The sequence below is a fragment of the Chlamydiota bacterium genome (genome assembly GCA_012729785.1).
Taxonomy (GTDB): domain Bacteria; phylum Auribacterota; class Tritonobacteria; order UBA1439; family UBA1439; genus UBA1439.
The window spans coordinates 55651-111510 of sequence record JAAYCL010000042.1 but is presented as its reverse complement, the minus strand read 5'-3'; the positions used below and the strand labels follow the sequence as shown (position 1 = coordinate 111510).

General features: G+C 70.0%; 53 protein-coding genes, 2 tRNA genes and 1 pseudogene (2 of these 56 cut by a window edge). 7 read left to right on the top strand and 49 right to left on the bottom strand.

Annotated features, from left to right (window positions below):
* Window positions 1–3, bottom strand: partial view of a hypothetical protein gene (locus GXY35_10990; protein ID NLW95101.1) — the 5' end (the start) only. It extends 435 nt beyond the left edge of the window; the window shows 3 of its 438 coding nt (coding positions 1–3); the start codon lies at window positions 1–3; the stop codon falls past the left edge of the window.
* Window positions 4–538: 535 nt separating this feature from the next.
* Between GXY35_10990 and GXY35_10985 the strand changes: the two genes are divergently transcribed.
* Window positions 539–1651 carry a hypothetical protein gene (locus tag GXY35_10985; GenBank protein NLW95100.1) on the top strand — a complete coding sequence of 371 codons (1113 nt, stop codon included), beginning with the start codon at window positions 539–541 and terminating at the stop codon, window positions 1649–1651.
* 276 nt (window positions 1652–1927) lie between these two features.
* On the opposite strand, the gene rnk is transcribed toward GXY35_10985, so the two are convergent.
* Window positions 1928–2344 (bottom strand): nucleoside diphosphate kinase regulator, encoded by a 417-nt coding sequence (gene rnk / locus GXY35_10980; GenBank protein ID NLW95099.1) that lies wholly within the window; start codon window positions 2342–2344, stop codon window positions 1928–1930.
* A 663-nt stretch (window positions 2345–3007) separates the two neighbouring features.
* On the opposite strand from rnk, the gene GXY35_10975 reads away from it, so the two are divergent.
* Together GXY35_10975 and GXY35_10970 are read left to right on the top strand one after the other, a co-directional pair.
* Entirely contained in the window at window positions 3008–3541 is a 534-nt protein-coding gene (locus GXY35_10975; GenBank protein NLW95098.1) for a DUF134 domain-containing protein, read from the top strand.
* A complete protein-coding gene (locus GXY35_10970; GenBank protein NLW95097.1) occupies window positions 3427–3924 on the top strand; it encodes a diguanylate cyclase in 498 nt (165 codons plus the stop codon). The genes GXY35_10975 and GXY35_10970 overlap by 115 nt, the downstream gene beginning before the upstream one ends.
* A gap of 203 nt (window positions 3925–4127) precedes the next feature.
* Here GXY35_10970 and GXY35_10965 read toward each other — a convergent pair whose 3' ends face one another.
* The 13 genes from GXY35_10965 to rplM form a co-directional block, all read right to left on the bottom strand.
* A complete protein-coding gene (locus GXY35_10965) occupies window positions 4128–5573 on the bottom strand; it encodes a homospermidine synthase (protein ID NLW95096.1) in 1446 nt (481 codons plus the stop codon).
* 131 nt (window positions 5574–5704) lie between these two features.
* Window positions 5705–6052, bottom strand: coding sequence for a DUF488 family protein (locus tag GXY35_10960; protein ID NLW95095.1), 348 nt, complete (start codon window positions 6050–6052; stop codon window positions 5705–5707).
* Between the two features lie 122 nt (window positions 6053–6174).
* On the bottom strand, window positions 6175–7683 hold the full coding sequence (locus GXY35_10955; GenBank protein ID NLW95094.1) for a potassium/proton antiporter: 1509 nt from the start codon (window positions 7681–7683) through the stop codon (window positions 6175–6177).
* Window positions 7684–8371: 688 nt separating this feature from the next.
* Complete coding sequence (locus GXY35_10950; protein NLW95093.1) at window positions 8372–9202, bottom strand: diaminopimelate epimerase; 831 nt, start codon at window positions 9200–9202, stop codon at window positions 8372–8374.
* 308 nt (window positions 9203–9510) lie between these two features.
* Entirely contained in the window at window positions 9511–10770 is a 1260-nt protein-coding gene (gene lysA, locus GXY35_10945; protein ID NLW95092.1) for a diaminopimelate decarboxylase, read from the bottom strand.
* Complete coding sequence (gene argH / locus GXY35_10940; protein ID NLW95091.1) at window positions 10763–12145, bottom strand: argininosuccinate lyase; 1383 nt, start codon at window positions 12143–12145, stop codon at window positions 10763–10765. The genes lysA and argH overlap by 8 nt, the downstream gene beginning before the upstream one ends.
* A gap of 101 nt (window positions 12146–12246) precedes the next feature.
* The gene (locus tag GXY35_10935) at window positions 12247–13464 is read right to left on the bottom strand and encodes an argininosuccinate synthase (GenBank protein ID NLW95090.1); all 1218 of its coding nucleotides are present in this window, start codon (window positions 13462–13464) and stop codon (window positions 12247–12249) included.
* A gap of 38 nt (window positions 13465–13502) precedes the next feature.
* Complete coding sequence (locus GXY35_10930; protein ID NLW95089.1) at window positions 13503–14705, bottom strand: acetylornithine transaminase; 1203 nt, start codon at window positions 14703–14705, stop codon at window positions 13503–13505.
* A 133-nt stretch (window positions 14706–14838) separates the two neighbouring features.
* Window positions 14839–15726, bottom strand: a complete 888-nt coding sequence (argB, locus tag GXY35_10925; protein ID NLW95088.1) for an acetylglutamate kinase — start codon at window positions 15724–15726, stop codon at window positions 14839–14841.
* An 84-nt stretch (window positions 15727–15810) separates the two neighbouring features.
* Entirely contained in the window at window positions 15811–17004 is a 1194-nt protein-coding gene (gene argJ, locus GXY35_10920) for a bifunctional glutamate N-acetyltransferase/amino-acid acetyltransferase ArgJ (protein ID NLW95087.1), read from the bottom strand.
* Window positions 17005–17050: 46 nt separating this feature from the next.
* Window positions 17051–18073: an N-acetyl-gamma-glutamyl-phosphate reductase gene (locus tag GXY35_10915; protein NLW95086.1), complete on the bottom strand. Its 1023-nt coding sequence runs from the start codon at window positions 18071–18073 to the stop codon at window positions 17051–17053.
* A gap of 119 nt (window positions 18074–18192) precedes the next feature.
* On the bottom strand, window positions 18193–18591 hold the full coding sequence (rpsI, locus tag GXY35_10910; GenBank protein ID NLW95085.1) for a 30S ribosomal protein S9: 399 nt from the start codon (window positions 18589–18591) through the stop codon (window positions 18193–18195).
* A 23-nt stretch (window positions 18592–18614) separates the two neighbouring features.
* Window positions 18615–19031, bottom strand: a complete 417-nt coding sequence (gene rplM / locus GXY35_10905; protein ID NLW95084.1) for a 50S ribosomal protein L13 — start codon at window positions 19029–19031, stop codon at window positions 18615–18617.
* A gap of 159 nt (window positions 19032–19190) precedes the next feature.
* On the opposite strand from rplM, the gene GXY35_10900 reads away from it, so the two are divergent.
* Both GXY35_10900 and GXY35_10895 read left to right on the top strand, forming a co-directional pair.
* Window positions 19191–19266, top strand: a tRNA-Cys gene (locus GXY35_10900).
* Between the two features lie 33 nt (window positions 19267–19299).
* On the top strand, window positions 19300–19518 hold the full coding sequence (locus GXY35_10895) for a hypothetical protein (GenBank protein ID NLW95083.1): 219 nt from the start codon (window positions 19300–19302) through the stop codon (window positions 19516–19518).
* A gap of 15 nt (window positions 19519–19533) precedes the next feature.
* On the opposite strand, the gene GXY35_10890 is transcribed toward GXY35_10895, so the two are convergent.
* Entirely contained in the window at window positions 19534–20655 is a 1122-nt protein-coding gene (locus GXY35_10890; protein NLW95082.1) for an NAD(P)/FAD-dependent oxidoreductase, read from the bottom strand.
* Between the two features lie 64 nt (window positions 20656–20719).
* Here GXY35_10890 and GXY35_10885 point away from each other — a divergent pair.
* Window positions 20720–20811: transfer RNA gene (locus GXY35_10885), tRNA-Leu, on the top strand.
* On the opposite strand, the pseudogene coaBC reads toward GXY35_10885, so the two are convergent.
* The 9 genes and pseudogenes from coaBC to ileS form a co-directional block, all read right to left on the bottom strand.
* Window positions 20772–22017, bottom strand: a pseudogene (gene coaBC, locus GXY35_10880) (bifunctional phosphopantothenoylcysteine decarboxylase/phosphopantothenate--cysteine ligase CoaBC). The gene GXY35_10885 and the pseudogene coaBC overlap by 40 nt on opposite strands.
* Window positions 22014–22619, bottom strand: a complete 606-nt coding sequence (gene gmk / locus GXY35_10875; GenBank protein ID NLW95081.1) for a guanylate kinase — start codon at window positions 22617–22619, stop codon at window positions 22014–22016. The pseudogene coaBC and the gene gmk overlap by 4 nt, the downstream one beginning before the upstream one ends.
* Before the next feature lie 61 nt (window positions 22620–22680).
* Complete coding sequence (locus tag GXY35_10870; GenBank protein NLW95080.1) at window positions 22681–23556, bottom strand: YicC family protein; 876 nt, start codon at window positions 23554–23556, stop codon at window positions 22681–22683.
* A gap of 3 nt (window positions 23557–23559) precedes the next feature.
* Window positions 23560–24555 carry a mannose-6-phosphate isomerase gene (locus tag GXY35_10865; GenBank protein NLW95079.1) on the bottom strand — a complete coding sequence of 332 codons (996 nt, stop codon included), beginning with the start codon at window positions 24553–24555 and terminating at the stop codon, window positions 23560–23562.
* 4 nt (window positions 24556–24559) lie between these two features.
* Window positions 24560–25510 carry an RluA family pseudouridine synthase gene (locus GXY35_10860; protein ID NLW95078.1) on the bottom strand — a complete coding sequence of 317 codons (951 nt, stop codon included), beginning with the start codon at window positions 25508–25510 and terminating at the stop codon, window positions 24560–24562.
* Between the two features lie 9 nt (window positions 25511–25519).
* Window positions 25520–26335 carry a prolipoprotein diacylglyceryl transferase gene (gene lgt, locus GXY35_10855; GenBank protein NLW95077.1) on the bottom strand — a complete coding sequence of 272 codons (816 nt, stop codon included), beginning with the start codon at window positions 26333–26335 and terminating at the stop codon, window positions 25520–25522.
* Between the two features lie 21 nt (window positions 26336–26356).
* Window positions 26357–26854, bottom strand: a complete 498-nt coding sequence (gene lspA, locus GXY35_10850; GenBank protein ID NLW95076.1) for a signal peptidase II — start codon at window positions 26852–26854, stop codon at window positions 26357–26359.
* On the bottom strand, window positions 26855–27355 hold the full coding sequence (locus GXY35_10845) for a hypothetical protein (GenBank protein ID NLW95075.1): 501 nt from the start codon (window positions 27353–27355) through the stop codon (window positions 26855–26857).
* A gap of 33 nt (window positions 27356–27388) precedes the next feature.
* A complete protein-coding gene (ileS, locus tag GXY35_10840; protein ID NLW95074.1) occupies window positions 27389–30172 on the bottom strand; it encodes an isoleucine--tRNA ligase in 2784 nt (927 codons plus the stop codon).
* Window positions 30173–30437: 265 nt separating this feature from the next.
* On the opposite strand from ileS, the gene GXY35_10835 reads away from it, so the two are divergent.
* Window positions 30438–30980, top strand: coding sequence for a cation-binding protein (locus GXY35_10835; protein ID NLW95073.1), 543 nt, complete (start codon window positions 30438–30440; stop codon window positions 30978–30980).
* 31 nt (window positions 30981–31011) lie between these two features.
* Here GXY35_10835 and GXY35_10830 read toward each other — a convergent pair whose 3' ends face one another.
* The 24 genes from GXY35_10830 to GXY35_10715 all read right to left on the bottom strand — a co-directional run.
* Window positions 31012–31275: a DUF167 domain-containing protein gene (locus GXY35_10830; protein NLW95072.1), complete on the bottom strand. Its 264-nt coding sequence runs from the start codon at window positions 31273–31275 to the stop codon at window positions 31012–31014.
* Window positions 31276–31413: 138 nt separating this feature from the next.
* On the bottom strand, window positions 31414–32232 hold the full coding sequence (locus tag GXY35_10825) for a pyrroline-5-carboxylate reductase (GenBank protein ID NLW95071.1): 819 nt from the start codon (window positions 32230–32232) through the stop codon (window positions 31414–31416).
* Window positions 32233–32292: 60 nt separating this feature from the next.
* Window positions 32293–32961 (bottom strand): YggS family pyridoxal phosphate-dependent enzyme, encoded by a 669-nt coding sequence (locus tag GXY35_10820; GenBank protein NLW95070.1) that lies wholly within the window; start codon window positions 32959–32961, stop codon window positions 32293–32295.
* A gap of 49 nt (window positions 32962–33010) precedes the next feature.
* A complete protein-coding gene (locus tag GXY35_10815; GenBank protein ID NLW95069.1) occupies window positions 33011–33679 on the bottom strand; it encodes a polyphenol oxidase family protein in 669 nt (222 codons plus the stop codon).
* The gene (locus GXY35_10810) at window positions 33676–33819 is read right to left on the bottom strand and encodes a hypothetical protein (GenBank protein NLW95068.1); all 144 of its coding nucleotides are present in this window, start codon (window positions 33817–33819) and stop codon (window positions 33676–33678) included. The genes GXY35_10815 and GXY35_10810 overlap by 4 nt, the downstream gene beginning before the upstream one ends.
* Window positions 33816–35486, bottom strand: a complete 1671-nt coding sequence (locus GXY35_10805) for a radical SAM protein (GenBank protein NLW95067.1) — start codon at window positions 35484–35486, stop codon at window positions 33816–33818. The genes GXY35_10810 and GXY35_10805 overlap by 4 nt, the downstream gene beginning before the upstream one ends.
* 161 nt (window positions 35487–35647) lie before the next feature.
* Complete coding sequence (locus GXY35_10800; GenBank protein NLW95066.1) at window positions 35648–36745, bottom strand: PilT/PilU family type 4a pilus ATPase; 1098 nt, start codon at window positions 36743–36745, stop codon at window positions 35648–35650.
* A gap of 51 nt (window positions 36746–36796) precedes the next feature.
* Window positions 36797–37576, bottom strand: coding sequence for a PilZ domain-containing protein (locus tag GXY35_10795; protein ID NLW95065.1), 780 nt, complete (start codon window positions 37574–37576; stop codon window positions 36797–36799).
* Between the two features lie 43 nt (window positions 37577–37619).
* Window positions 37620–39221: a long-chain fatty acid--CoA ligase gene (locus tag GXY35_10790; GenBank protein ID NLW95064.1), complete on the bottom strand. Its 1602-nt coding sequence runs from the start codon at window positions 39219–39221 to the stop codon at window positions 37620–37622.
* 19 nt (window positions 39222–39240) lie between these two features.
* Window positions 39241–39816, bottom strand: a complete 576-nt coding sequence (locus tag GXY35_10785; GenBank protein NLW95063.1) for a hypothetical protein — start codon at window positions 39814–39816, stop codon at window positions 39241–39243.
* A 166-nt stretch (window positions 39817–39982) separates the two neighbouring features.
* Window positions 39983–40663, bottom strand: coding sequence for a hypothetical protein (locus tag GXY35_10780; GenBank protein ID NLW95062.1), 681 nt, complete (start codon window positions 40661–40663; stop codon window positions 39983–39985).
* Between the two features lie 218 nt (window positions 40664–40881).
* Window positions 40882–42018 carry a cell division protein FtsZ gene (gene ftsZ / locus GXY35_10775; GenBank protein ID NLW95061.1) on the bottom strand — a complete coding sequence of 379 codons (1137 nt, stop codon included), beginning with the start codon at window positions 42016–42018 and terminating at the stop codon, window positions 40882–40884.
* A gap of 38 nt (window positions 42019–42056) precedes the next feature.
* A complete protein-coding gene (gene ftsA / locus GXY35_10770) occupies window positions 42057–43295 on the bottom strand; it encodes a cell division protein FtsA (protein ID NLW95060.1) in 1239 nt (412 codons plus the stop codon).
* Window positions 43292–44188, bottom strand: a complete 897-nt coding sequence (locus tag GXY35_10765; GenBank protein ID NLW95059.1) for an FtsQ-type POTRA domain-containing protein — start codon at window positions 44186–44188, stop codon at window positions 43292–43294. The genes ftsA and GXY35_10765 overlap by 4 nt, the downstream gene beginning before the upstream one ends.
* A gap of 25 nt (window positions 44189–44213) precedes the next feature.
* Complete coding sequence (murB, locus tag GXY35_10760) at window positions 44214–45122, bottom strand: UDP-N-acetylmuramate dehydrogenase (protein NLW95058.1); 909 nt, start codon at window positions 45120–45122, stop codon at window positions 44214–44216.
* Window positions 45115–46230 (bottom strand): undecaprenyldiphospho-muramoylpentapeptide beta-N-acetylglucosaminyltransferase, encoded by a 1116-nt coding sequence (murG, locus tag GXY35_10755; protein NLW95057.1) that lies wholly within the window; start codon window positions 46228–46230, stop codon window positions 45115–45117. The genes murB and murG overlap by 8 nt, the downstream gene beginning before the upstream one ends.
* The gene (gene ftsW / locus GXY35_10750; protein ID NLW95056.1) at window positions 46227–47363 is read right to left on the bottom strand and encodes a putative lipid II flippase FtsW; all 1137 of its coding nucleotides are present in this window, start codon (window positions 47361–47363) and stop codon (window positions 46227–46229) included. Before ftsW ends, murG begins: the two co-directional genes overlap by 4 nt.
* A 51-nt stretch (window positions 47364–47414) precedes the next feature.
* On the bottom strand, window positions 47415–48263 hold the full coding sequence (locus tag GXY35_10745; protein NLW95055.1) for a LysM peptidoglycan-binding domain-containing protein: 849 nt from the start codon (window positions 48261–48263) through the stop codon (window positions 47415–47417).
* A gap of 39 nt (window positions 48264–48302) precedes the next feature.
* A complete protein-coding gene (gene murD, locus GXY35_10740; GenBank protein NLW95054.1) occupies window positions 48303–49658 on the bottom strand; it encodes a UDP-N-acetylmuramoyl-L-alanine--D-glutamate ligase in 1356 nt (451 codons plus the stop codon).
* 42 nt (window positions 49659–49700) lie between these two features.
* Window positions 49701–50798 (bottom strand): phospho-N-acetylmuramoyl-pentapeptide-transferase, encoded by a 1098-nt coding sequence (locus tag GXY35_10735; GenBank protein ID NLW95053.1) that lies wholly within the window; start codon window positions 50796–50798, stop codon window positions 49701–49703.
* A 24-nt stretch (window positions 50799–50822) separates the two neighbouring features.
* The gene (locus tag GXY35_10730; GenBank protein ID NLW95052.1) at window positions 50823–52292 is read right to left on the bottom strand and encodes a UDP-N-acetylmuramoyl-tripeptide--D-alanyl-D-alanine ligase; all 1470 of its coding nucleotides are present in this window, start codon (window positions 52290–52292) and stop codon (window positions 50823–50825) included.
* The gene (locus GXY35_10725) at window positions 52289–53743 is read right to left on the bottom strand and encodes a UDP-N-acetylmuramoyl-L-alanyl-D-glutamate--2,6-diaminopimelate ligase (protein ID NLW95051.1); all 1455 of its coding nucleotides are present in this window, start codon (window positions 53741–53743) and stop codon (window positions 52289–52291) included. The genes GXY35_10730 and GXY35_10725 overlap by 4 nt, the downstream gene beginning before the upstream one ends.
* A 37-nt stretch (window positions 53744–53780) precedes the next feature.
* Complete coding sequence (locus tag GXY35_10720) at window positions 53781–55511, bottom strand: penicillin-binding protein 2 (protein NLW95050.1); 1731 nt, start codon at window positions 55509–55511, stop codon at window positions 53781–53783.
* A 91-nt stretch (window positions 55512–55602) separates the two neighbouring features.
* On the bottom strand, window positions 55603–55860 hold the 3' portion of the coding sequence (locus tag GXY35_10715; GenBank protein NLW95049.1) for a hypothetical protein. Its footprint extends 165 nt past the window's final position; only the last 258 of its 423 coding nucleotides appear in the window; its start codon lies beyond the right edge, outside the window; its stop codon occupies window positions 55603–55605.

Genomic DNA, 55860 nt, shown 5'->3' with positions numbered 1-55860 from the left:
CATCGGCGCACGCGCCTCATGGATCTCGTCCGTTGTGGGGAGTTTCATGTCGTCTGTGGCTGTTGCAGCCCAACGGTCGGCATCGCGCCGCGCGCGCAGCGCGACAGCAGAATGCCGTTGTTCGGAATCAGGGCTCAACCATCGAATGTCGAGATGCGCCCCTTGCGCGCATCCTATGGCCCTCAGCTCATCCGCCCTGTCTGAAGACGCAACCGCCGTTGCGTCCATCTCGCACCGGCTTCACCGGTTTCCCCGCACGCGGAAGGCATCCCTGCCCCCCGGCCGTGGCTTTCGACCCTGTGCCATCTTACACCATCCTGCACAATGCAGCCGTGGCGGAATACACACATTCGATTCCGGGAATGACGCATCCCCGCGGCATCAGCCATCAGGCTGTGCATGGGCTGCGTATGGCCTTGCCCGATTTCGTTGGCCGATTTCGTCGGCATGGGATATCCTTCCACGCGGCATGCCGCGATCGTAGGGCGAGCGGTCGTTTCGAACGCCAAACACTTTTCTCAGCCGAAAGGAGTCGTAGATGCGTAGGGATCTCCTCCTCCTCCTGCTCCTGCCGGCCGGCGGCTTGGCACTCGCCGGCTGCCGGACCGTGCCCGGCGGCGATACCCCGGTGTACGTCGACAGTGAATACGGCGCCCTGCAGGAAGTGATTGTCGGACTGCCTTACGGGAAGTCGCCGGAACTGGATGCGCCGTGGCTGCAGGAAACGCTCAAGATACTGCCTCCGGATGAAGCGGAGTACACGCGGGCCACCGCCGGCCTGTCGTGGACGGAGATGATCCATCCGGTCAAACGCAAGAGCGAAACGGAACTGCTGGAAGGGGAAAACCAGGCGTTGATCAACGTCCTGACCGGCCTGGGGGTGCGGGTGTGCCGGCCCATGCAATTAACCGAGGATTTCATCGTCCGGAATTACGGCCGGGAAATCCTGGCGAACGGCTACTCCCAGGATTTTCCCCGCGACAACATGATCGTGATCGGCAACCAGGTGATTGAATTCAATCTGCGCACCATGCTCCGCCGCGTGGATATATCGGGGTTCAAGGAGATACTCGCGGCCAGGTGTAGGCAGGGCGATATCCGATGGTTCGCCATGCCGCACGCCGCGCCCCTGGCCATGCCGTCGCCGGATGAGCCCGCGCTGGAAGGCGGCGATCTGGTGATGCTAGACGAGACCATCCTGGTGGGAAATACCCTCAATCAGGCGGTAGGGTCCAATCAGGCGGGATGCGAATGGCTGCAGCAGGTACTGGGCCGCGCATATCGCGTTGAACGCGTGCCGTTGGTGGAGCAGATTCTGCATCTGGATTGCGTGTTGTCCATTCCGCGTCACGGTCTGGCGATCGTCTGCGAAGAGGCGTTCGTGGAGGGCCTCCCCTCCTGTCTACGGGGGTGGGACCTGATCAAGGTGCCTCTGGCTGATGCTTCAAGGCTGGCTGTGAATGGACTGCCGGTGGACGAAAACAACTACATCATGTCATACAACGATCATATCAGTAACGATTTCATCCGGTCTGAACTGACCAAGCGCGGCATCAAGGTTCATCCGGTGTATTTCGGAACGCATAACGGCCAGGGCGGCTCCATACGATGCGCCACCCAGCCGTTAAAGAGGGCGGCGGTCGTCAGGTGACCCGCCTGCAGGTGCAGGCACGGGGTCGCTGTCCCCTGCGACCCCACGCACGATGCCCCTCATCGAAGTCCCGGATTGCTCCGCGCGAAATCGCAGGCCGTTCCGGCTGTAGCCGGCCGCCTGGCTGTGCGTGAACGCACGCAGACGGGCGGCAAGTCCGGCTCCGCATCCGCGGCAACGGAACCGCGGCCGGCGCCCGCGGCTGCGCGAGTATCCGCCTTCGCGAACGCCGTCGTTCACGCGCGTCAGACCGCCGCATGCAACGGACCGTCGGCGCTACAGGTGATAATCGCCGGCCGCTTCGGGCTGGTAGACGATTTTTTCGATGCGGATGCGGCGCAACCCGGATGGGACGGGCCATTCCACGACATCCCCTTTGGCGTATCCCAGGATCGCCGTACCCACCGGGGCGAGAACCGAGATAGCCCCCTCCTCGATGTCCGCATCGCTCGGGAAAACCAGCATATAGGTCATCTCTTCAGAGGTATCCAGATCACGCAGCACGACCTTGGAATTCATCGTCACCACATCCGCGGGCACGTTTTTGGATACGACCGCTTCCGCCCTCTCCAGTTCGCCCGCCAACAACTCCAGATCCTTCCGGGTCTGATCGCCGAACTCCTTGGCCACGGCGATGAGCTCTTCGAGCCGCGATTTGTCGAATCGAGTGACGCACAGCTTTCGTGTCGCCATTGTCGCCTCCTTTCATGAACGCCAGCGGCGGTGCGGATCAGCGGCGACCGTCAAGGCACGTGCTCGCCGCGGCGGATCTTCGCTGCGGCCGCGTGTTCGAGGATGCCGGGCGCCCCGGAACAGGCGGACGGCATTCCGCAACGCCCCGTACGAAATGCGCAGCGTCCGGCGCGCGGTCAACAGTCGAGGGGTGCCCCCGATTCTTTTCCGTACCCCGAAACGGGATGGTGCCGGACAGTTCCGTCTCTCGAGAATCCGTTTCCCGGTTTGTATCGAGGTTGAGGTGACCGTCGCCGGTGGAGTCGGCGATGGCGATCGAAAAGAGTTTTCCCGGCGCGTTCCGCCTCCTGGCGGCCGGCAGGAGGTCGACTTCGATTGTTCGGATACCGGGGGTGTATTCCTCTTTCCATCCCCGGCTCTCGACGTCGGTCCGTCGATCGCCACGCCGTCATGCTACCAAAACGGCCCTTCAGGGTCGAGAGGTTGTTGCGCGATGCGCTCGAACTGCGGCCCCTCGTCACGGCCCTCTGTTTCCCAAGCTTCCGCCTGCCGCTTCTCTCCGCACGCGCGCCGCCCGACTTATCGCACTGTCCCTTCCTGTAGTTTTCTGATGACATGTAATGAGCATTTGTGCATAATATCCCCGACGATCGGAGGGGGCGCATGCCGAGACCGAAATGCCTGAGACGCATCTGCCACGTGCCGGGGATCACCTACTTCAAGCCCGCGGGGGTGCCTCTAGGCGTGCTTGAGGAGGTCGTTGTGCCGCTCGACGAGGTCGAGGCGATACGGCTTGCCGATCTGTACGGGGCCTACCATGAGGAGGCGGCGGAAAGGATGCGGATCTCCCGCCCCACCTTTTCCCGCCTTATCGGGGCGGCGCACAAAAAGATCGCCGATGCCCTGCTGCACGGGAAGGCGATCAGGATGGAGGGAGGGCCGATCACCATGGACGGAGGAGACAGGATGCCGGCGAGGGACACACCAGGCCCCGCGGACGCGTGGCCGGGGCGCGGCATGGGCCCGTGCGGGTGCGGTCAGGCCGGGAGGGCGCGGCGAGGCCGCCGGGGGGCCGGGCCGGGATGGAGAGGCACGGGGGGGTCCGCGCGCGGCGCCGGCGCGGAGAAGAAACCGGAGAGGATGGAAGAGGCGGATGCAAGGATGCCGCGCGACACGACGAAAGGAGGCGCAGAGTGAAACTGTTCATCCCGGTCACGGAGGAGAAGGGGCTCCAGAGCCCGATCCACGGCCACTTCGGATCGGCCCCGATCTTCCTGTGCGTCGACACCGAATCGAAAACGTTCGAGACGGTGCACAACGACGACAAGGCGCACGCGCCGGGGGCGTGCAACCCCCTGAAAGCGATCGGCGGGCGCGCGGTGGACGCCGTCGTGGCGGGTGGCATAGGCATGGGGGCGCTGACCGGGTTTCGCAAAGCCGGCATTCGCGTCTTCCACGCCGGGGGCGGGACGGTCGCCGACGCCCTCTCCGCCCTCGCCTCCGGAGGCCTGCCGGAGCTCGACAGGCAGGCGTCCTGCGCCGGGCACGATGCGGGGGGCGGAGGGTGCGCCCATTCGTGACCCGCGCGCGGGGCGCAATCCCGGCGCAGAAGAGCCCTCCGCGGAGGGCTCTTCTATCCGCGGGCTTCTCCGCATCCGGTCAACGGGCATACCCCCCGACAGGGGCACCCGTTTCACCCCGTCGCCCGAGACGCCGGCACGCATACCCCGAATCGTCGGCGGACGCCCGCCAGGCCACGTGGCCCGCCGTCGCCGGTCGGCGTTCAGTCGCCATACCACTGTCTGCTGCGGACGTTCTGAAACTGCCAGGGGCTTTCGACATCGAGCTTTTCGGGGAAATACTTGCCGCGGCCGTCGAGCGGTGTCCAGTCCGTAAACTCGCCCACGAGGCGTCCCAGATAGGGCTCCGCCGTTGCGAGGCAATCCTCGTAGTCCAGATCCTCGGGCTCGATCACGCCCCGTCGCGGGTTGCGCATGGCCCACAGGACGGCGGCGACGGCCCCCGCCGTGACCTGCACGGTCGTCGCGTTTGCGTAGTCCACGTGCCGGCGCGCCTCCCTGATCGAGAGCTGTGAGCCGTACCAGTACGCGTTTCTTTCGTGACCGATCAGCAAGACCCCGAGCTCGTCCATCCCCTCCACGATATCCTTGCCGAGGCGCCGGCAGCTGGGTTGCAGGATCCATCCCCCCCCCTCCAGTTCCAGCGCGGACAGCATCGCATCATCGCAGGGATGGTAGACAAACATCACGCTCGGCCGGTACAGGAACTCGCCGGGGCCGCGAATCGACAGGTAGTCGGCGATCGAGAAGATCTCGTCATGGGTCACCAGCATCCCCTGGAAACCGCCGATCGAGGGGACCCAGCTGCGCGCAAAGGTGCTCGCCCCGGGGCGCTCCAGGTACAGGGTCCCGGAGCCGGGGCGATGCTCGTGCGCCCCCTTCGGCCGCCGTTTTTCGAAGGTGCCGAAGGACAGCTCGCTCGGCTGCATCAACTCGTCCACGAACCCGTCTATGGACCAGGTGTTGATGAACTCCCTTTGGCGCTTCGGCCGCTGGCTGGCTTGCGTGTCGCGCTCGGATATCTGAATCGCGGTTATCTTGAGTTCACGCGCAAGGTTCGCCCATTCCTCGCGGCGCGACGGTCGCGCGTTCCCGCCGCGGATGCTCCGATCCAGGTCGACGAGGGCGCGTTTGACGAAGTGGGAGACCAGCCCCGGATTGGCGCCGTGATCGACCACGGCGGTAGGCGCATCGGGCCCCAATTCCCGCGCAAGATCGATGACCCCGGCGCGGATGGCGTAGTTCGTCCGCTGGTGAAGCTCCAGCATCGGGTTGTCGAATACGCCCGGCCACGGCTCTATCGAGGTGTCCACGTACAGCGCGTTTCGTTCCGCGCAGAACCGGATCAGGTCCAGGCTGGAGATGTCGACGGAGAGATTCAACATGAGATCGCCGTCGCGAACGTAGTTCTTCAACACCCTGCGGTAGTTGCCGGGCGTCAGGATGCAGTGGATGAACTTCGTGCCGAAACGCTCTGCGATCCCCCGCCCGGATTCGTCGGCCGAAAGGACGGTCATCCGCGTCTGAATCCCCTCGAGATGCCGGCCGATGATCGGCAGAACGGCCTGTCCGATGCTTCCGCATCCGATCATCAGGATGCGGCCATTGAACGTCTCCGGTGCCCGTGCCGCGTTCGATGCAACGGTCATCTTCTCCTCCCGGATGCGCTTCCCCGGCGCCGAGCCGCCAGTGCGCGCGCCTTGCGGCGTCGTTGGCCGCGGGGCGCGGCGGCGGGGCGGCCGAGGATCCGTGCGTGCCGGCGTCGCGCCGGAACCGGTCCTCACGCCCCCCCGTCCAGTATCTTCTTCAGTACGACAGCTTCGTTGTGCGCCTGATCCCTCGCGGCGTAGACAAGCGTGACGTTCCCCCGACGGGCACGCCGTCGAAGCTCGGCCATCGCGGGGTTGCGCCCGATCTCGATCCGATACCGTTCCTCGAACTCGCGCCACTTCTTCGGATCATGCCCGTACCATCGCCGGAGTTCGGTTGTCGGCGCGACCTCCTTGAGCCAGCAATCGAGTTTCGCCCCGACCTTGGACAATCCGCGCGGCCAGAGACGATCCACGAGAATCCGGGCGCCGTCCGACGCGGCCGGCGGATCATACGCCCGCTTCAACATCACACGCATGATCTCCTCCATGGTTCGGGCCGCCGTTCACCGTGGCGGCGCGCGACTGTTCCGCGCGCCTCCGCGCTGTCGGGCGACCGTTCGCCATCTCCTTCCGCGGCCTCGTCCGTGCGGCGCGGTCTTCAGGATATCGCCCGCCGGGCGGTGTCAAACCCCCCATCCGCGTCCGATCGCCGCACCGCGGCGGTGAACGCGTCCATGAGAACGGAACGAATGATCTCGTGGTCCTTGGCATGCGCGAGCACGGTCACCCGATCCCACCCTTGCAGATACACCGAACCCTTGGGGACCACTATGTCCTTGTCCCGCGTTATCAGGATGATCGCCGAGCCGGCGGGGAGCCGCAACTCGGAGATGGCGGGCCCGATTGCGCCCCGCGGGCCCGGCAGATCCACCACCATCAGATCCAAGTCGCTTTCGGCCATGGTGACAAGCTCCAGATCGAACAGGGGGATCGGCCTCGCGGGGCAGGTGAGGCCGAGCAGCCGCGCCAGCCACCCCAGCGTGGAACCTTGCAGCGCGATGGACAACAGAACGGCGAAGAAGACGAGGTTGAAGACCTCCTGTCCGATGGCGAGCCCCGCCGCCGCCGGATAGGTGGCCAGGACGATGGGCACCGAACCCCGAAGACCGGCCCACGCGATGAATGTCTTGCTTTTCCAGCCGAGCCGCATGCCCGCCGTGCCCACCCATACCGCGAGAGGCCGCGCGAGCAGCGTCAGTACGAGGAACAACAGGATGCCGTCCCCCCAGATCTCCCCCCACTGATGCGGGAAGACCTGGAGCCCCATCAGGGCGAACATGCCGACGTTGGCGACGGTGGAGACCGCGGATGAGAAATTCGCCACCCCTTGCTTGTGGACGAATGGACGATTCCCCAGCAGATAGCCCGCGACGAACACCGCCAGCATTCCGCTGCCGTTGATCATCTCGGTCAGGCCGTAGATGAACAGGATGATCCCCAATGAAAGGACGTAGTAGTGGCCGCGGTCTTGCGGATGAAGACGATTGAACAGCCACAGCGCCGCCTTGGCGAGATACCATCCGCAGATCGGCCCGACCGCGAACTTCCAGACGAAGACCGCCATGGAGGTCAGCCAGGCGGCGCGGGCGGAGGTGATCCCGTCGATCACCGCCACGGTGAGCAGGATCGCCATCGGGTCGTTGGCGGCGCTTTCGATCTCGACGATGGACGACAGCTTCGGCGGCAGGGATTGGCGGCGGAGCATCGAGAAGATCGCCGCCGCGTCGGTGGAGGAGATGATGGCGGCGAGCAAAAGCGCTTTGTGAAGCGGCCAGTTGCACCAGCCGTGCAGGACCCCGAAGGTCACCAGCGCCGTGAGCACCACGCCCCAGGTGGCGAGACCGCCCGCAGGGAGCGCGACTGCCTGGAAGTTGGAGCGTTTGGTGGAGAAGCCGCCGTCGAACAGGATGAACACCAAGGCGAGGTTTGCGACACTGTTGGCCAGCTCGATATCGTCGAAGTGCCAGAGCCCCAGGATATCGCTGCCGAAGAGGATGCCCGCGCCAAGGGCGACCAGTATGACCGGGACGCTCCAGCGGTCGAGCCAGACAGCGGCCAGGGCGATGGCAAGCAGCAACGCCGGCACGACGATATAGACGAGGTCCATCTTCCTCACCGCCCGTTTTCGCCACGCACCGTCCGGGAACAGGCGCCCGTTTCACCCCGGCACCGCGCCGGGCCGCGGGGCGGCGTCGGCGCAGATGGATTGCGAGACGCCTCCCGGGGCGATGCCGTGCGGCTCGAATGCCGCGTCGACGATGCGCGGTGCCGTCAGACCGGACCTGTCAGCGAGAAGCGGCGGCGTCTTGAACGGAACCCGGCCGCGCGGGAGGCGGCTGGCGCCTGCCGATCACCCCGCCCGGCGACGGTAGCCCGACATGCTCTTCTCCCGGAGATATTCCCCGCCGCCGCCGCTCTGATGGTACTGCACAAGACGTCCCGCGTCAATCCGCTTCTCGACGATCGGCATGCCGGATCGCCGGGGCGGAACGCGCGGCGCGCGTCACGGGGGGCGCGTCATGACACTCCTCCCCCCGCGGCGCCGCCGGATCCGGATCCGCCGCGACGGGCGGGGGGCACGGCTCCGCCCCGGACGAGTGGAACGCGGCGGCAGGCGATCCCCTGCCGCATCGGAGGGGGTACGGCCGTTCTTCGCCGGCCATCCCGGTCGAAAACGCCGCGAGGGGAGGGCGCGCCGGAAGACCGATGCGTCGCCGGCGCGGCGCAGGTGCGGATTCGGCGGGCGCGAAATCCGCGGGACGTGAAGCCGCCGTGGGCGGCGGCGATTGCGGGCGCTAGCGCGTCCGCTCGACGTCGATCTCGCCGCGGAAGACCTCTTCGGCGGGGCCGGTCATGAGGACGTGGCCGTCCTCGTCCCACCGGATCGAGAGCTCCCCGCCGGGCAGGGCGACGACGAGATCCCGGCCGGTGCGGCCGGTGAGGACGCTCGCCACCGCCGCGGCGCACGCCCCGGTCCCGCACGCCGCCGTCTCCCCCGCGCCGCGCTCCCAGACCCGCATCGAGATCCTGGCGGGCGACTCCGCCTGCACGAACTCCACGTTGACGCGCCGGGGGAAAAGCGCGTCGGCCTCGATCTTGGGGCCGAGCTGCCGCACCGGGCACGCGGCGAGATTTTCGGTGAAGATGACGCAGTGCGGGTTCCCCATCGAGACGCAGGTGATGCGCCTCTGCTCGTTGGCGAGCGTCACCTCGCGGTCGACGATCCTCCCCTGCAGCCGCACGGGGATCTTCGGCCCCTCGAGCTCGGGGACGCCCATGTCCACGGTGATCCGCCCCCCCTCCACCCGGGGACGCATGATCCCGGCCTTCGTCTCGATCGCCTGCTCCCCCTCGGGGAGGAGTGTCTGCGTCACAAGGTACTTCGCAAGACAGCGAATCCCGTTGCCGCACATCTCCACCTCGCCGCCGTCGGCGTTGAAGACCCGCATCCGGAAGTCGGCCTTCTTCGACGGTTCAAGGACCAGGAGCTGGTCGGCCCCGATGCCGTGCCGCCGGTCGCAGAGTGAGCGGACGAGTCCCTGGTGGATCGGCAGCGTCTGCCGGACGCAGTCGAGGAGGACGAAATCGTTCCCGAGCCCGTGCATCTTCACGAACGGAATCTTCATGACCAAAACACCACCCTTGCTCTTAGCCGCGGACCGACACGGATGAACACGAAGTATATGCCGGATGAAGCGGGGAATCCCCTACCCCGATCCATTCATCAACCCGATCGGATCTCATCCCCGCGAAAACGGGGAGCCCGCGTTAAAGCGTACACGCCTGGATTCCGGCGTTCGCCGGAACGACGGGGAGAACCAGACACGCGCCATCCGGCTTCTGATCGGCGGATGAATATATCAGGCCATATCCTCGCGCCTTCAACGATCGCCATATCTCGGCCCGCGGCAATCCGTCTAAATCCGCGGCGACGCTACTTCTCGAGGAACGCCGGGATGCGCTCGCCCCTGACGAGGTCCTCGTAGCGTTCCCGCTTTCGCACGAGCCAGGCGCGCGCGCCGCGCGCCAACACCTCCGCGGCGCGCCGCCGAGAGTTGTAGTTGGAGGACATCGCGAAGCCGTACGCCCCCGCCCCCATCACCGCGAGAAGATCGCCGGGGCGCGGCTCCCGCATCCTCCGGTCCTTGGCGAGGAAGTCGCCCGACTCGCAGACCGGTCCCACCACGTCGGCGGTGATCGTTCTCCCCTTCCCCTTCCGGAGGGGAAGGATCTCGTGGTAGGCCCCGTAGAGGCTGGGCCGGATCAGGTCGTTCATCGCCGCGTCCACGATGACGAAGTCGCGGGCGCCGCCCTTCTTGCGGTAGAGCACGCGCGTCAGCAGCACCCCCGAGTTTCCGGCGATGAAGCGCCCGGGCTCGAGGACGAGTTTCAGACCGAGCCCCTCGAGTTCCGGGAGCACCGCCGCGGCGAACCGGTCGGCGGTCGCGGGGGTTTCGTCGCGGTAGATGATGCCGAGCCCGCCGCCGATGTCGAGCCGCTCGAGCGGCACCCCGTCCCGCAACAGGACCCGCGCCAGCGGGAGCACCTTCCGCAGCGCCTCCACGTACGGGCCGGTCTCGACGATCTGCGAACCGATGTGCATCTGCAGCGCCGTCGGCCGCACGTGCCGCAACCGCATCGCCTTCCGGTAGGCCTCGCGGGCGCGCGCGAGGTCGAGGCCGAACTTGTTCTCCGCCTTCCCGGTGGTGATGTACCGGTGCGTGTGCGGGTCCACGTCGGGGGTGACACGGAACGCAATCCGGGCGACGAGGCGGAGCCGCGCGGCGACCCGTTCGATCGTTTCGAGCTCCGCGAGCGACTCCACGGTCAGGAAGAGGATCCGCCTCCGCAGCGCCGCGGCGATCTCCTCCTCCGTCTTCCCCACGCCGGCGAAGACGATCTTCTCCGGGCCGACCCCCGTCGCGAGGGCGCGGCGCAGCTCCCCGCCGGAGACGATGTCGAAGCCGGCCCCGGCGTTCGCGAGGGTCTTCAGCACGGCGAGGTTCGCGCACGACTTCACCGAGTAGCAGATCAGGTGCGGCACCCCGGCGAAGGCGCGGTCGAGCCGCTCGAAATGCCCCGTCAGGGTGGCGTGGCTGTAGACGTAGAGCGGGGTGCCGAATCTGCGGGCCAGATCCTCCAGCGGGACCGACTCGGCGCAGAGCCGCCCGCCGCGGTAGGAGAACTCATGCATGGGCGAGTTTTCTCCTCCAGGCCGCGAGCGCTTTCGCCACGCCCGCGGACGAGGTGGACCCGAGCGATCTCTTCCGCCGGACCGTCTCGTCGTGCGAGAGGAGGGCGAGCGCGCCTTCCCCGAACTGCGGCGCGCACGCCTTCAGCTCCGCGAGGGTGAGCTCATCGAGGCGTTTCCTCCGGCGCAGGCAGTCGGCGACGAGCCGGCCGACGAGGCGGTGCGCCTCGCGGAACGGGACGCCGTTCACGACGAGCTGCTCGACGAGGTCGGTGGCCTGGCTGAAGTCGCCCTCGAGCGACCGGCGGAGCGCCTCCGGGCGGAACGAGATCCTCTCCCAGAGCCCCGCCATGATCCCGAGGCAGCCGTCGATCGTCAAGGCGGCGTCGAAGAGCGGCTCCTTGTCCTCCTGCATGTCCCGGTTGTAGGCGAGCGGGAGCCCCTTCATCATGGTCAGGACGGAGACGAGCGCGCCGATGAGCCGGCCCGCCTTCCCGCGCACCAGCTCGGCAACATCGGGGTTGGCCTTCTGGGGCATCAGGGAGGAGCCGCTGCAGTAGGAGAGGTCCAGCGCGACGAACGAGAACTCCTTGCTCGCCCAGAGGACGATCTCCTCGGCCATCCGGGAAAGGTGCACGCCCAGTATGGCCCCGGCGGAGAGGAACTCGAGGATGAAGTCGCGGTCGCTCACGGCGTCGATGCTGTTCTCGCAGAGCCGGGGGAGGCCGAGCAGGCGGGCCGTCTCCCGCCGGTCGATCGGCAACGACGTCCCCGCGAGCGCCCCCGCGCCGAGCGGGCACGCCTTCGCCCGCTTCAGGCAGTCCGCCATCCGGGCCGCGTCGCGCTCGAGCATCTCGACATGCGCGAGGAGGTGGTGCGCGACGAGCACCGGCTGGCCGTGCTGGAGGTGCGTGAAGCCGGGCATCACGAGATGCCGGTGTTTCCACGCCGACGCGACGACGGCCTTCTGGAGCCCCCGGATCCCCTCGATCGCGTCGCCGACGGCGTCGATGAGGAAGAGGCGGGTGTCGAGGGCGACCTGGTCGTTGCGGCTCCGGGCGGTGTGGAGCCGGTCCGCGGCGGGGCCGATCAGCTCCTTCAGCCGCGTCTCGACCGCCATATGGATATCCTCGTGCTCGGGGCCGGGACGGTACGCCCCCCGGGCGATCTCCGCCTCCACCCGCTTCAACCCCGCCGAGATCTTTTTGGCCTCCGCCGCCGTGACGAGCCCCTGCCTCGCGAGCATCGCGACGTGGGCGAGACTGCCGCGGATGTCGTGCCTGTAGAGAATCCGGTCGAAGCCGACGGAGGCGGTGAACGCCTCCACCTCGGGCGCCATCCTTGTATCGAACCTGCCGGACCAGATCTTCCCGCTCATGCCGTCATCCCCCGGTGGATTGACAAGACGGCCCAACGACGCGTGCCAAGCGGCGCAGTGGACGCCGCCGGGTTGACACGGACGCATCCGCCGTTCGCCGTTCATCCGCGTTTCGAAACCCGCCCCCTCCCCTGCAGCATCGCCTCGATCCTCAGGCGCAGTCCGTTCAGCCTGATGAATCCCGTCGCGTCGGCCTGGTTGTACACGGCGCCGCTCGCCTCGAAGGTGGCGTGCGCGGGGCTGTAGAGCGAGCAGGGGGAGGAGCGCCCGACGACGATGCAGTTGCCCTTGTAGAGCTTGACGCGCACCGTCCCGGTGACGTTTTTTTGGCTCTCCTCCACGGCCGCCGTCAGCAGCCGCATCTCCGGCGAGAACCAGAACCCGTTGTAGACGAGCGAGGCGTAGCACGGGATGAACGAGTCGCGGAAGTGCATCACCTCGCGGTCCATCGTGAGCGACTCCATCGCCCGGTGCGCGATATGGAGGATCGTGCCGCCGGGCGTCTCGTAGACGCCGCGGCACTTCATCCCGACGTACCGGTTCTCGACGATGTCGATCCGCCCCACGCCGTTCCTCCCGCCGAGCTCGTTCAGGCGGGCGAGGAGCTTCGCGGGGGAGAGCCGCTTCCCGTCCACGGCGACCGGCACCCCCCGGGCGAAACCGATCTCGACATAGGTCGGCTTGTCCGGGGCCCTCTCCGGGGAGACGCTGAGGACGAACATATCCTCGTCGGGCTCGCGGTCCGGGTCCTCGAGGATGCCCCCCTCGAAGCTGATGTGCAGGAGGTTCCGGTCGCTCGAGTACGGCTTCTCCTTCGTCACGGGGATCGGGATGCCGTGCCGCGTGGCGTACTCGAACAGGTCCGCGCGCGCGCCGAGGTTCCACTCCCTCCACGGGGCGATGACCTTCAGGTCGGGCCCGAGGGCGGCGAAGGCGAGTTCGAACCGCACCTGGTCGTTCCCCTTCCCGGTCGCGCCGTGCGCCACGGCGGCGGCCTTCTCCCTGCGCGCGATCTCCACCTGCCGCTTCGCGATGAGCGGGCGGGCGATGGAGGTGCCGAGCAGGTAGGTCCCCTCGTAGATCGCGTTCGCCTTGAGCGCGGCGAAGACGTAGTCGCGTACGAACTCCTCGCGGAGATCCTCGACGTAGACCTTGCTCGCGCCGGTGCGGAGCGCCTTCCGCCGGATGCCGTCGAGCTCCTTGCCCTGGCCGAGGTCGGCCACGTAGGCGATGACGTCCATCCCCCGCTCCTCGCGGAGCCACTTCAAGATGATCGAGGTGTCGAGCCCCCCCGAGTACGCCAACACCACCTTTTCCATCTGGGTTCCCTTTCCGTCTGAATCGGCGGCGCCGGCCCCTAGCGGACGACGGCGGCGAACGCCTCCTCCACGATCGCCATCGCCCGGTCGACCTCCGCCTTCGTGACGGTCATCGCGGGCATGAAACGGACGACATTGTCGCCGGTGGCGTTGGTGAGCATCCCCCGCTTCAGGCACTCCGCCACGACCGCCTTCCCGTCGATCGACAGCTGCATCCCGAGCATCAGCCCCACGCCCCGGACCTCCCGGACGAACGGGCAGCGCTTCGCGAGGCGGAGGAGCCGCGCGCGGAGATAGTTCCCCATCTGCTGGGCGCGCTTCAAAAGCTTCTCCTTCTCGATCGTTTCGAAGACCGCGACCCCGGCCGCGCAGGCGAGCGGGTTCCCGCCGAAGGTGGAGGCGTGCGTCCCGGGCTGCAGCAGGTCCGCGTACTTCGACGCGGCGAGCATCGCCCCGATCGCCACGCCGCCGCCGAGGGTCTTGGCGAGCGTCATCACGTCGGGCACGATGCCGTAGTGCTGGTACGCGAAGTATCTGCCGGTCCTCCCCATCCCGGTCTGCACCTCGTCCATGATGAGGAGGAGCCCCCGCCTGTCGCACAGATCGCGGACCGCGGCGAAATAGTCCGCGGGGGCGACGTTGATCCCCCCCTCGCCCTGGATCGGCTCGAGCATCACCGCGCAGGTCGTGTCGCTCACCGCGCGCGACAAGGCGCCGATGTCGCCGAACGGGACGTGCGTGATCCCCGGGAGGAGCGGGCCGAAGCCGCGCTGGTACTTCTCCTGCCCGGTCGCCGTGACCGTGGCGATGGTGCGCCCGTGAAACGACTCGCGCATCGCGACAATCCCGTAGCGGCCCGTCGCGCTCCCCGCCCGCCGGGCGAGCTTCATCGCCGCCTCGTTCGCCTCCGCGCCGCTGTTGCAGAAGAAGCACTTCCCCGGGAAGGCGTGCTCGACGATCAGCTCGGCGAGGCGGGCCTGGAGGGGGATGTAGTAGATGTTCGGGAGGTGCAGGAGCGTTCCGGCCTGTTTCCTGACGGCGGCCACGACCCTCGGGTGGCAGTGCCCGAGGCCGCTCACCGCGTAGCCGGGGAAGAAGTCCAGGTATCTGCGCCCGCGATCGTCCCAGACCCACGAGCCCTTCCCCCTGACGACGACCAGCGGACTCCTCCCGTACGAGGGGACCACGTAGCGCCCGTACAGATCGATCGTTCCCGCCGCCTTGTTCCGCGTCCTCTTCATCGTTCTCCCCTTCACTGAGTTCGCGCCGCGCCCTCTCCGTCGGGCGCCTCCGGGCCGTCGGATACGGTCAGGCGCGCACGTCCGTCCGCCCGCGCAATCGTTTCCCCGCGCCCCCTGCCCCCCGCGGCGACGCCTACCCCTTCACGATCTCGGTGCCGATCCCCGCGTCGGTGAACACCTCGAGCAGTATCGAGTGCGGCAGCCGCCCGTCCACGATGTGCGTCTTCGGCACCCCCGCCCGCACCGAGGTCACCCCCGCCCGCACCTTCGGCAGCATGCCGCCCGTGAGCGCACCGGCCGCCTTGAGCGTCTCGATGTCGCCGATCCGGAGCGTCTCGATGAGCGATCTGTCGTCCCCGGGGTTCCTGAGGATGCCGCGCACGTCGGTCAGTAGAATGAGCTTCTCCGCCTTGAGGGCGGCGGCCACCTCGCCCGCGGCGGTGTCGGCGTTGATGTTGTAGAGGTTCCCCTCCGCGTCCGTCCCGATCGGAGCGATCACCGGGATGACGTCCTTCTTCAGAAGCTCGCGGAGCGGTCCCACCGCGACCTCCGCGACATCGCCCACGTAGCCGATATCCGCCCGCTCTCCCCGCCCGCTCTTCTCGACCTCGGGGAAATGCCGTTTCGCCCGAAGCACCCCGTCCCGGCCGCCGACGGTGCGGGCGCAGCCGCCGAGCTCCCCGATGCGGGCCACGATCCCCCGGTTCACCTCCGACAGCACCTCCTCGACGACCTTCATCGTCTTCGCGTCGGTCACCCGGAGGCCCGACACGAACCGGGGCGCGATCCCGCGCTCCTTCAGGCGCGCGCTGATCGCGTTGCCGCCGCCGTGCACCACGACCGGGCGGATCCCCACGCATCCCATGAAGACGATGTCGCGGAGGATGGCGTCCGGGTCGCCGGAGCCCATCGTGCTCCCGCCGTACTTCACGACAACGACCTTGCGTCTGAAGCGCTGGATGTAGGGGAGCGCTTCGATCAGGACCGCCGCCTTGCCGATCAGCTTCTTGAGGTCGCCCATCCGTGCAATCTCCGATCTTCCGTGCCGTGCGCCGGCGGGGGCTGCGTGCGCCGTCAGACGAACGAGCTGCGCGCCGTCCCCGTCTCAGGTCTTGTTCAACTCCACGTAGTCCGGCGTCAGGTCGCAGGTGAGTATCCGCTCCTGCGCCGCGCCGCGCGAGAGGACCGCCTCGATCCTGACGTTGGGCCCCTCGAGCAGCTTCCCCAGCTCCGCCTCGTCCGCCCCCGCGGGCGCGCCGTTGCCGAAGACGCGCCGCCCCTGCAGGAACAGCTCGAGTGCATCCTGGGCGAAGTCGACGCCCGCCGCCCCGAGGGAGGAGAGGATCCTTCCCCAGTTCGGGTCCCGCCCGAAGATCGCGGTCTTCACGAGGGGCGAGTTGGCGACGGCGAAACCGAGGCGCTTCGCCTCGGCCGCGTCCCGCGCCCCGCGGATGAGGATCTCGACGAACCTCGACGCCCCCTCTCCGTCGCGCACGATCATCTCCGCGAGCGCGCCGGTGACCCGGTCGAGCGCCTCCGCGAATCCGCGCGCCCCGTCGGAATCCTCCCGCAGGAGCGGGCTGTTCCCCGCGGCGCCGTTGGCCAGGATGAAGACGGAGTCGTTGGTGCTCCGGTCCCCGTCCACGCTGATCCGGTTGAAGCTCTTCTCCACGCTCCCCCGGAGCAGCGCTGAGAGGAAGGCCGGTTCGACCGCCGCGTCGGTGGTGATGAACGCCAGCATCGTCGCCATCTCCGGGTGGATCATCCCGGCGCCCTTCGCCATGCCGCCGACGGTCGCCTCCCCACCCCCGAGAAGGAACCGGGCGACCGCCTCCTTGGGGCGCGTATCGGTGGTGAGGATCGCCTCCGCCGCGTCCCGCCCCCCCTCGCGGCTGAGCGCGGCGACGAGCCCCGGCATGGCCGCCGTGATCCGCTCGACGGGGAGACGCCTCCCGATCCGCCCGGTCGAGGCCGTGAGCACCTCCGCCGGGTCGAGGCCCGCCGCCCGCGCCGCCGCCGCCGCCACCGTTTCGGCGTCGCGGAGGCCGGCGTCGCCGGTCGCCGCGTTCGCGCAGCCGCTGTTGGCCACGATCGCCCGCGCCCTCCCCGCGGCGATCCGCGTGCGGCTCAGCCGCACCGGGGCGGCGCAGAAGCGGTTCGTGGTGAACGTCCCGGCGGCCGCGGCCGGGAGATCGGAGACGAGGAGGGCGAGGTCCTTCTTCCCCTCCCTGATGCCGCAGCAGACGCCCGCCGCGCGGAATCCCGCGGCGGCGGTCACGCACCCGGTGGGGTGTGTCATACGCGCAATCCTCCCGCGGGAACGCGGCGCGCCCGGCCGGGGACGTTCAACGAAGCCCCTCGGTCTCGGGGAAACCGCAGACGAGGTTCATGTTCTGCACCGCCTGCCCGGCGGCGCCCTTGAGGAGGTTGTCGATGGCCGAGACGACGACGATCGTGTTCGTGCGCTCGTCCACGACGAACGAGATGTCGCAGAAATTGAGCCCCGCGACGTTCTTCGTGTCGGCGAGCTTCCCGGCCCCCATCAGCCGGACGAACGGCGCCTTCTCGTAGACGTTTCGGTAGGCGTCGCGCACCGCGGCGTCGGAGATCTTCCCGCGCGGGGTGAGATAGGCGGTGGTGAGGATGCCGCGGTTCATCGGCACAAGGTGCGGCGTGAAGAGGAGCTGCAGCGGCGCGCCCGCGGCCCTGCCGAGCTCGACCTCGATCTCCGGGGTGTGCTGGTGCACCCCCACCTTGTAGGCGCGGAAGCTCTCGTTGACCTCGCCGAACAGCATCGCCAGGGAGGCCTTCCGCCCGGCGCCGGTGACGCCGGACTTGGCGTCGATGACGATCCCGGCGGGGTCGACGAGCCCCGCCGCGAGGAGCGGCGCGAGGGCGAGGATGGAGCCGGTGGGGTAGCAGCCGGGGTTCGCGACCAGAGCCGCCGCCCGCACCTCGTCGGCGTGGAGTTCAGGCAGGCCGTAGACCGCCTCGGCGAGCAGTTCGACCGCCTCGTGCTCGATCCCGTACCAGCGTTTGAAGACGCCGACGTCGCGAAACCGGAAGTCGGCGCTCAGGTCGATGACCTTCTTCCCGGCGAGGCGGAACGGGCGGGCGAATCTCATCGACACGCCGTGGGGCAGCGAGAGGAAAACCAGGTCCGCCTTCCGGCAGACCTCCTCGACGTCCAGCGGGGCGCAGGGGAGGTCGATTCGCCCGGTGAAGCGCGGATATTCGTCGCTGATGCGGATCTCGCGGTCCAGCTTGGCGGTGAGCGACGCCACCTTCACCCGGGGGTGCCTGAGCAGGATCTCGAGCAGTTCGCACCCGGCGTATCCGGTCGCCCCCACGATCGCCACGCGCAGCATCGATTCACCTCGCTGGGCGGCATTATAGTATCGCCGCACCCGGTGTCAATGAAAACAGTGACAAACGGGGCAGGCGCCGGCGTCCGGCCCTGCCCCGTGCGTGTTCGCCCCGCATCCGCTCAGCGCTTGGAGAACTGGAATCTCTTCCGCGCCCCCGGGCGTCCGTACTTCTTCCTCTCCTTCGCGCGGGGATCGCGCGTGAGGAGTCCCGCCTGCTTGAGGCTCTGGCGCATCGTCTCGTCGTGGCGGGAGATCGCGCGCGCGAGCCCGTGCCGAAGCGCCCCCACCTGCCCCATCAGCCCGCCGCCCTTGACGACGGCGGTGACGTCGTACTTCTCCTTCGTTTTCGTGACCGTGAGCGGCTGCGCCACGATCACCCGCATCTCCTCGGTCCGGAAGTAGCGCTCGATCGGGACGCCGTTCACCGTCATCAGCCCGGTGCCCGGCGCGAGCCGCACCGTCGCAACCGCCGTCTTCCGTCTCCCGGTGGTTCTCACCGCCGCGTGCTGCACCGTCATCTTCCCCTCCGTGGAACGCTCGGTCACCGCGCCGCCGCGGCGGGCTTCTGCGCCGCGTGCGGATGCTCGGACCCCGCGTAGACCTTGAGTTTCGAAAGCAGGGCGCGCCCGAGCTTGTTCTTGGGCATCATCCCGGCCACCGCGTGTTCGACAAGCCGCTCCGGGTGCCGCTCGCGGACCCGCGCCACCGGTATCGTCTTGAGCCCGCCTGGGTAGCCCGAGTAGCGGGTGTAGGTCTTCTGGAGATCCTTCTTGCCCGTGAGCTTCACCTTCGCCGCATTGATCACGACCACGAAATCCCCCGTGTCCACGTGGGGGGTGAACTCCGCCTTCCCCTTGCCGCGCAGGAGATCGGCGATCCTCGTGGCCATCCGTCCGAGCACCTGCCCGTCGGCGTCGATCAGGTGCCATTTCCTGGAAATCTCGCCCGTCCGGGCCATATAGGTCTTCACCCGCGATTCCTCCCATTGAGTGCGGAGACGGACTCTACCATCCCGCGTGCCGGGCGTCAACCGCCAAATGCGGCAAATGCGGCCCGGCGGTGCGGATACTGTTGCGGCGCGGCGGGCAGCTGTGCTACCCTACGTGTCGAGAATAGCGGCGGCGTAGCCAAGTGGCTAAGGCGGAGGTCTGCAAAACCTCTATTCGTCGGTTCAACTCCGACCGCCGCCTCCATCTTCTCTCGCAGACACCGGGGGGCGTTCGCCAATGAAGCAGTTCCGCATCTCAAGGCCGCGGCTTTTCCTCGCGACCGTCGCGGCCGCCGTCTCCGCCGGCTGCGTCCCGCAGGCCGCGGCGCCGAGGATACCCGCGTTCAGAACAGGGCCGTCGGCCCCCTTCGGGGACGAACTGGTGGTGCCGGAGACCGCCGGGTCGATGCTCCGAGAGGCGCCGGACGACGTGGTCTCCCCTTCGTTCGTCAAGTGACCGGGGGCGTTCGCCTCACCCGGCCGCCTTCACCATCCGCCCCACCAGCCGCCCTATGGCCAGCGACGCGGTGAGGGCGGGCGACTCCAGCCCCAGCAGGTTGATGAATCCCTCGAGCCCCTTGTCCGCCTCCTCCCGGATCACGAAGTCCCGCTGCGGTTCGCCGGTCCGGTAGAGCTTCGGCCGTATCCCGGCCATGTCGGGCGAGAGGTCTTCCTCCTCGATGAACGGCAGGTATTCCCGCGCCCCGAGGAAGAACTCCCTGCGGTGCCCCTCGTCCACCGCGTAGTCTGAATCGTCGTTGACGTAGAACGCGTTCGGGCCCAGCTTCACCCCGCCCTGCAGGTCGAGCACGGTGTGCACCCCGAGACTGATATCTGTGGGGGGCGGGTAGATCAGGTGCCGGAGCCCCCTCCCCTTCCCGCGCCCGAGACTGAAATACTCCCCCTTGCACGGGCTGATCGTGTAGCCGGCGGCGGCGGTGTCGATGCCCGCCATCTCGGCGACGCGCGCGGCGCCGAGGCCCGCGGCGTTGACGACCAGGCGGCTCTCGAACCGGTACTCCTCGCCGTCGGCGTCCCGGACGCGCACCGTGTAGCCGCCCGGCTCCTTCGCGATGCCGACGGCCTCGCACCGGTAGGCGATCGTCGCCCGCCGCGACGCCTTCTTCTCGAGAAAGGCCATGAAACGGTGCGTGTCGAATATCCCCGTCTCCGGCGACAGGAGCCCCGCCTCGGCGCGGATGTCGGGCTCGAGCGCCGCCGTCTCCGCCCGGCCGAGAAGGCGGAGCCCCTCGACCCCGTTCTGGTCGCCCTGCGCCTTGAGCTTTTCGAGTGTCGGCACCTGCGACCGGTCCCACGCGACGATGAGCTTGCCCGTTTTCCGGAACGGGATCCCGCGCTCCTCGAGGAGCCGGTAGAGCTCCCGGCGCCCCTCCACGCAGAGGGAGGCCTTGCGCGAACCCCGCGGGTAGTAGATGCCGGCGTGGACGACCTCGCTGTTGCGGCTGCTGCACTCCCTCCCGAAGGAGTCGTGGCGCTCGACGACCGCGGAGTCGAGCCCCTCTTCGGCGAGCTCCGCGGCGATCGCGAGCCCGACGACGCCCGCGCCCACGATGGTGACGTCAACCCGTTCCATGTGTCTCTCCCCTTGTCGCTTGGAAAACCGACCCGGTGATGCGATAATGCCCCCGGCTGCGGGCGCCGGAGTGATGGAATTGGCAGACATACGGGACTTAAAATCCCGAGTCCGCTTCAGGCGGGCGTGCCGGTTCGAGTCCGGCCTCCGGCACCAGAGCCCCGCAGGGCGAGACAGCGGCGCACGATCAGCCGCGCCAGCCGCTCCTTCCGCATCCGCGGAAGCCGTTCGCACTCCCCGTTTCGGCCGACGAACACGGCCTCGTTGAAACCGCTGCCGAATCCCGAACCGCGCCGCGAAACGTCGTTCCCGATGACGAGGTCGAGGCCCTTCTGCGCGAGCTTCCGCGCCGCCTCCCGGGCCGGGTCCCCCGTCTCCGCCGCGAACCCGACCAGCAGCGCCTTTCCCCGCCTCCGCCCCAGCTCGGCGAGGATGTCGGGCGTCCTCACCATCCGCACGGAGAGGGAGGACGGCCCCTTCTTCAACTTGCGGCGGGAACGCCGGGCGGGGCGGTAGTCCGCCACCGCGGCCGCCATCACGACCACGTCGGCGCCGGCCGCCTCGTCCCGCACCGCCCGGCGCATCTCCTCCGCCGTCTCGACCTCGATGAGACGAACCCCCGCGGGGGGGACGAGCGCGACCGGGCCGCTCACCAGGGTGACGCGCCCCCCCGCCCGGAGCGCCGCCTCCGCGACCGCGTAGCCCATCCTCCCGCTGGATGGGTTGGAGATGAAGCGAACCGGGTCGAGGTACTCGCGGGTGGGGCCCGCGGTGACGAGGAAACGGACGGTCACCTCACACCAGCCTCTCGACCGCCTTGTACAGCTCGTCGACCTCCGCGAGCCTCCCCGGCCCCTCGCTGCCGCAGGCGAGGCGCCCCTCCTCCGGGCCGACGATCAGGAAGCCGCGGCGTTTCAGGAGCGCCACGTTCCGGCGGACGGCGGCGCTGCGCCACATCGCCTCGTTCATCGCCGGGGCGACGACGACCGGCGGGCGTGCGGCCATGACGGTGCAGGAGAGGAGGTCGTCGGCGATGCCGCAGGCGATCTTCCCTATGACGTTGGCGGTCGCCGGGGCGATCAGCACGACGTCGGCCCATTCGGCGAGACTGATATGGACCGGGTCGAACTCGGGGGGCGAGTCGAAGAGCTCCGACACCACGGGGGCGCGCGAGAGCGTCCTGAAGGTGAGCGGCGCGACGAACTCGCGCGCGGCCCGGGTCATCACGACCCGCACCTCGGCGCCGGCCTTCGTCAGCCGGCGCACGAGCTCGCACGCCTTGTACGCGGCGATCCCCCCGCATACCCCGACGAGGACCTTCCTGCCCGACAACGGCGGGCGGGCGGCGTTGGGCTTCTTCATCCCGTGCGTATCCTTTCGATCAGCTTCGCGTTGCGGGCCGCGCGCAGGCGCTCCGCGGCGATGACCGCCTTCAGCTCCCCGCACGCCGTGTCGAGTTGGTCGTTCACGACGACGTAGTCGTACCGCCCCGCGTAGCCCATCTCCTCGCGGGCGAGCGAAAGGCGTTTCTGGATGACCTCCTCCGCGTCGGTCGCCCTCCCCCGCAGCCGGCGTTCGAGCTCCCGCATCGAGGGGGGGAGGATGTAGATGAAGACCGCCGGGCAGTCCTTCTCCATCACCTGGAGCGCGCCGCGGACGTCTATGTCGAGGATGACGTCCCGCCCCGCCGCCAGCGTCTTGTCTATCACGCTCCTCCGCGTGCCGTAGTAGTTGTCGTAGACGAGGGCGTGTTCGAGGAACTCGCCGGCGGCGAGCAGCTCCTCGAATCTGACCCGGGTCGTGAAATGGTACGCCTTGCCGTCCACCTCGCCGCGCCGCGGGCCGCGGGTGGTGACGGAGACCGAGTAGTCGAGGAGCGGGACCTCCTTCAGGAGAAGGTCGAGCAGCGTGGTCTTGCCGGCCCCCGACGGGGCGGTGATGACGAACAGTATGCCGGTGCGCATGGATCCTCGCATCATTAAACCTTACTCCCGGGAAACTGGCAACCGGAAACGCCCGGCGGCGCTACTGGATGTTCTGGAGCTGTTCCCGGATCTTCTCCAGCTCCGCCTTGATCTTGATGGCGAAGGTCGAGATGCGCGCGTCGTTGGCCTTGTTCGCCGAGGTGTTCACCTCGCGCTGGATCTCCTGCATCGTGAAGTCCAGCTTCTTGCCGACCTCCCCGTTCGCGGCGAGGAGCGCGCGGAAGCTCTTCATGTGGCTCCGCAGGCGCACGATCTCCTCCGTGATGTCCACCTTGTCGGCGTAAAGGCTCACCTCGGCGAGCAGCCGCGCCTCGTCGTACGAGGCGCCCTCGAGCACCGTGCGCACCTTCCTGCGGATCTTCTCCTCGTAGCGCCGCGTGCTCTGCGCGCGGAGGGCGTCGATCCGGGCGATCAACGAGTCCACCCGTCTCCAGCGCCTGACGAAATCGCCCGCCAGCCGGCTCCCCTCGCGCTCCTGGCTCCGCGCGAGGTCGTCGCAGGCGACGGCGAGGGCGCGGCGGACGAGCCCCCAGACCGGGCGCCGCGCGAGATTCGCCATCTCGGTGCGGACGACCGCTCCCGTGGCGACGAGCGTGGAGAGATCGAGCCCCCCCTCGAGACGGAGCCACGCGCCCACGTTCCTGAGCTGCGCGGCCAGCTCCCGGCAGGCGCGCCGGTCGATCACCACGCGTTCCGTGCTCCCCTCGGGGGGGGTGAAGATCACGTAGGCGGTGACCTGGCCCCGGCCGGTCCGCTCCTGCAGATAGCTGCGTATCCTCGGCTCGAACGGGGCGATCTCCCGCGGGATGTTCGCCGTGAGCTTGAAGTACCTCCCGTTGACGCTCTGGATCTGGACGCTGCAGCGTCCGAACGGACCTCTCGCCGTCCCCTCGCCGTAGCCGGTCATGCTCTTCATGCGCTATGGAACCTCCGTCTGGAGCAGGACCATCCCCGCCCCTTCCGCCTCCACCGTGTAGTCGCCCAGCGCCGCCGGGAGCAGGAGATGGTCGCCGCCGCGGAGGACGACTTCGCCGCATGGGCCCCCGTGGCGCAGGAGCCCGCGCCCCGAGGCGACGGCGAGCACCCGGAACCGCTCCCCCGCGCAGGAGGAGGAGATCCGCCCCCGCACCTCGCAGACGGTCGCGGCGAAGTGGCGGCAGCGGGCGAGGGGCGCGGCGCGGAAACCGTCCCCCTCCTCCCACCGGGCGCAGACCAGCGGATCGAGGCGGAGGTCGAAGTCGACGACCTCGAGCGCCTTGGCCAGGTGCAACGGCCGCCCCGCGCGCCCCCAGTCGAAGAGCCGGTAGGTGACGTCCGAGTTCTCCTCGATCTCGAACAGGAGGACGCCCGCGCAGACGGCGTGCACCATCCCCGCCGGCACGAAGAGCGCGTCTCCCGGCTTCACCGCGATCCGCCTGAGGCACCCGTCGACGCGGCCCTCCGCGAGCGCCCGCGTCAACTCTTCCCGCCCCAGCCCCGGCCGGAGCCCGCAGAGCAGCGCCGCCCCCCGCTCCGCGGCCGCGACGTACCAGAGTTCCGTCTTCCCCCACTCGCCGCGCTCGTGCCCCGCCGCGTAGCCGTCCGGCGGGTGGACCTGGACGGAGAGGTGCGCCGAGGCGTCGAGGAGCTTGAAGAGCAGCGGGAACCGGTCGAAGCGGCGGGCGGCGAGCGCTTCGCCGAGGATCCGTTCGGGATCCTCCGCGACGAGCTCCCGCAGGGAACGGCCCGCCAGCGGCCCCTCCGCCACGCGGCTCACGTCCCCCCCATGGTCGGCGATCTCCCACGACTCCCCGACGCGGGCGCCCGGCGCCAGGGGGCGCCCGTAGACGCCCTCGATGCGCCGCCCGCCCCAGACCTTCTCCTTGCAGATCGGCTCGAACCTGAGCGGATACAGAGGAACGGCTGCCCGTCTCACGTTTCTACTCTCTCGTGGTGGATTCGGTTTTCGCCCGCAGCGCCGCGAGGACCCGCAACAAATCCTCGGGGACGGGCGCCTCGACCCGCACCTCCGCCCCGGTGCGCGGGTGCCTGAAGCCGAGGCGCCGCGCGTGGAGCATCGGCCGCTCCGCCTCCGGCCCCTCCCTCCGCTTCGCCCCCCGTCCGCCGTAGAGCGTGTCGCCGAGCAGCGGGCAGCCGAGGTGCGCCATGTGAACCCGGATCTGGTGCGTCCTCCCCGTGCCCGGCAGCAGCGAGACGAGCGAGAATCCGTCGAACCGCTCCCGCACCTCGTAGCGGGTGACCGAGAGGCGGCCGCGGTCCTTCCGTACCGCCATCCGTTTCCGCTCCACCGGGTGCCGCGCGATCAATCCCTCGACGATCCCCCGTTTCGCAGGGGGGGCCCCGCGCACGACGGCGAGATACTCCTTGTACACCTCGCGGCGCGCGAACTGGGCGGCGATCAGCCGGTGCGCCTCGTCGCCCTTGGCGACGACGATGCAGCCGCTCGTGCCCTTGTCAAGCCGGTGCACGATCCCCGGCTTCAGGGCGCCGCCGATCCCGGACAGGTCCGGGCACCGGGCGAGGAGCGCGTTGACGAGCGTCCCCGAGACGATGCGCCCCGCCGGGTGGACGATCATCCCCGCCGGCTTGTCCACCACGAGGAGATCGTCGTCCTCGTACAGGACGGAGAGCGGGACCGGCTCCGCTTGGATGCCCGTCGGCCGGGGCGGCGGCACGCAGACCTCGACCCGATCGCCCGGTCGAAGGCGCTGGTGCGCCTTGACGGCCTTCCCGTTCACGAGGACGCGCCGGTCCGCGATCAGCCGCTGCACCGCGGCGCGGGACACCCCCTCCATCCGTTCCGCCAGGAACCTGTCGAGGCGCGCCCCGCCGCCCCCGGCGTCTGTCTCGAACCGCGTCGCGGTGTCCATCGTCCCCGCTCACGCCCCCTGGCGCCGCCGCCCCGCGGCGAGGATCAGCGCCGCGGAGACCAGCGCCATCCCGAGTCCCGTCAGCTGCGGCAGGCTCAGGGCCGACCGGCCCACGGCGAGGATCGCGGGGGTGTCGGCGCGAAACTCCTCGAGGACGAACCGGGCGATCCCGTAGAGAAACAGGTACAGGAGGAAGATCTCGCCGCGGAACCGGCTGCGCGGGAGGCAGCACGAGAGCGCGACGAAGATCCCGATCTCCGCGAGCGACTCGTAGATCTGGACGGGGTGGACCGGGATGCTCCACGCGCTCCCCGGCGGCAGGAGCCCCGCCTCGCGGAGCTGGTACGCGTGCGCCGCGCTCCCGTCCGGGAAGACGACCGCCCACGGCACGCCGGACGCCGCGCCGAAACAGCAGCCGTTCAGGAAGCAGCCGATGCGCCCCACCGCGTGCCCGAGCGCCACGGAGGGGACGAGGAGATCGAACCCCGCGAGCACCGGAAGCCGGTGGAGGCGGAGGTAGACGGCGCCGGCCAGGACGGCGCCGGCGAGGCCGCCGAGGAACGAGAGCCCCCCCTTCCAGACCTTGAAGATCTCCAGCGGGGAGGAGAGGAACTCCCGCGGGTCCTCGAGGATGTAGAGGAGGCGCGATCCAGCGATCGCGGCCAGCAGGGCGTAGATGCCGATGTCGTAGGCGATCTCCGGCCGCCAGCCGTACCGTTTCAGCCGCCCCGCGGCGGTGGCGAGAGCGGCGAGGAACGCCAGGGCGACGAAGACCCCGTACCAGTAGACGGTCAGGGGGCCGACGCTGAACAGGACCGGACGCATGCGCACTCCCTTTCCGCCGCCTCACCCCCCAGGCGGCGGCGCCGGCGCGCCCCGCGCGGGTTTGGTTTCGGCGTTGAGCATCAGGTAGTACAGGAGCAGGACGACGCCGACGCTGATCGCGCTGTCGGCGACGTTGAACGCGGGCCAGTGGTACGCGCCCCAGTGGACGTCGATCCAGTCGATCACGCACCGCTCGCGGTCCACCAGGAGCCGGTCCGCGAGGTTGCCGACCGCCCCTCCGAGGATCATCCCGAGGGCGATTTTGCAGAGGCGGTGGTGCGCCCCGATGCTTCGGTGGAACCAGACGAGGACGGCGATGGTCGCGAACGACAGCACGATGAAGAGCGCCTGCTGGTGCGGGAATATCCCGAATGCGCCGCCGCGGTTGCGCACGTAGGTGAGGTTGAGGAACCCGCGGACGACCACCGCCACCTCTTCCTCGAGGAAGGCGCTCCGCACCCAGAGTTTGGTCAGCTGGTCCGCCGCCAGGACCAGGGCGGCGGCGAGGGCGGTCGCCATTCAGGACTCCTCCTCGACGCCCTTCTCCTCCTTCTGCTTGCACGGGAGGCAGAGGCGCGCCCACGGCATCGCCTTCAAGCGCGCGAGCTTGATGGCGCGGCCGCACGACTCGCAGAGGCCGTACTGCTTCTCCTCCATCCGCCTGAGCGCCTGGTCGATCCGGTACAGGACGTCCTGCTCGCTCGAGGCGACGGTCAGGGCGAACTCGCGGTCGAAGGTGTCGGTGCCGATGTCGGCCATGTGCAGCGAGTAGCCGGACAGATCCCCGGTCGATTCGCGCTGCGAGCTGCGAAGGTGCGTCTTGCGGAGGTTCATGAAGTTCCCCATGATCCGCTCCTTCTGGGCGATCAGCGCGTCCCGCAGCTTCTTGCGCAACGCCGCGGTGACGGGCGACTTCGCCCGCCGCGGGGGCGCCGCGGGCCGGCGCGTTTTCGCCGCCGCCTTCCCCCCCTTCGCCGGCCTCTTGTTCGCCTTTTTCGATCCGGTCCTCGCCGTACTCATCGCGCGCCTCCCCTCTGCTGCCTTTTCGCCGCGTCAGGCGCGGCCGTACGATTGAAGCACCTCGACGCACCGCCCGCAGAGCGACGGGTGCGCCGCGCTGCGCCCGACGTTCGTGGCGTATCTCCAGCAGCGCCCGCACTTCCCCCCCTCCGCGCGCGCCACCGTCACCTTCGCCGCGGCGCCCGCCGACGGATCGAACGAAAGCGCCACGCCGGAGACGATGAACAGATCGGCGAGGAGGGGCCGCTTGGCGTCCAGGAGCCTGAACAGCCCCTCGTCTCCGCACACGATCGCCACCCGCGCCTCGAGCGCATTGCCGATCATCCCGCCCCGCCGCGCCTCCTCGAGCGCCTTCGCCGCCTCGCGCCGCACCTCGAGCAGCCGTTCCCACTCCGCCTCGAGCGCCGCGTCGAGATGCTCCTCCCGCGCCGCGGGCCAGTCCGCCCAGTGCACGCTCGCCGCCCGCGCCGTCAGGAACGGCGCGGCGCGCCACGCCTCCTCCGCGGTGAAGGCGAGGATCGGGGCGGAGAGCGGGACGAGGGTCTCGAGGACGGCGCAGAGGGCGGTCTGCGCGGAGCGGCGCCGCGGCGAGTCCCCCCCGGCGGTGTAGAGCCGGTCCTTCAAGACATCGAGGTAGAGGCTGCTCAGATCCACGGCGCAGAACTGGTGCAGCAGATGGTACGCCCGGCAGAAGTCGTACCGTTCGTACGCGTCGGTCACGCCGGAGCGGAGGCGCTCGAGCCGGCTCAGGATCCAGCGGTCCGTCTCCTCCATCCGTTCGAGGGGGACGCGGTGCCGTTCAGGAGAGAAATCGCACAGGTTGCCGAGCAGGTACCGGAACGTGTTCCGAAGCCTCCGGTACGCGTCGACGAGCTGGTCGAGGATCTCCCGCGAGATCCGGACATCGACGCCGTAGTCCACGGAGGCGACCCAGAGGCGGAGTATGTCCGCCCCGTACCGCTCGATGACGCTCCGGGGGGCGATCACGTTCCCCGCGGATTTGGACATCTTCTTCCCCTCGCCGTCGGTGATGAAGCCGTGCGTCAGGACCGTCGCGAACGGGGCGCGGCCCGCGAGGGCGACCGCCGTGAGGAGCGAGGTCTGGAACCATCCGCGGTGCTGGTCGCTCCCCTCGAGGTAGAGCGCGGCAGGGAACCCGAGCTCGGGCCGCGCGGCCAAAACCGCCTGGTGGCTGACGCCGGAGTCGAACCAGACGTCGATGATATCCTCCTCCTTGCGAAACTCCCCCTTCCCGCAGGAGGGGCAGCCGAACCGCTCCGGGACGAACGAGACGGCCGGCTCGGAAAACCACGCGTCGGCGCCCCGCGCGGCGACTGCCTCCCGCACGCGCGCCAGGGTCTGGGCGGTCAGAACCGGCTCGCCGCAGCCGGCGCAGTAGAGCACGGGGATCGGCACCCCCCAGTGGCGCTGGCGCGAGAGGCACCAGTCGGGCCGCGACTCCAGCATGCTGGCGATCCTGCCGCGCCCCCGCTCGGGGATCCAGGCGGTTTTTTCCGCCTCCTCGAGTGCGCGCCTGCGCAGGTCGCGCCGGTCGACGCCGATGAACCACTGCTCGGTGGCCCTGAAGATCACCGGCCGCCTGCATCGCCAGCAGTGCGGGTACGAGTGCGCGATCTCGCGCGAGAGGAGGAGCGCACCGCTGCCGCGCAGCTCGTCGACGATCGGTCTGTTGGCCTCCTCGACCCGCATCCCGGCGAACCGCCCCGCCGCCTTGGTGAACGCCCCGCGCCCGTCCACCGGCGCGAAGATCTCGAGGCCGTATTTCAGGCCGATCTGGTAATCCTCGTCGCCGTGCCCCGGGGCGATATGGACGAGGCCGGTGCCCTGTTCGAGCGTCACGTGGTTGGAGAGGACCACGGGCGAACCGTCCCCCGTGAGCGGATGGGCGGCGACCGCCCCCTCGAGATCGCGGCCGCGGCAGACGCCCATAACCTCCGGCGCCGGCTCGCCCAGCTCGTCGGCCACCCTGCCCGCGAGCTCCCGGGCCACGACGAGAAGGCGCCCCTTCATCCTGACCGCGGCGTACTCGAACTCGGGCCGCACGGCGACGGCGCGGTTTGCGGGGAGCGTCCAGGGCGTCGTGGTCCAGATGAGCAGGGAGGCGCCGCGCGCCCCGGGGAGCGCCTTCTCGATGCCGGAGACGGCCTCGAACGCCACGTAGACCGACGGCGAGGTGTGGTCGTCGTACTCGACCTCCGCCTCGGCGAGGGCGGTCTCGCAGGCCGGGCACCAGTGGATCGGCTTCATCCCGCGGTAGACGTATCCGTCGAGGTACATCCTGCCGAAGCAGCCGATGATGGCGGCCTGGTAGGCGGGGTCGAGCGTGAGGTACGGCCGCTCCCAGTCGCCGAAGATGCCGAGCCGCTTGAACTGCTCCCGCTGGACGTCGACGAACCGGAGCGCGTAGTCGCGCGCCTTCTCCCTGAACCGCGCCCGGTCGATCTGGTGCTTGCGCACCTTGAGCTCCTTCATCAATTGGTGCTCGACGGGAAGGCCGTGGCAGTCCCAGCCGGGGACGAAGGGGCTGTAAAACCCGCGCATCGTCTTGTACTTCACGACCATGTCCTTGAGGAGCTTGTTGAGGGCGTGCCCCATATGGATGTCGCCGTTGGCGTAGGGGGGGCCGTCGTGGAGGATGAAAGGCCGGCCGCCCTTCCGGTTGGCCAGCGCCTTCTCGTAGACCCGCTCCCGCTCCCAGAATGCGAGCAGCTCCGGCTCCCGCAGGCTCAGGGACGCCTTCATCGGGAAGGAGGTTCTGGGAAGGTTCAGCGTGCCCTTGTAGTCGTGCGTGTCCATACTGCGTTCCAATACGGAGAGTTCCACGCCGGGCGCATTCCCGCCGCCGTGCGCCCGAGGTGAAAGACGAAACGGGACTATAGCACGAGCGAGCGGGAGAAGCAATAGCGGAGGCGAAAGGCCTCCGGAGGGGGGGGATTCCCCTCCTCCGCCCCCCCGGCCTCGAGTCGCCGCCTTTCCGGGACATCCCCTCCGCATACGTGCTAGAATCCGGTCGCCGACGGCGGCGCGAGGGGATCGAAACATCGCGAAAGGAAGAGTGCGTATGCAGGCGCGCGGACCGCTCATGGTGGAGCATCGGCTGATAGAGCGGATGCTCGGTCTTATCGAAAACGCCCTCCGGGATATCGAGTCGGCGGGCTGGTTCGATCCGCTGTTCGTCGATACCGCGGTCGACTTCATCCGGATCTATGCCGACCGCACCCACCACGGAAAGGAAGAGGACATCCTGTTCCGCGAGCTGAACAAGAAGGAGCTGTCAGCCGAGGACCGACAGCGCATGAACGAACTGATCGGGGAACATCTGTTCGGACGGAAGACCACCGAGGCGCTCGTGGACGCCAACAGCCGGTATCGCGCCGGCGATGCGTCGGCCCTCGCCGACATCGCCGCGAGGCTGAAGACGCTGGTCGAATTCTATCCGAAGCATATCGAGAAGGAGGACAAGATCTTCTTCCCGGCGGCGCGGGCCTACTTCACCGACGAGGAAGACCAGGCGATGCTGGCCGGGTTTTGGGAGTTCGACCGCACACTGATCCACGAGAAGTACCGGGCCGTGGTGGAGGAACTCAAAGGCCTGCTGCGGTAGGGGCACAAGGCGGATTCCGCGCCCGCGGCGGCTACCGTGCGCCGTTCCCGGCGCACCCCAGGCGGGCGCGCAGGCGGGGGAGATCCATCCCCTCGATCGCGAAGATCTTGTCTCTCGCGAGGTCCCCGCGGACAAGGGTGACGGCGGAGCGTTTGAGCCCGAGAAGATCGGCAAGAAACTCCGCGGCGGCGCGATTCGCTTTCCCCTTCTCCGGAGGGGCGTGGACCTTCACCTTGAGGGCGCCTGCGTATTCGCCGACCACGGCGTTGGTGGAGGCGCCCGGCTGGAGGCGGATTTTGAGAAGCGCGACGCCGTTCTTTTCGCGGAGATCGAGCACACGCACCTTGAATGTACACCCGTTCGGCCGACGGAAAACGGCCCCGTTCACGGCACACAGGCCCGAGGACCGGGCGGCGTGCGGGGGAAACGCGGACTAGATCCCGCTCAACTCCTCCGCCCGCGCGCCCGCGGCCTTGATCGCCGCGATGAGCGACTTCTTGACGTCGTTCTCATCGAGGACCTTCACGGCCGCCGCCGTCGTCCCCCCGGCGGAGGTCACCCGCCTGCGGAGCTCCTCGGGGCGCTGTCCGGAACTCTCCACGAGCCGCGCGGCCCCGATGAGGGTCTGCGTCGCGACGGTGAGCGCCTGCGCCGCGGTGAACCCGAGCTCCTCCCCCGCCTTCTCCATCGCCTCGAGCAGATAGAAGACGTACGCCGGGCCGCTTCCCGACACGGCGGTCGCGGCGTTGATGAGTTTCTCCTCGACCTCGATCTCCTTGCCGAGCGCCCGCAGGATGCAGCGCACGTACTCCGCGTCGCCCTCCCCGACCGCGCTCCCCCGCGCCCAGATGGACATCCCCTCGCCGATCAGGGAGGGGGTGTTCGGCATCACCCGCACCACGGCCGTCCGGCCGAGCGCCCGCTCGATGGCGGCGGTCGTGACGCCCGCGGCGATGGAGATGACGAGCTTCCCGGCGGCCCCGGCGCCCGAGAGCCCCTCGAGCACGGCGCCCATATGCTGCGGTTTGACGGCGAGGATGACGATGTCGCTCGCCGTCGCGCAGGCGGCATTCGACTCCGCGGCCTCGACCCCGAAACTCCCGCACAGATGCGTGAGCCGCTCCCGCCTCGTGTCGCTGACGAGGATCTCGGAGGCGAGAGAGAGCCCCGCGTCGAGCAGACCTCGGATGATCGCCTCCGCCATGTTGCCGCCGCCTATGAATCCGATCCTCCGGTCAATCCGCGCCGCCATATCGTCCTCCGTGCCGAACGCGCCTGCCCCGCGACCGGCGCCTCTCCCCGCAGGGATGCGTCACCCGAATATCGCCGTGCCGATGCGCACGATCGTCGCCCCCTCCTCCACCGCCACCTCGTAGTCCTGCGTCATCCCCATCGAGAGGTGCCGCATCCGGAGGCGCGGCCCGTCCGCGAAACGGCCGGCGAGTTCGCGGAGGCGCCTGAAGACGGGGCGCGCCCTCTCCGGGTCCGGGGAGAACGGCGCCATCGTCATCAGCCCCTCCACCTGAAGGCGTTCGAACCGCCCTACGGCGGCGAGGAATTCGGGGAGCTCGTCGGGGCGCACCCCGAACTTGTGTTCCTCGCCCGAGACATTGACCTCGACGAGCACCGGCACCAGGCGCCCCGACTTCGCCGCCTCCCGTTCGATCTCCTCCGCGAGCCGGAGCCGGTCAAGGGAGTGGATCAGATCGAAGATGCGCAGCGCCTCGGCGACCTTGTTGCGCTGGAGGTGCCCGATCATCTGCATCGACGCGCGGCCGCGGAGCTCCGGGAACTTGCGGGCGGCCTCCTGCACCCGGTTCTCCCCGATCAGGCGGACGCCGGCCGCCAGCGCCTCCCCGATCTCCTCTACCGACCGCCCCTTCGTGGAGGCGAGGAGCTCGATTCCGCCTGCGGGGCGGTTGGATCGCCGCGCCGCCGCCTCGATCCGGCTCCGCACCTTCCTCACGTTGTCGGCGATCATCGCCCCGCCTCGCTCCGTTCCATTGTGTAGCACAGTCGCGCCGCCTCGGTCAACGCCTTTCAACCCCGCCCCCGCGCACCGTCATCGCCCCGACCATCCTCCCGCACCGCCCCCGCTCCCTCCGGTACGAATGGAACAGCGCCGGGCTGCAGGAGGTGCAGATCCGGGGGTTCTCCACGGCCGCGACCCCGCGCTTCCCGAGTTCCTCCTCGAGGAGCGACCAGAGATCGACCGGGTAGCAGCAGGGGCCGATCGAGGGGCTTATCGCGCAGACACAGTCCGCCGGCGAGGTGTTGAACGCCGCGGCCATTTCGTCGAGACAGGCGCCGACGACCCCCTGCTCCGTCCCCCGCCTCCCCGAGTGGACGAGGCCGATCGCGCGGGCGCGCCTGTCGGCGATGAAGACGGTCGGGCAATCCGCAGAGAACGCCGCCAGCAGAACGCCCTCCGCCCCGGCGATGAGCGCGTCGACCCCGGGTCTCTCGCCCCACGGGGCGCCCCGCCCGTCCGCGAGGGCGACCGCCTTCCCGTGCACCTGTTCGCCCCAGACCGCGCCGCGGACGCCGGGGAAGAAACGGTCCCTGAGGCGGCCGACTGCCGCCTCCCTGGTCTCGAACGCGCCCGCGCCGCCCTCGAAGCCCCGCGTGGTGAACGCGTGCCCGAGCCACCGCTCGGCGGCGAGGATGTCGAAGAAGACGCAGCCGTCTTGTTGGATCATCCGCCGCCCCCTCCCGCGCTCACCCGGTTCGCGCCTGCGTCCGGGTGGGCTGCGATCGCCTTGTTCCCCGCGCTCCCCGCCGGCGCCGCGACAGTGCCGTCCGCCCCGCTGCGGTGCGCCGCGGCCGTCTTGTATCTCACCCTTCCCGTCCCGCGATCCCGTCCCCGCACGCGCCGCAGGCGCGGCACGACGCCGGGGCGCACGGCGCCGTCATCTCCCCCCGCATGAACCGCTCGAACTCGAGTCGGAGGTAGGATTTCGACACCCCCGTGTCGAGATGGTCCCAGGGAAAGATCTCGTCCGCGCCGCGCGGCCGCACGGCATGCCGGGTGATCGCCTCCCTCGGGATCCGCTCGCCCGCGGCAAGGTGCCGCGCCAGCGACCGGTCCCCGCGCGCCAGGGCCCCTTCGAGGAGCGCCTCCCGCGCGCTCATCCCGCTCACCCGGACGCGCGGGATCCGCGCCAGCATCCCCCTGAGCGCCGCGAACTTCTTCCGCAATGCACGCTCCTCCTCCATCCCCGCCCATTGGAGCGGCGTAGCCGCCTTCGGGACCAGGCAGCCGACGCTCACCCTCGCGGGGATACGGGAGGCCGCCGCCGCCACCTGCGCCCCGATCGCATCGAGGTCGCCGTCGTTTTCCCCCGGGATGCCGACGAGGTAATAGAGCTTCAACTCGCGGATGCCCGCCGCCGCGGCCCGCTCGGCCGCGGAGAGGATCTCCCGCGCGGAGACGGATTTGTTCACGCGACGCTGGAGACGCTCGGCGGGGGTCTCGGGGGCGATCGTGATGCTTTTCGCGCCGCTCCCGGCGAGGATCCGCAGCAGCGCGTCGCTGAGCGCGTCGGCCCGCACACTGGAGACCGACACGCGCCCGCCGTCCGCCGCGGCCTCGGCGCAGATCTGCTCGGTCCACGGGAGGTCCGAGAGCGATGCGCCGAGCAGCGCGACGCCGCCCGGCGCCGCCCTCCCGCGCCGGATCGCGCGCGACAGCGCCGCGCGGCTCCGCGTGCGCGGGGGGCGGTAGGCGTAGTCCGCGACGCAGAACCGGCACGCCCGCCCGCAGCCGCGCGACACCTCCACGAGCGCTTTGCCGCCGAAGTCGGTCTCCGGGGCGATCACGGGGGCGAGGGCGGGCCACCGGTCGAGATCGGCCGTCCGCCGGACGGACGGGCGCGGCACGGAGGCGTCGACCGGCTCCACCGCCGCGATCCGTCCCTCTCCGTCGAGGCGCGGGACGAAGAGGCGCGGCACGTAGACCCCGGGGATCTCCGCGAGCGACCGGAGGAGCCGCCCCCTGTCGACCGTCCTCCCCCGGCGCAGCAGGCGCTCGAAGAGCGGGCCGAGGATCTCCTCCGCCTCCCCGAGGACGAACAGATCGAACAGGTCCGCCAGCGGCTCCGGATTGAGCGAGGCGCAGACGCCCCCCCCGACGATCAGCGGGAAGCGCTCGTCTCGCTCGCGGGCGAACGGGGGGATGCCCGCGCCGCGCAGGACCGCCGCCGCGTTCCCGTAGTTCTGCTCGCAGGAGAGGGAGAAGGCGACGAGGTCGAAGGTCCCCAGCGGCGCCCGGCTCTCCACCGTGCGGCTTTCGAGGCGGGGGGAGAAAAAGGCGCGCTCGGCGCGCACGTCGGGGAGGGAGTTGAGGAGCGCGTAGACGAACTGGAAGCCGAGACTGCTCATCCCCACGAAATACGAGTCCGGGTAGACGAGCGCGACGGCGCAGGCGGCGGGCCTCGGGGGGAACGCGCCGCGCTCGAGGGCGGCGAGGCGCTTCAGCTCGCGGACGGAATCAAGATAGTCGGACACGGCACCATTGTGCCACGGATCGAAGGCGGGGGACACGGAAGATGTCGGCCGGGCGCGTCCGGCGCCTCGGGGGGTTTCGGCCGTTCCGGCGCTCCGCCCGGCCGGGCAGGCGCGCCCGGCCGCGGGGGAAAGGAGCCGGATGCGGGGCGCGGAGGCGCGGCTCAATCGTCGCCGAGGATCTGGCGGGACTCGTCGAGGTAGATCCCCTGGAGGTTCATCTTGAGACTCTCGGGGTTCGGCGAGTAGGCGAAGGCGGTCTCGTCCGTGATGACGCCCGACTGCACGAGGTCCACGAGGGACTGGTTGAACGTCTGCATCCCCTGGTCCCGTCCCTCCTGGATCGCGGCGGAGAGCTTCTCGACCTTGTTCTCCCGGATGAGCTTGCGCACGGTGGCGGTCCCGAGCATCACCTCCACGGCGGGGACGGAACCGGCGCCGTCGGCGCGCGGGAGGAGACGCTGGCAGATGACCGCGCCGAGGTTCGCCGCGAGCTGGAGCCGGGCCTGCTCGCGCTCCGCCGCGGGGAAGAAGTCCATCACCCGGAGCACCACCTGGGCGGCGTTGGAGGTGTGCAGGGTGGCGAGCGAGAGCCGCCCCACGTCGGCGGCGGTGAGCATCGCCATGAAACTCTCCTTGTCGCGCATCTCCCCGATCAGGATGATGTCCGGGTCCTGCCGCATCACGAAACGGAGGGCCGAGGGGAAGGAGCGCGTGTCGATGCCGACCTCGCGCTGGTCGATCACCGACTTCACGTCCTCGTGTATGAACTCGATCGGGTCCTCGATCGTCACGATGTGGCGGCGGACCCTGGCGTTGACGAAATCGACCATCGCGGCGAGCGTGGTGGACTTCCCGGAGCCGGTTGCGCCGCTGACGATGACGATGCCGCGGTCGAAGAGGGCGATCTTCTCGACGATCGGCGGAAGCCCGAGCTCCTTGAAGTCGGGTATCCGCGTCCGCACGTGCCGCATCACAACGCCGACCATGCCCCGCTGGAGAAAGATGTTCGTGCGGAACCTGCCGGATGCGGGGTCGATATGGGCGACGTCCAGCTCGGCGCCCTTCTGGAACGAGGCCCACTGCGCGCCGGTGACGACGGACTGGGCGATCGCCTCGGTATCGGCGGGCGAGAGCGGGGGGTGGTCAAGGGTCACGAGCTTCGTCGCGATCCTGAATATCGGCGGACACCCCACCTTCAGATGGATGTCGGAGGCCCCGCGCCTCACCGCTTCCCCGAGTATCCACGGCAGTTCGGCCATCGGCTCCTTTCACCAGGGCGGCCGCGGCGGGCGGGACGCGGCCCGGGAAGATCAGAGGATCTCCTTGATGCAGCGGTCGAGCCGTTCCTTCTGTTCTTTCGTGAGACCGACGAAATAGGCGGCCATATCGTACCTCTCGGAGTCGGCGGCCTGCTCGCACCCCACCACCACCGCGCTGCACTGGAGCGCCTCGTGGGCCTTTTCGCGGCGCTCCTTGGCCCGGGGGGGGAGCACCAGGTTGACGGCGATCTCCCTGAAGAGCGGTATGCTGCGGTCGGCCTGGAAACAGATGCCGTTCTTGCTCAAGCTGATCCCGTCGCCCATGACCTTGAAGTTCGCCGAGCGCACACTGAATCCTTTCCTCCCGAAGCATCTCGACGAGAAGATCTTTCCCGCCCCCTCGCGCGAAGCCGGCGCGGGGGTTCCCTTCGACGGCGGGACGTGCAGCTTCTCGTGCACCAGGGTGTCGAGGCGCTCCCGGTCCGCCGTTGACAGGTCCGTGAAGCAGAGCGCGATGCCGTAGTGCGGGTGCGCGGCGTCCGCGCCCTCGGGCGTGTTCCGGACCACGATGCCGTGGCATCGGACCTTCTTCTGCGCCGGGCGCCCCTTTCGGGGCGCCTCGGGGACCAGGAGCGTCACGTCGAGGGTCGAGTTGAGAGGGACGAACCTGTCGAGCGTGCAGAATGCCCCGGAGGCGCTCAGGTTCCTTGTGTGGGCCTCGATGACGTTCCTATCCTTTTTGATCTTGAGCGGCACGTCGACATCCGCCCGCAACTCCACCCGGCGCTCCGCCCCGAACGGCACGGGCTTCTTTACGCCACGCTTCTTCATGAATCACTCCTTGCAGCATATATAGCACGTTCCCCTGAGGCCGTCAAGCGCCCGGGGCCGCCCCGTCGATCGAAGCCGCACCGGCGGCCGAGGCCTCCCTGAGGCCCGATTTCACGATCTTCCCCGCCGCATTCCGGGGCAGTTTGTCGCGCACGACGATCCGGCGGGGGACCTTGTACGCGGCGAGGTGGCGGCGGCACCAGGAGACGAGCTCGCGCACCGGATCGCCCCCGCCCTCCCTGAGGGAGACGAAGGCGACCGGCACCTCGCCCCGGTGTGTGTCGGGCGCGCCCACGACCGCGGCCTCCGCCACGCGCGGGTGGCGATAGAGCACCTCCTCGATCTCGCGCGGGTAGACGTTCATCCCGTGGAACAGGATCATATCCTTCTTCCTGTCGACGATGTACAGGTACCCGTCCTCGTCGAGCGTGCCGATGTCGCCTGTCAGCAACCAGCCGTCCCGGATCGTCTCCTTGGTCTCGCGCGGCCTGTTCAGGTAGCCCCGCATCACGTTCGGCCCCCGCACCGCGACCTCGCCCCGCTCCCCCTGCGGGAGGGACGCCCCGTCCCCGGAGACGATCCGCACCTCGACGCCGGGGATCGGCTGGCCGACCGAGCCCGGTTTGCGCACCCCGTCGAGCGGGTTGATCGAGACGACCGGCGACGTCTCCGAGAGGCCGTACCCTTCGAGGAGCGGGATCCGCACGCGCTTCTCGAACGCCCTGAGCGTCGCCGCCGAGAGCGGGGCGGAGCCGGAGATGCAGAGCCGAAGCCGCAGGATCCGCCTCACCCACCAGGGGAACCCGCGCTGCGCGAGCACGTCATACAGATGCGGGATGCCGATGAATATCGTCGCCCGCCGCTTGAGCATCTCCCCGACGAGCCGCGGGAACGACGCGAGCCGCGCCACGGCGACGCACCCCGCCCCCACGGCGATCGGCATCAGGATGCAGGCGGTCAGGGCGAACGAGTGGAACATCGGGATGAAGAAGACGACCCGGTCGCGCGGCCCGATCCTGATGCATTTCGCCGAGGCGGAGAGGTTGGAAAGGAGGTTGCCGTGGGTGAGCATCGCGCCCTTCGGCCTTCCGGTCGTCCCGGAGGTGTAGATGACGACGGCGAGATCCTCCCTGCCGACGGGGACCCCCGGCGGCCCCGCCCCCGCTCCGCGGAGGAGCTCGTCGCAGCGCCGGCCCTTGGCGCCGAGATCCTCCCGGCCGAAGGTGGCGATCGCCTCGAGGGACCGGACGGAATCCGAGAACCCCCTGACCGCGGGGGCGAACGCGTCGGAGGTCACGAGGACCTTCGCGCCCGAGTCCTCCATGATGTACCGGAGCTCCGGGGCGGTCAGGAAGGTGTTGAGGGGGACGACCGTCGCGCCCGCCTTGAGCGCGCCGAGGAACGAGTAGACGAAATGCCGCCCATTGCCGAGGAGGACGGCGACGCGGTCGCCGCGCCTGATCCCGAGGCGGGTGCGGAGAACGGAGGCGAAACGGTTCGTCCGCGCATCCAGGAGACGGTAGCTGACGACGCGCCCCTCGGTGAAGAGCGCCGGGCGTCGCGGGTGGCGGGAGGCGGTCTCCTCGAGCATCCGCCCGAGACTCTCGCACCGTTCCGCCGGGACGCCCGTATCGCGCACGCGCATGGACGGGGGATCCGGACGGCTACTCGTCAAGAACGACCTTGCCCCACGGCCGCCAGAGCGCCGAGCGCTTCTCGGCGACCTCGACGCCGTCGTACTGGAGCGTGACGCGCCAGCTGGCGATATCCCCCTTCTCCAGGTTCTGCGCGCCGAGGTTCTTCCAGACATACTTGTGCCGCCCCACGGGGAGGTTCTCGTACACCCTCCGGGAGGAGTGGACCTCGACCTCCTTCGTGTACATATACTCGAAGACGACGGTCAGCGGCCTCGGCAGGGCCGCGTCGGGCCCCCGGGCCACGAAGGTGACGACGTACTCCTCGCCCTGCTTCTCGGGGGGGAGGAACCGCGCCTCGTAGCGCCACTTGTCGAGCCCCCCGAGGCCGGTGAACTTCCCGGAACCGCTGCTCCCCTCGGACTTGATGCCGCGGGCCTCCACGAGACGCGACTGTCCGTCGATGGCGAGCAGCTTGTCCTCGCGTTTCACCGAGGCGATATGAAAGCCGGTGGACGCGGACTTGTACGGGTGCAGCACCGCCGCGCACCCCGCGGCGCACGCCGCGGCCGCGGCGAGCGCGGCGACACGTCCCGCATAGCTCATTGTGAACCTCCTCCCGATGATCCAGACCGGTGCGACGGCGACAGTATAGCGCCACCGGCCGCCGCGTTCAACCGCGGAATCCCCGCGCGGCGGCTCCGCCGCGTCCCCCGGGGCCTTTCCCCCGGGAGCCGGGGCCCGTCGGCCCCCTCCCCTCTCCGCCTCCCCGTCAGCGCGCGGAGAGGGTCCCCGCCGCGCGCGCGAAACGGGCGTACGCCTCGGAGACGCTCCCGCGCATCGCGGAGGCGAGGTCCGCCAGGTCGAACGTATCGCAGATGAAGGTGAGCACGAGCCCGAGCACCAGGATGTTCATCAGGTAGATGACGGCGATCGAGAACAGGTAGCCGTTCTTCTTGACCTCCGTCTGCCCCTTGATCAGAACCGAGATGGTCAGGATGATGTGGAACGCCCAGGTGAAGCCGATCAGGAAGACGAACCCCTCGGTGAACCGCTGCGGCTCCCAGAACAGCTTCCCCGCGAAGTAGAGGGCGATGAGGAGGATGGTGTAGACGGGGAAGAAGTACGGGGAGAGCGCGATGAGGAAGTTCCCTTTCGTCCCCTCCACCCTCCCCCCTTTCGAGGAGGCGGAAAAGGCGGTCACCTCGCCGCGGAAGAGGAGTATCCAGAAGGCGTGGGTGAGCTCGTGCCCGAAGACGTACGACTTTATCGGCTGTTGAAAGATGGCGAAGATCAGGACGAAGACGCCGAAGCCGGCGAGAAACCAGACCTGGGAACTGATCGGCCCCAGGAGGTCTCGGTAGAGGGCCACCGTGGCCCCGGCGCAGGCGGGGATGAGCAGGAGGCCCGCGATGAACTTGGCGACCCGCAGAAGGAACTGGAGCAGCCGCATCGTCCGCCTCCCCCCGTGCGGCACAGACTATACCCTATCCCGCCCCCCCCGTTCAACCGCGGAGTGCGCGCAGCGGCGCTGCGCCCGGGTCCGGCCACCTTCGGTTTTCAGGGCTCCTGTGGGCCCCGTGCAATGAAGATCAGGGCGGCCGACCGTCCAGAGGCGAGTGTGGGTAACTGGCCGGCGGTCGCCCCGAATCGTCTTCCGCAGGCGGCGGATCACCCCGCCGCGGCGCCGACGCGCACCCCCTTGCGCATGAAGGTCGGGATGTCGAGGTTCTCCCCTTCGAATATCGTGGGCTCCGTCTGCTCGAAATGCTCGTAGCTGTTGAAATCCAGGTCGATCATCGTCTGCAGCGGGACGGGCGCGGCGATTGTTTCCTCCGTGTGCCCGGCCTCCGCCATCCCCGTTCCGTCGCGGCTCGTCGCCAGCACCGTCACCAGGCGCCTGCCCCGGAACTCCGCATCGACCACGGCGCCGAAGATCACGTGCGCGTTCCCGTCGCCCATCCCGCTGACCGTCACCGCCGCCTCCCGGACCTCGCCTAGGCCGAGGTCGTCGCCGCCCATCACGCTTATGAGCAGCCCGCGCGCGCGGGAGAGCGCTTCCCGGTCGAAGAGCGGGTTCTCCAGCGCACGGCGCGCCGCCTCGACGGCGCCCCCCTCCCCGGCGCCCGTCCCGAAACCGAGCGCGGCACGCCCCCCGCCGCATAGGATCGTCCTGACGTCGGCGAAGTCGAGGTTGATGAGCCCGGTCCTGGTGATGAGCCGCACGATGCACCCGACCCCTTCCGCGAGGATGTCGTTGGTGAAGGCGAACGCATCCACCATCGAGCTGGCCGGGTCGGCGCCCTGGAAGAGCCGGTCGTTCGGCGCCACGATCACCGTGTCGGCGACCTCGTCGACGAGCCGAAGCCCCTCCATCGCCTGCGCCTTCCTCTTCTGCCCTTCGAAGTCGAACGGCGTGGTGGCGATCACCACGGTGAGTATCCCGCGATCGCGGGCCATCTGCGCCACCACGGGGCAGACCCCCGTTCCCGTCCCGCCGCCGAACCCCGCCACGACGAACAGGAGGTCGCACCCGTCGATCGCCGCCTCGAGCGCGGAGGTCGAGTCCAGCGCCGCCCGCCGCCCGACCTCCGGATTCCCTCCCGCGCCGAGTCCGCGGGTGATCTGTTCCCCGATCTGGATCTTCTGCGGAGCGCTTGACCGTTCCAGTGCCTGGCGGTCGGTGTTGACCGCCACGCAGTCGATCCGTTCGCCGTCCGTCCCGAGCATCCGGTCGAGGGCGTTGGAGCCCGCCCCGCCGACCCCCAGCACCCTGATCTGCACCTGGCGTCCTTCCTTTGAATCCATCGATCTTCCCTCCTTGCACCCGTGACGGGGACGGAAGGTCAGAAACGCTTCCCCACCCACTCCCGCAGCCGGTCCGCGGCGCGCGACAGACGGCCCCGCCGCCTGAACCGGGAGACCCTCCCCTCGTTCCTCATCCGCTGCCCGTACAGGGCGAGGCCGGTCCCGGTCGCGAAGACGGGGTTGTCCAGCGCCTCCGAGATGCCCGAGATTCCGGCCGGTCTCCCGATCCGCACCGGGAGGTCGAAGATCCTCGCCGCGAGTTCGACAGCCCCGTCGCCGAGCGCGCCGCCGCCCGTGAGCACCACCCCCGCGGCCATCATCCGGCGCAGCCCCGACCGGTCCGCCTGGCGCCTGACGAGCGTGAGGATCTCGGTCATCCTGCTCTCGATCACCCGCGCGAGGTCCCGCCGCCCGAAACGGAACGCGTCCCGGCCCGGCGACGGCGGCACCTCGATCTCCTCCCCCGCCTCCGCGCGCTCCTCCGCCATGCTGCCCCATGTCACCTTGGCCTCCTCAGCGAGCGTGATCGGCACCCTGAGCGCGACCGAGATGTCGTTGGTGACGTGGTCGCCGCCGACGGCGAGCACCCCCGACCGGCGGATGCAGCCGCGGTGGAACGCGGCGAAGCCGGTCGTCCCTCCCCCGAGCCCGACGAGCAGCACGCCGGAGTTCTTCTCGTCCTCGCCGAGGACCGCGATGCTCTCGGCGAGCGACTGGAGGACGATATCCTCCACCTCGAACCCCGCCTTGTTGACGGCCTTGACGATGTTCTGCGCGGCCGTGATGGTTCCGGTGACGATGTGCGCCTCCGCCTCGAGGCGGACCCCCGCCATCCCCTCCGGCTCCCATATCCCCGCCTGCCCGTCGACGGTGAACTCCTGGGGGATCGTGTGGAGGATCTCCCGGTCGGCCGAGAGCGAGACGGCGCGCGCCGCCGCGATCGCGCGATCCACGTCCTTGCGGCCTATCTCCCCCCCCTCGCCGATCGCCGCGACGCCGCGGCTGTTGAACGACCTGACGTGCCCCCCGGTGATCCCGGCGAAGACCGAGTGGATCTCCACATTCGCCATCTTCTCGGCGTCCTCGACGGAGCGGGTGATCGATTCGACGGCCCCGTCCAGGTTCGTCACCAGCCCCTTGCGGAGCCCCCGCGCCGCGGCGTGGCCGAGGCCGATGACCCGGAGCGACCGCGTCTCGCGGTCCAGCTCCGCCACGACGGTCCGCACCGCGGTCGTGCCGACGTCGAGACCGATGACGAGGTTCGCGCCGGCCGTCATTCCGCCCCTCCCCGCGACGAACGCACCGAGGCCACGTCCCGCCGCAGCGGCATCTCGGCGACGTCCTTCCAGCGCAGATCGAGATAGGAGGCCGGCCCCTCGATGCCGCGCAATCTCCGCTGCTTCAGCACGAACGACAGCAGCCGGAGCCGCTCGTCGAGGTCGTCGCCGCCCATCCGTATCTCCTGTATGGAACCGGACCGCAGCACCGTGTTCTCCGGGTCGCGCACGTCCACGCCCACAAGCTCGACCTGCCCGCCGAGCTCCGTTTCGCGGCAGGTCTTGACGACGTCGAGCGCCCGGCGGACGGCGGGGCTGCGCATGCGGTCGCCCGGCCGAAGCGCCTTGAATGACGGGCCGGTGACAAACGGAAGGGCGCGGCACGCCGCCGCCTTCTTCGGGGAGAGGACGAAGCCCTCCTCGTCGAGCACATAGCGCCCCCCCGCCTCCACCGCGGCGATCGGGGTGCGCTCGTAGACCCGCACCAGGATCCCCCCTGGGATCCTCCGGCTCACGACGGCGTCCCGTATATCGGGGTGCGCGCAGAGGCGCCGGCGGACCGCCTCGAGGTCCGCGGTGATCAGGTTGTCGCCGACCTGCACGCGGGAGATGGCGGCGATCTCCCGCTTCGAGAGCGTCTCCTCGTTGGCGACCTCGATCCACCGGACCGTGAAGCGCGGCGGCGTCTGGAACCGCTCTCGGACGCTCGCCGTGCCGAGGAGGCCGAGGGCCGCCGCCGCGGCGATCGCCGCGGCGAGCTTGGCCCGCCGCCACAGGGCGGCGCGGTCGTGCGCGGCGTGCTGCTCCCGCGCGCGCCGCCGGCGCGCCACGTCGACGTTGAAGACGATCGTGCGGCGACCCTTCCGCAGTTTGACGTTCCCCTTCTTCCTCATCCGCCTGATCCCCCCGTATCCCCCGTCATCCCTCCCCCTCCACGACCAGTTCCGGCACCAAAACCGTCCCCGTCGCCTCGCGGACCCTCTCCTCGATCAGGCCCATCAGGGACAGCACGTCGGCGGCCGTGGCGGAGCCGCGGTTCACGATCACGTTCGCGTGCCGCGCATGCACCGCGGCGCCGCCCTCCCGGGCCCCCTTCAGGCCGAGCCGCTCGATGAGCGCCCCTGCGGGCGGCCCGCCGGGCGGGTTCCTGAATACGCAGCCGGCGCTCGGCTCATCCGGGAGCCGCTCCGCCCGGCTCCGCAGGCGTGCCTCCGCCTCGGCGGCCAGGGCCGACGGGTCGCCCGGAACGAGCGCCAGGCCGACCTCCACGACGACCGCCCTGCGCGCCGCCCCGCACTCGCGGTAGCCGAAACCCATCGCCGTTCCCTCCACCCGGCGCGCCGCGCCCGAGGGATCGAGGAGGCGCGCCCATGCGACCCTGTCCCCGATCGCCGCGCCGCCCGCCCCCGCGTTCATCCGCACCGCGCCGCCCACCGTGCCCGGGATCCCGGCGAGGCGCTCGAGGCCGGCGAGGCCGCGCCGCAGCGCCCCCGCGACGAGCGTCTGGAGCCGGGCGCCTCCGCCCGACACCGCTTCGCGGCCGTCGAAACGCGTCTCCGCGAGTCGTCCGGCGAGCCGCGCCGCGACACCGCGAAAGCCGCCGTCCCGCACCAGGAGGTTCGTCCCCCCGCCGACCGCCAGGAACGGCGCCCCCCTCTCCGCGCAGAGGGAGAGAAGCTGCCGGAGCTCCTCCTCCGTCTCCGCCTCGACCCACGCCTCCGCGGCCCCGCCGATCCGCAGGCTCGTGTGCAGGGCGAGCGGTTCGTCGAAGCGGACCCGCGCCCCGAACAGCTCGCGGAGGCGTCCCTGGAGGGCGGCGTCACGCATCTCGTCTCCGGCCTCCCCTCCGCCGTCCCGCAACCCTCTCGACGATCTCCGCCACCCGCGCCGCGGCGTCCGGCCTCGCCGCGGCGCGCATGGCGCGCGACATCGCCTCCCTCTCCGCGCGGCTGCGCATGCACCCGATCACCAGTTCGGCCAGGCGCCCCGGCGTCAGATCGCGCTCCGGGAGCACCCGCACGCCGCCCGCCCTCTCGTAGAAGCGGGCGTTGGCCTCCTGGTGGTTCCCGGTCGCCCCCGGGAACGGCACCGCGATCGCCGGAAGCCCGGCCTGCGCGAGTTCGGCGAGCGTCATCGCCCCCGCGCGGCAGACGGCGATGTCCGCCGCGGCGTACGCCCGCTCCATCCCGCCGAGGTACGGCAGCACCGCGCCCGCCAGCCCCGCGAGGCGGTACGCCTCCCGCACTTCGCTGCATCCCTCCTCCCCCGCGAGGTGCAGCACCTGGATCCCCTCGCGCGTGAACGCCCCCGCCGCCCCCGCCGCCGCCCCGTTCAAGGCGCGCGCCCCCTGGCTCCCCCCCGTCACGAGGAGGGTGAACCGGTCGGGCGCGAGGCCGAGCAGCCGGCGCGACTCGTTCCGGTCGGCCCCGCGCAGGATCCCGGCGCGGAGCGGGGTGCCGGTGACCTCCCCCGGCGTTTCGCCTCGGCGTTCCCCCTGCGGCATCCCCAACGCGACCGCGTGCGCGACGCGCCTCAGCAGCCGGTTCGCCCTCCCCATCACCGCGTTCGCCTCGTGGATAACCAGGCCGAGCCCCAGGGCGCGCGCCGCCAAGGCGGGCGGCACCGACGCGTACGCCCCGAAACCGACCAGCACCTCGGTGTTTCGCTCCCGCATCAGCCGCCGCGCCGCCCGGTAGGCCCACAGCATCCGCGCCGCCGCGGGCAGGAGCCGGTGCGGCGCGGCGGACGCGACCGGGCACGCCGGCAGCTCCGCGAACGGGAACCCGCCGCCCTCCAGTATCCTCCGCTCGACGCCGCGCCGCGACACGAAGAAGAAGCAGTCATGCGCGCGGCCCGCCGCCGCGAGCGCCTCCGCGACGGCGATCGCCGGGTACAGGTGCCCGCCGGTCCCCCCCGCCGCGAAGGCGATCCTCATATGCGCATCGTCCTGTCGGAACGGCTCTCGAGATAGTGCGCCACCTGGTCCGTCCCCTCGTGCCTGCCGATGTTCATCAGCACCCCAAGGGAGAACAGGTTGAAGATCATGCTCGATCCGCCGAAGCTGATGAACGGGAGCGGCAACCCTTTCGTCGGCAGGCTCCCGGTCACCACCGCGATGTTGATCAGCGCCTGGAGGGTGAGCATCGAGACGATCCCGAGTGCCAGCAGGTGCCCGTACAGGTCGGGCGCCTTCGCGCACACCCGCATCCCGAAGACGAGCAGGCCCAAAAACAGCGTGACGACGGCGCCCGCCCCGAGGATGCCGAGCTCCTCCCCGATGATGGAGAAGATGAAATCCGTGTGCGCCGCGGGGAGGTAGTAGAACTTCTGTCGGCTCTGGGCGAGCCCGAGCCCCGCGACCCCGCCGGAGCCGAGGGCGATGAACGACTGGATGATCTGGAAACCGGTCCCCTCCGGGTCCGCCCACGGATTCACGAACGCCAGGATCCGCCTCCTCCGGTAGTCGGAACTGAAGACAAGCGCGTAGATCGCGGGCAGGGCGGCGAGGCAGAGCGGGAGGAGGAGGCGCATCCGCACCCCCGCCACGAACAGCAGTATGCCGATGACGAGCGCGCAGAGGATCGTCGTCCCCAGATCCGGCTGGAGCATGATCATGCAGAGCATCCCCCCGAAGAGGGCGAGCGGCAGCGCCAGCCCTTTCCAGAACAGGGCGATCTGGCGCTGTTTCCTCGCCATCACGTCCGCCATGTAGAGGACGACGGCGAGCTTGGCGAACTCGGACGGCTGGAAGTTGACCGGCCCCATCCTGATCCAGCGGCTCGCCCCCCCCGCCGTCCTCCCGACCCCGGGAACGAAGACAAGCGCGAGGAGGGCGATGCTGGCGAAGACCAGCGTGAGGCTGTGCGCGCGGAGCCGGTGGTAGTCGACGTTCATGGCCGCGGCGAAGGCGGCGAGGCCGATGAACACCCAGAGCGCCTGGCGCTTCAGGTAGTAGTACCCGTCCCCGAAGCGCTCCTGGGCGAAGATGGCGCTCGTGGAGTAGATCATCACGATGCCGATGCCCAAAAGCGCGATCACCGTGAAGAAGAGCAACGTCCGCTGGTTCACCGGTTGTTCCCTCTTCCGCCTGCCGTTGTCCGTTTCGCCCGCGCCGCCACGCTACCGGAGCGGTATCGTCAAAACCTGCCCCGCGCGTATCCTCCCCGCGTCCTTGATCTCATTGGCGGCGACGATCCGCTGCAACGGCACGCCGTGCATCCTGGCGATCGACGAGAGGGTCTCCCCCTTCTTCACCAGATGCCGCGTGACCGCCGCCGCGCCGGGGCGCGGCGCCGCCGGGGCGACGGCCCGCGCCGCGGGGCGTGGGGCGGGCCGCCGGATGACCGGCCCCCTCGCGGGCTCCGCGACGACGGCCGGCCGGGCGGTCTCGGTCACCGCGGCGGCCGCGGGCGCCGCGGCGGCCGCGGGCGCCGCCGCGCCCGCCGACGGCGCCGGCACGGAGAGCAGCCGGCCGGCCTTCAGCCGCGCGTCGGGGGGGAGGTTGTTGTGCGAGGCGAGCTCGGCGACGGTGAGCCCGTACCTGCGCGCGATCTTCCAGAGGCTCTCGCCGGGCGCGACCTTGTGCGTCGTCCCGGCGGGCGCCTCGGCGATCGTTTCTTTACCGGGCGCTTCCGCCTTCTCCGCCGCGGGCGGCGCCTCGACGAACGGCAGCGGGGTCGGGGGGGCGGCGGTCGCCGCCGCGGCCGCTTCCGGCTCCACGGCCTCTTCCCGCACGGCCGGGATCAGCTCCGGTTCGCGCGACACCAGCAGGTCCAACTCCTCCGCCATCCCCTTCGGTTCGAGGATGGACTCCGGCTCACCCTCCGGCGCGCGGATCTCCTGCACGGGCCCCGCCGCCATCAGCTTCGGCTCCTTCCTGTCGAAGGCGCAGCCGCCGCTCAGCGCCAGCACGACGAGCACGCACAGGTGCGCCGCGGCCACCACCGCCACCAGGGTTCTCCTGCTCATCCGGTCCTCCTTTCCCTCCGTCGTTTCAGCAGGCGGGGTTCAGGGGCGCAGTTGCCCGACGATCCGCTTGAACGCATCCCCCCGCTCCTCGTAGTTCTTGAACATATCGTAGCTCGCGCACGCCGGCGAGAGCAGCACCGTCTCCCCCGGTTCCGCCTGATCCGCCGCCGCCCGCACCGCCTCCTCGAGCGTTCCCGCGAGACGGATCGGCGCCGCGCCCGACAACGCGCGCGCCATCGTGTCGCGCGCCTCGCCGAAGAGCACGACCCCCTTGGCCGCGTGCCTGACCGCGGCGCGGAGCTGCGCGTAGTCGAACCCCTTGTCCCTCCCCCCGGCGATGAGCACCACCGGTTTCTTCGCCGACTCCAGCGCGCGGCGCACCGCGTCGGGGTTGGTCGCCTTCGAATCGTTCACGAAGAGGACGCCGTTTCGCGATCCGACCGGCTCCATCCGGTGCGGGAGGCCCTTGAATTCCCCCAACACCCGCCGGATCGACGCCGGGCGGGCCCCGGAGGCCGCCGCGGCCGCGGCCGCGGCGAGCGCATTCTCGAGGTCGTGCCCCCCGGCGAGGGGCAGCTCGTCCCTGCGGCAGACCGTCTCGCGCTTCCCCCCGGATACCAGGGTGAGCGCATCGCCGTCGAGGCACGCCCCCTCCGCGACGCGCCGCGCCGCGGAGAACTCCAGGATCCGCTGCCCCCTCCGCAGCCCCCGGCGCTCCCACGCCGGGCGCTCCTCCGCCTTCACGAGCGCCGAATCCCCCTCCCCCTGGTTGCGGAAGATCGCCGCCTTCGCCGCGCCGTACTCCTCGATGGTGCGGTAACGGTCGAGGTGGTCGTCGGAGAGGTTCAAGGCGACGGCGACCCGCGGCCTGAAGCGGCGCGACGCCTCGAGCTGGAACGAGCTCGCCTCGACCACGAAGATCCCCTCCTCCCCGTCGTTTCGCACGCAGTCGGAGAATGCCCGGCCGATGTTGCCGCAGGCGTCTGCGCGCCGCCCGTCCTCCCGCAGGATGCGCTCGATCAGGGTCACGACGGTGGTCTTGCCGTTGGTCCCCGTCACCGCGGTCACCGGCCTCCGGCAGAGGGCGAACGCGAGCTCGATCTCCGAGATCAGCTCGGTCCCGGCGTCCCGCAGCCGCCGCACCGCGGGCACCGAGGGGTCGATCCCCGGGCTCAGCACCGCGAGGGAGACGCCGCGGGAAAAGTCCGCGGTGTGCCCCCCGAACTCGACCCGGCACCCGATCTTCTCGAGCGCCGCGGCCCGGCGACGCACCTCGGGCCCCGCGCCGCCGTCGCTGCACCGCACCTGCGCCCCCTCGCGCACGAGGAGGCGCGCGGCGGCGGTCCCGCTCTCCCCGATCCCCAGCACCAGCACCTCCCGCCCTCGCAGCTCCATCCCCGTCCGCCCTCTCCGGTCCCGCCGCGCGCCGCGCGCGTCCTACTGCAGCTTCAACGCCCCGAGCCCGATCAGCCCGAAAACGAGCGCCAGGATCCAGAACCGGACCACGACCTTCGTCTCGGACCACCCCTTCATCTCGAAATGGTGGTGGATCGGCGCCATCCGGAAGATCCTTTTCCCAGTGAGCTTGAACGAGGCGACCTGGAGCATAACCGAGACGGCCTCCATCACGAAGACCCCGCCCACCAGCAGCAGGGCGAGTTCCCGCTTGATCAGGATGGCGACGATCCCGACGGCGCCGCCGAGGGCGAGCGACCCCGTATCGCCCATGAAGATATCGGCGGGGTGGGCGTTGTACCAGAGGAAGCCGAGCCCCGCGCCCACGATGGCCGCGCAGAAGACCGCCAGCTCCCCGCTCCCCGGGATGTGGCGGATCTGGAGGTAGGAGGCGAACTGCGCGTGGCCGGCCACGTAGCTCATCACCGCGTAGACGAGGGCCGCGCTGACCACGCAGCCGATCGCCAGCCCGTCGAGGCCGTCGGTGAGGTTCACCGCGTTGGAGCTCCCGGCGAGGATGAGCAGGGCGAAGACGATGTAGAGGAGGCCCAGATCCGTGACCACCGGCGTCTTGAGGAACGGCACGCTGATCTCGGCGGCGTACGGCGCCGTGACCGGGTGGTGGAGGAGATAGAATCCCACGAAGAGCCCGAGGACGACCTGTCCCGCGAGCTTGCGCTTGGCGCCCAATCCCTGCGGGCTTCGCCTGGCCACCTTCAAATAGTCGTCGATGAATCCGATCCCCCCGAGCCAGATGAGGGCGAAGAGGGCGAGGAGCACGAACCGGTTCAGGATGTCGGCCCAGAGGGCGCAGGAGACGAGCACCGCGAGGATGACGAGCGCCCCGCCCATGGTGGGCGTCCCCTCCTTGCCCTTGTGCTGCGCGAAGAGGGGGAACCAGTCGCGCCGGACGGGCTGGCCGATCTCGAGCTCGTGCAGCTTCCGTATCACCCACGGGCCGATGACGATGCTCAGCACCATCGCGGTCACGGCCGCCGCCACGGACCGGAAGGTGATGTACCGGATGACGTTGAAGCCGAAGAACCGCTCCCGCAGCGGGTACAGGATGTAGTACAGCATGCGTCCCTCACCGTCTCGTGCGCCTTACCGCCGCCACCCCTCCAGCATCTTCTCCAGACCCACCCGCCGCGACGCCTTGAGCAGCACGACGTCCCCCTCCCGCGCCATCGCCCGGAGGGCCTCCGCCGCCTCGCCGACGCCGGCGCAGCGGGCCACGGATGCGGCGGGCATCCCCGCCGCCGCCGCCGCGTCGGCGGCGGAGGCGCCGAGGGGCCCGACGGCGATCAGGGCGTCGATCCCCCGCTCCGCGGCGAGGGTCCCGATGCCGCGGTGCGCCTCCTCCGAGGCCGCTCCCAGCTCGAGCATCTCCCCGACCACCAGGATCCTCCTGCCGCTCGTTCGGGTCGCCGCGAGCGTCTCGACCGCCGCCCGCATCGAGGCGGGATTGGCGTTGTAGGCGTCGTTGATGAACGCCACCCCCCCGCGTGAGAGCGGCTCCATCCGCATCGGCGGCAGCCGCACCCCGCGCATCGCCGCCGCGATCTCCTCCGGTTCCATCCCCAGCACCTCGCAGACGGCGGCCGCCGCCAGGGCGTTGGAGACGTTGTGGAGCCCGAGGACCGGGAGCGTCGCGTCCAGCGCCCGCCCCGCGCGCATGAAGCGCATCCGGAACGACACCCCCCCCTCCACGGCGCGCACCGCCTCGCCCCGCACGTCCGCCCCCTCCCTGAGGCCGAAGGTCCTCACCGCGAGGCCGGCGCGCCCGCCCATCGCGGCAACCCGCGGATCGTCGAGGTTGAGCACCGCGGTCCTGCCGCGGCCGGGGGCCGCCATCGCATCGAGCAGCTCCGCCTTGGCGGCGGCGACGTTTTCGAGCGTCTCCAGGAACTCGAGGTGGGCGGGCCCGACGTTCGTCACGACCCCGACATCGGGCGCCGCGATCTCCGCGAGTCTGCGTATCTCCCCCCGCGCGTTCATCCCCAGCTCGAGGACCGCGAGGCTGTGCCACGCCTCGATCCTGAGGAGGGTCAGGGGCACGCCGACGAAGTTGTTGAACGTCCCCTCGCTCGCCAAAACCGAGAAACGGGAGGCGGCGATCGCGCGGATCATCTCCTTCGTCGTCGTCTTGCCGTTGGAGCCGGTCACCGCCACGAGCGGCAGTTCGAAGCGGCTCCGGTGCCGCTGCGCGATCCGCGCGAAGGCGTCGAGGGTGTCCGCCACCCTGATGAAGGCGATCCCGCGCGCGGCCGTGCGGGCCGGAACGTCCGGAGACGAGAAGACGACGGCGCGGCACCCTTTCCGGAGCGCCTCCGGGATATAGTCGTGCCCGTCGAACCGCACGCCCTTGAGGGCGATGAAGAGGCCGCCGGGCCGGGCGCGGCGGCTGTCGATGCACACCGCGCCGACCGCCCCCTCCGCCTCGCCCGCGGCGAGCGCCCCCCCCGTCGCCTCGAGCACCTCGTCGATGCGCATCGGTTCCATCCGGAGCTCGCTCCTCCCGATCAGGCCGCGCCACTCCGGCCGCCCCGCCCGCCTCTCCTCCCGCGTGATCACTCGCCCGGCCCCGCCAGTTCCGCGATGACGTCGCGGTCGCTGAACGGCACGACCGTGGACCCGATCTCCTGGGTGCGCTCGTGCCCCTTCCCCGCCACCAGCACCACGTCGCCCGCCCGCGCCCCCGCCAAAGCCGCCGCGATCGCCTCCCGCCGGTCCGGGATCGTGACCGGGCGTTTCCCCGTTTCCTCGAAGCCGCGCCTGATCTCCGCGATGATCTCGAGCGGGTCCTCGCCCCGCGGGTTGTCCGTGGTGATGATCGCGGCGTCCGCCAGCCGCGCGGCCGTTCGTCCCATCGGCCGGCGCTTCGATTGGTCGCGGTCGCCGCCGCAGCCGAAGACGACGATGAGGTTCCCCCCGCCCGCCCCGCGGGCGGCGGCGAGGGCGCACTCGAGCGCCTCGGCGGTGTGCGCGTAGTCTATGAAGACACGGAACGGGAGCTTCCCCCGCACCTCCTCGAGCCGTCCCGGCACCCGGTCCGCCCTCGAGAGGGCCTCCGCGGCCGCCTCCGCTTCGACCCCCGCCACCAGGGCGACGCCCGCCGCCGCGAGCGCATTGAGCACGTTGTGCCGGCCGATGAGCGGCAGGCGGACCGGCATCTGCCGCCCCTCGTACTCCATTTGGAACCCGCTGCCGCGCGGCCCGGTCTCGATCGCCCGCGCCGCGAGCGCCGCCCGCTCGCCGGTCCCATAGGCGATCACCGGCGCCGCGCTCCGCTCCGCGAGGAGGCGGCCGCGCGGGTCGTCGACGTTCACCACCGCGCGGCCGAGGCCGGGGGCGGCGAAGAGCGACGCCTTGGCCTCGAAGTAGCCGTCCGGGGAGCCGTGGTAGTCGAGGTGGTCGCGCCCGAGGTTGGTGAAGACCGCGGTGGCGAACCGCACGCAGTCGATCCGGCGCTGCGCGAGCGCGTGCGAGGAGACCTCCATGACCACCCCGTCGCACCCCTCCCGTTTCGCCTCCCGCAGCATCGCCTGGAGCGCCGGGGACTCCGGCGTCGTGCGTTCTGCGGGGATGGAGCGCTTCCCGAGGAGGTACTCCACGGTCCCGAGGAGGGCGGTCTTGTGTCCCGCCGCATCGAGGATCAAACGGGCGAGGTAGCAGACGGTCGTCTTCCCGTTCGTGCCGGTCACGCCGGTCACCGCGAGCTCGCGTGAAGGGCTTCCGTGAAACCGGTCCGCGATCCTCGCCAGCGCCGCCCGGCTGTCGGGGGCGATGACGAGCGGGACGCGCCCGTGGATGGGGATCTCCCGGTGCGCGAGCACCGCCGCCGCCCCCCGCCTCACCGCGTCCTCCACGAAGTCGCAGCCGTCCCTCCGGGCGCCGGGGAGGGCGGCGAAGAGGAACCCCTCCCGCACCGTCCGGGAATCGAGGCTCAGCCCCGCGATCTCCGCGTCGCGCCCCCCCCTGACCCGGCACTCCGGCACGGCGGCCAGCAGCTCGCCCAGCTTCACCTGTTCCGCCCCCTCCCCGTCGCCTTCTGATCGATTTTCAGCGCGGCCTCCCCATCGCCACCTCGATCTTCCCGTCCGTCTCCTTGTCCGGCGGCACCCCGAGATACTTGAGCACCCTCCCCGCGACCTCCTTGAAGATCGGGCCCGCCACCGACCCGCCGTAGTAGACCGGTCTCGGCTCGTCCAGCACGACGAGCACGAGCACCTCCGGGTTCCGCGAAGGGGCGAACCCGATGAACGACCCGATGAAGCGCGAGTGCGAGTAGCGCCCGGTGGGCTCGACCTTCTGCGAGGTCCCGGTCTTCCCCGCGACCGTGTACTCCGCCAGCGCCGCCTTCGGCGCGGTCCCCTCCCGGGTCGGCACCCCCTCCATCGCCTCCGACAGCAGCTTCGCCGCGGCCTCGCGCACCACCCGCCCGCGCACCTCCGGGGCGAACGTCTTCACGACGCGCCCCGACGAGTCCCGGACAGAGTCGACGAGGTACGGCTTCATCGCCAGGCCGCCGTTGGCGATCGCGGCGACCGCCGAGGCGAGCTGGAGCGGCGTCACGCCGATCTCCTGCCCCATCGGGACCGCCGCGATGGAGAGGCCGGACCATGTCGACAGCGGATGCAGTATCCCCGCCACCTCGCCCGGGAGGCCGATCCCCGTGGGCGACCCGAAGCCGAACTGCCGTATCCCCTCGTACAGCTGCTCCTCCCCCAGCACCATCGCGATCTTCACGGCCCCGATGTTGCTCGACTTTTTCACGATCTCCGCGGTCGTGAGCGTCCCGTAGGCGTGCACATCGTGGAGGGTGTGCCTCCCGACCCTGAAGGCGCCGTTCTCGCAGAAGAACTTGTCGTCGATCGCCACAACGCCCCGGTCCAGGGCGGTGGCCACCGTGATGACCTTGAAGGTCGAACCCGGCTCGAAGACGTCGGTGATGCACCGGTTGCGGCGCGCCTCGGGGGGGTACTCCGCGGGGCGGTTCGGATCGTAGGTCGGCCAGCTGCTCATCGCGAGCACCGCCCCGGTCTGCGGGTTCATCACGATGATGCACCCCGCCTGGGCGTTGAAGGTGCGGCAGCCGTTCTCGAGCTCGCTCTCGACGATGTGCTGGATGACCACGTCCAGCGTGAGGGTGAGGTCGGCCCCGTCGATCGGCTGCACGTCGCGCCGCCGGAGGGTCATGATCTCCCGCCCCTTGCGGTCGCGGTAGGAGGCCATCCAGCCCGCCTGCCCGCGCAGGGTCGCGTCGGCGTGGCGCTCGAGCCCCTCGAGCCCGCGGTTGTCGATATCCACGAAGCCGAGGACGTGGCTCAGCAGGGCGCCCTGGGGGTAGACCCGCCGCACCTCCTCGCGGAAGCCGACCCCCTCGAGCCCGAGCGCCTCGAGCCGCTCCGCCGCCCTCCCGTCGAGCTTCCGGGCGAGCCAGACGAACTTCCTGGATTTTCTGTTGAGCTTCTCGAGGATCTCGGCCGGGGGGATCTCGAGCGCGCCCCCGATGAGCGCGGCCGTCTCGGCGGGCGACTCGATGACCTCGGGGACGGCGTAGGCGGACTTCACGCTGACGCTCATGGCGAGGGGGCGGCCCTCCCGATCCAGGATGGTGCCGCGGCGCGGCTGGATCTTGACGTTGAAGCGGTGGAGCTGCTCGCCGCGCGTGGACAGATCCCGGTGGTTGACGATCTGGAGGACGTAGAGGCGGGCGTAGAGGCCGGCGAAGCAGAGGAGGAACACCGCGTAGACAGAGTACGACTTCAGCCGATACCGGTTCCCGCTCACCGCACACTCGCCTTTTCGCGTCCGCCGACGCGCCCCCGCCCCACAACGGGTGCGCCTCGCACCCCCGCCCCTGGAGGCGGGGCGACCGCCACTAGCTGTTGTGCCGTCCGGCCGCGCTGCCCCCGCCACTCATATAGCTCAGAAGAGTGTCGGTGCCCCCTTCGCTCCCCGATATATCCCTCCCGTATGCCTTTGAATGGCGGGGGTAGCGAAGCCGGACGATATCCTTGGCCTGCGGAAAGACCAGGCCGAGCTTGTTGTGCATGAGCGCCTGTTCGACGCGCTGCGGGTTCTTCAGCCGCTCGTTGGCGAGGTGGAGCGCCTCGTTGGCCTTCTGCCACTTCTCGAG

What these genes read in the sequence shown, in the direction of transcription:
- GXY35_10960 (NLW95095.1), bottom strand. Translation starts at nt 6,052, where the DNA reads ATGCGTGTGATGTTGAAGCGGGCGTATGATCCGCCGGCCGCGTCGGAC.
- GXY35_10820 (NLW95070.1), bottom strand. Translation starts at nt 32,961, where the DNA reads ATGATCGCCGACAACGTGAGGAAGGTGCGGAGCCGGATCGAGGCGGCG.
- GXY35_10935 (NLW95090.1), bottom strand. Translation starts at nt 13,464, where the DNA reads ATGGAAAAGGTGGTGTTGGCGTACTCGGGGGGGCTCGACACCTCGATC.
- rpsI (NLW95085.1), bottom strand. Translation starts at nt 18,591, where the DNA reads ATGACGGTGCAGCACGCGGCGGTGAGAACCACCGGGAGACGGAAGACG.
- GXY35_10985 (NLW95100.1), top strand. Translation starts at nt 539, where the DNA reads ATGCGTAGGGATCTCCTCCTCCTCCTGCTCCTGCCGGCCGGCGGCTTG.
- GXY35_10735 (NLW95053.1), bottom strand. Translation starts at nt 50,798, where the DNA reads ATGCTGTACTACATCCTGTACCCGCTGCGGGAGCGGTTCTTCGGCTTC.
- ftsA (NLW95060.1), bottom strand. Translation starts at nt 43,295, where the DNA reads ATGACGGCCGGCGCGAACCTCGTCATCGGTCTCGACGTCGGCACGACC.
- GXY35_10845 (NLW95075.1), bottom strand. Translation starts at nt 27,355, where the DNA reads ATGAGTACGGCGAGGACCGGATCGAAAAAGGCGAACAAGAGGCCGGCG.
- GXY35_10790 (NLW95064.1), bottom strand. Translation starts at nt 39,221, where the DNA reads ATGCGCGTGCGCGATACGGGCGTCCCGGCGGAACGGTGCGAGAGTCTC.
- GXY35_10765 (NLW95059.1), bottom strand. Translation starts at nt 44,188, where the DNA reads ATGAGGAAGAAGGGGAACGTCAAACTGCGGAAGGGTCGCCGCACGATC.
- GXY35_10895 (NLW95083.1), top strand. Translation starts at nt 19,300, where the DNA reads ATGAAGCAGTTCCGCATCTCAAGGCCGCGGCTTTTCCTCGCGACCGTC.
- GXY35_10955 (NLW95094.1), bottom strand. Translation starts at nt 7,683, where the DNA reads ATGGACCTCGTCTATATCGTCGTGCCGGCGTTGCTGCTTGCCATCGCC.
- GXY35_10970 (NLW95097.1), top strand. Translation starts at nt 3,427, where the DNA reads ATGGAGAGGCACGGGGGGGTCCGCGCGCGGCGCCGGCGCGGAGAAGAA.
- GXY35_10825 (NLW95071.1), bottom strand. Translation starts at nt 32,232, where the DNA reads ATGGCGGCGCGGATTGACCGGAGGATCGGATTCATAGGCGGCGGCAAC.
- GXY35_10915 (NLW95086.1), bottom strand. Translation starts at nt 18,073, where the DNA reads ATGCTGCGCGTGGCGATCGTGGGGGCGACCGGATACGCCGGGTGCGAA.
- ileS (NLW95074.1), bottom strand. Translation starts at nt 30,172, where the DNA reads ATGGACACGCACGACTACAAGGGCACGCTGAACCTTCCCAGAACCTCC.
- GXY35_10800 (NLW95066.1), bottom strand. Translation starts at nt 36,745, where the DNA reads ATGGCCGAACTGCCGTGGATACTCGGGGAAGCGGTGAGGCGCGGGGCC.
- murB (NLW95058.1), bottom strand. Translation starts at nt 45,122, where the DNA reads ATGCGTGACGCCGCCCTCCAGGGACGCCTCCGCGAGCTGTTCGGGGCG.
- lysA (NLW95092.1), bottom strand. Translation starts at nt 10,770, where the DNA reads ATGCATGAGTTCTCCTACCGCGGCGGGCGGCTCTGCGCCGAGTCGGTC.
- GXY35_10975 (NLW95098.1), top strand. Translation starts at nt 3,008, where the DNA reads ATGCCGAGACCGAAATGCCTGAGACGCATCTGCCACGTGCCGGGGATC.
- argB (NLW95088.1), bottom strand. Translation starts at nt 15,726, where the DNA reads ATGGGCGACCTCAAGAAGCTGATCGGCAAGGCGGCGGTCCTGATCGAA.
- GXY35_10930 (NLW95089.1), bottom strand. Translation starts at nt 14,705, where the DNA reads ATGAAGAGGACGCGGAACAAGGCGGCGGGAACGATCGATCTGTACGGG.
- GXY35_10795 (NLW95065.1), bottom strand. Translation starts at nt 37,576, where the DNA reads ATGAAGAAGCGTGGCGTAAAGAAGCCCGTGCCGTTCGGGGCGGAGCGC.
- GXY35_10870 (NLW95080.1), bottom strand. Translation starts at nt 23,556, where the DNA reads ATGAAGAGCATGACCGGCTACGGCGAGGGGACGGCGAGAGGTCCGTTC.
- GXY35_10965 (NLW95096.1), bottom strand. Translation starts at nt 5,573, where the DNA reads ATGACCGTTGCATCGAACGCGGCACGGGCACCGGAGACGTTCAATGGC.
- murG (NLW95057.1), bottom strand. Translation starts at nt 46,230, where the DNA reads ATGAGGATCGCCTTCGCGGCGGGGGGGACCGGCGGGCACCTGTACCCG.
- lspA (NLW95076.1), bottom strand. Translation starts at nt 26,854, where the DNA reads ATGGCGACCGCCCTCGCCGCCGCCCTGGTCCTGGCGGCGGACCAGCTG.
- argH (NLW95091.1), bottom strand. Translation starts at nt 12,145, where the DNA reads ATGAGCGGGAAGATCTGGTCCGGCAGGTTCGATACAAGGATGGCGCCC.
- argJ (NLW95087.1), bottom strand. Translation starts at nt 17,004, where the DNA reads ATGACACACCCCACCGGGTGCGTGACCGCCGCCGCGGGATTCCGCGCG.
- rnk (NLW95099.1), bottom strand. Translation starts at nt 2,344, where the DNA reads ATGGCGACACGAAAGCTGTGCGTCACTCGATTCGACAAATCGCGGCTC.
- gmk (NLW95081.1), bottom strand. Translation starts at nt 22,619, where the DNA reads ATGCGCACCGGCATACTGTTCGTCATCACCGCCCCGTCGGGGGCCGGC.
- GXY35_10890 (NLW95082.1), bottom strand. Translation starts at nt 20,655, where the DNA reads ATGGAACGGGTTGACGTCACCATCGTGGGCGCGGGCGTCGTCGGGCTC.
- GXY35_10785 (NLW95063.1), bottom strand. Translation starts at nt 39,816, where the DNA reads ATGAGCTATGCGGGACGTGTCGCCGCGCTCGCCGCGGCCGCGGCGTGC.
- lgt (NLW95077.1), bottom strand. Translation starts at nt 26,335, where the DNA reads ATGCGTCCGGTCCTGTTCAGCGTCGGCCCCCTGACCGTCTACTGGTAC.
- GXY35_10860 (NLW95078.1), bottom strand. Translation starts at nt 25,510, where the DNA reads ATGGACACCGCGACGCGGTTCGAGACAGACGCCGGGGGCGGCGGGGCG.
- GXY35_10780 (NLW95062.1), bottom strand. Translation starts at nt 40,663, where the DNA reads ATGCGGCTGCTCCAGTTCCTTCTGCGGGTCGCCAAGTTCATCGCGGGC.
- GXY35_10745 (NLW95055.1), bottom strand. Translation starts at nt 48,263, where the DNA reads ATGAGCAGGAGAACCCTGGTGGCGGTGGTGGCCGCGGCGCACCTGTGC.
- ftsZ (NLW95061.1), bottom strand. Translation starts at nt 42,018, where the DNA reads ATGGATTCAAAGGAAGGACGCCAGGTGCAGATCAGGGTGCTGGGGGTC.
- GXY35_10815 (NLW95069.1), bottom strand. Translation starts at nt 33,679, where the DNA reads ATGATCCAACAAGACGGCTGCGTCTTCTTCGACATCCTCGCCGCCGAG.
- rplM (NLW95084.1), bottom strand. Translation starts at nt 19,031, where the DNA reads ATGGCCCGGACGGGCGAGATTTCCAGGAAATGGCACCTGATCGACGCC.
- GXY35_10835 (NLW95073.1), top strand. Translation starts at nt 30,438, where the DNA reads ATGCAGGCGCGCGGACCGCTCATGGTGGAGCATCGGCTGATAGAGCGG.
- GXY35_10950 (NLW95093.1), bottom strand. Translation starts at nt 9,202, where the DNA reads ATGAAGATTCCGTTCGTGAAGATGCACGGGCTCGGGAACGATTTCGTC.
- murD (NLW95054.1), bottom strand. Translation starts at nt 49,658, where the DNA reads ATGGAGCTGCGAGGGCGGGAGGTGCTGGTGCTGGGGATCGGGGAGAGC.